This window comes from Polaromonas sp. AET17H-212, assembly GCF_002379085.1.
Lineage (GTDB): Bacteria > Pseudomonadota > Gammaproteobacteria > Burkholderiales > Burkholderiaceae_C > Polaromonas.
The window spans coordinates 55,482-111,291 of the sequence record NZ_NBZW01000013.1 but is presented as its reverse complement, the minus strand read 5'-3'; the positions used below and the strand labels follow the sequence as shown (position 1 = coordinate 111,291).

Annotated in this window: 54 protein-coding genes and 2 tRNA genes (2 of these 56 only partly in view); 28 read left to right on the top strand and 28 right to left on the bottom strand. The window is 64.6% G+C overall.

What is annotated here, in order from left to right; translation table 11 throughout:
- From B7G53_RS12125 to hemP, 11 genes are all read left to right on the top strand, one after another.
- Positions 1-799, top strand: the 3' portion of a protein-coding gene (locus B7G53_RS12125; protein ID WP_096667941.1) for a TonB-dependent receptor. The gene continues 1,388 nt to the left of window position 1, outside the view; 799 of the gene's 2,187 nt are visible here — the last part of the coding sequence; the start codon falls outside the window, past its left edge; the stop codon is at positions 797-799.
- 24 nt (positions 800-823) lie between these two features.
- Positions 824-1,561 (top strand): DUF4198 domain-containing protein, encoded by a 738-nt coding sequence (locus B7G53_RS12120; RefSeq protein WP_096667939.1) that lies wholly within the window; start codon positions 824-826, stop codon positions 1,559-1,561.
- A gap of 119 nt (positions 1,562-1,680) precedes the next feature.
- A complete protein-coding gene (locus B7G53_RS12115) occupies positions 1,681-1,944 on the top strand; it encodes an iron uptake protein (protein WP_255249990.1) in 264 nt (87 codons plus the stop codon).
- Between the two features lie 12 nt (positions 1,945-1,956).
- Positions 1,957-3,564, top strand: a complete 1,608-nt coding sequence (locus B7G53_RS12110; protein WP_096667937.1) for a PepSY-associated TM helix domain-containing protein — start codon at positions 1,957-1,959, stop codon at positions 3,562-3,564.
- Positions 3,557-3,910, top strand: a complete 354-nt coding sequence (locus B7G53_RS12105; protein WP_096667935.1) for a DUF3325 family protein — start codon at positions 3,557-3,559, stop codon at positions 3,908-3,910. Before B7G53_RS12110 ends, B7G53_RS12105 begins: the two co-directional genes overlap by 8 nt.
- 3 nt (positions 3,911-3,913) lie before the next feature.
- A complete protein-coding gene (locus B7G53_RS12100; protein WP_096667933.1) occupies positions 3,914-4,693 on the top strand; it encodes an FTR1 family protein in 780 nt (259 codons plus the stop codon).
- Positions 4,694-4,828: 135 nt separating this feature from the next.
- A complete protein-coding gene (locus B7G53_RS12095) occupies positions 4,829-5,086 on the top strand; it encodes a (2Fe-2S)-binding protein (RefSeq protein ID WP_096667931.1) in 258 nt (85 codons plus the stop codon).
- 148 nt (positions 5,087-5,234) lie between these two features.
- Complete coding sequence (locus B7G53_RS12090; RefSeq protein WP_255249989.1) at positions 5,235-5,894, top strand: energy transducer TonB; 660 nt, start codon at positions 5,235-5,237, stop codon at positions 5,892-5,894.
- Between the two features lie 3 nt (positions 5,895-5,897).
- A complete protein-coding gene (locus B7G53_RS12085) occupies positions 5,898-6,611 on the top strand; it encodes a MotA/TolQ/ExbB proton channel family protein (protein WP_096667927.1) in 714 nt (237 codons plus the stop codon).
- 19 nt (positions 6,612-6,630) lie between these two features.
- Positions 6,631-7,044 (top strand): ExbD/TolR family protein, encoded by a 414-nt coding sequence (locus B7G53_RS12080; RefSeq protein WP_096667925.1) that lies wholly within the window; start codon positions 6,631-6,633, stop codon positions 7,042-7,044.
- Positions 7,045-7,248: 204 nt separating this feature from the next.
- Positions 7,249-7,443, top strand: coding sequence for a hemin uptake protein HemP (hemP, locus tag B7G53_RS12075; RefSeq protein ID WP_096667923.1), 195 nt, complete (start codon positions 7,249-7,251; stop codon positions 7,441-7,443).
- 233 nt (positions 7,444-7,676) lie between these two features.
- Here the strand turns inward: hemP and B7G53_RS12070 are convergent, their stop codons facing one another.
- Complete coding sequence (locus tag B7G53_RS12070) at positions 7,677-8,084, bottom strand: GlcG/HbpS family heme-binding protein (RefSeq protein WP_096667921.1); 408 nt, start codon at positions 8,082-8,084, stop codon at positions 7,677-7,679.
- A 195-nt stretch (positions 8,085-8,279) separates the two neighbouring features.
- On the opposite strand from B7G53_RS12070, the gene B7G53_RS12065 reads away from it, so the two are divergent.
- Together B7G53_RS12065 and nirK are read left to right on the top strand one after the other, a co-directional pair.
- Entirely contained in the window at positions 8,280-8,969 is a 690-nt protein-coding gene (locus tag B7G53_RS12065) for a Bax inhibitor-1/YccA family protein (protein ID WP_096667919.1), read from the top strand.
- Between the two features lie 395 nt (positions 8,970-9,364).
- Positions 9,365-10,804 (top strand): copper-containing nitrite reductase, encoded by a 1,440-nt coding sequence (nirK, locus tag B7G53_RS12060; RefSeq protein ID WP_255249988.1) that lies wholly within the window; start codon positions 9,365-9,367, stop codon positions 10,802-10,804.
- Positions 10,805-10,870: 66 nt separating this feature from the next.
- Here nirK and rlmD read toward each other — a convergent pair whose 3' ends face one another.
- On the bottom strand, positions 10,871-12,370 hold the full coding sequence (gene rlmD / locus B7G53_RS12055) for a 23S rRNA (uracil(1939)-C(5))-methyltransferase RlmD (RefSeq protein WP_096667915.1): 1,500 nt from the start codon (positions 12,368-12,370) through the stop codon (positions 10,871-10,873).
- Positions 12,371-12,438: 68 nt separating this feature from the next.
- Between rlmD and B7G53_RS12050 the strand changes: the two genes are divergently transcribed.
- A complete protein-coding gene (locus B7G53_RS12050) occupies positions 12,439-12,864 on the top strand; it encodes a VOC family protein (protein WP_096667913.1) in 426 nt (141 codons plus the stop codon).
- Between the two features lie 119 nt (positions 12,865-12,983).
- Here the strand turns inward: B7G53_RS12050 and B7G53_RS12045 are convergent, their stop codons facing one another.
- The 3 genes from B7G53_RS12045 to surE all read right to left on the bottom strand — a co-directional run bounded on the left by B7G53_RS12045 (position 12,984) and on the right by surE (position 15,703).
- Positions 12,984-13,895 (bottom strand): peptidoglycan DD-metalloendopeptidase family protein, encoded by a 912-nt coding sequence (locus B7G53_RS12045; RefSeq protein WP_096667987.1) that lies wholly within the window; start codon positions 13,893-13,895, stop codon positions 12,984-12,986.
- 114 nt (positions 13,896-14,009) lie between these two features.
- Complete coding sequence (locus B7G53_RS12040; RefSeq protein ID WP_096667911.1) at positions 14,010-14,882, bottom strand: protein-L-isoaspartate(D-aspartate) O-methyltransferase; 873 nt, start codon at positions 14,880-14,882, stop codon at positions 14,010-14,012.
- On the bottom strand, positions 14,879-15,703 hold the full coding sequence (surE, locus tag B7G53_RS12035; protein WP_096667909.1) for a 5'/3'-nucleotidase SurE: 825 nt from the start codon (positions 15,701-15,703) through the stop codon (positions 14,879-14,881). Before surE ends, B7G53_RS12040 begins: the two co-directional genes overlap by 4 nt.
- Positions 15,704-15,808: 105 nt before the next feature.
- On the opposite strand from surE, the gene B7G53_RS12030 reads away from it, so the two are divergent.
- Together B7G53_RS12030 and B7G53_RS12025 are read left to right on the top strand one after the other, a co-directional pair.
- The gene (locus B7G53_RS12030; protein WP_096667907.1) at positions 15,809-16,783 is read left to right on the top strand and encodes an NADPH:quinone oxidoreductase family protein; all 975 of its coding nucleotides are present in this window, start codon (positions 15,809-15,811) and stop codon (positions 16,781-16,783) included.
- 127 nt (positions 16,784-16,910) lie between these two features.
- A complete protein-coding gene (locus B7G53_RS12025) occupies positions 16,911-17,351 on the top strand; it encodes a response regulator (RefSeq protein WP_096667905.1) in 441 nt (146 codons plus the stop codon).
- 61 nt (positions 17,352-17,412) lie between these two features.
- Here B7G53_RS12025 and B7G53_RS12020 read toward each other — a convergent pair.
- From B7G53_RS12020 to B7G53_RS11995, 6 genes are all read right to left on the bottom strand, one after another.
- A tRNA-His gene (locus B7G53_RS12020) sits at positions 17,413-17,488 on the bottom strand.
- 54 nt (positions 17,489-17,542) lie between these two features.
- Positions 17,543-19,453 carry a SurA N-terminal domain-containing protein gene (locus B7G53_RS12015; RefSeq protein WP_096667903.1) on the bottom strand — a complete coding sequence of 637 codons (1,911 nt, stop codon included), beginning with the start codon at positions 19,451-19,453 and terminating at the stop codon, positions 17,543-17,545.
- Between the two features lie 97 nt (positions 19,454-19,550).
- Positions 19,551-19,626, bottom strand: a tRNA-Val gene (locus tag B7G53_RS12010).
- Positions 19,627-19,651: 25 nt separating this feature from the next.
- Positions 19,652-19,924 carry an HU family DNA-binding protein gene (locus B7G53_RS12005; RefSeq protein ID WP_026779519.1) on the bottom strand — a complete coding sequence of 91 codons (273 nt, stop codon included), beginning with the start codon at positions 19,922-19,924 and terminating at the stop codon, positions 19,652-19,654.
- Between the two features lie 267 nt (positions 19,925-20,191).
- Entirely contained in the window at positions 20,192-21,292 is a 1,101-nt protein-coding gene (locus tag B7G53_RS12000; protein ID WP_096667901.1) for a tartrate dehydrogenase, read from the bottom strand.
- Between the two features lie 26 nt (positions 21,293-21,318).
- Positions 21,319-22,197 (bottom strand): alpha/beta fold hydrolase, encoded by an 879-nt coding sequence (locus tag B7G53_RS11995; protein WP_096667899.1) that lies wholly within the window; start codon positions 22,195-22,197, stop codon positions 21,319-21,321.
- Positions 22,198-22,271: 74 nt separating this feature from the next.
- Between B7G53_RS11995 and B7G53_RS11990 the strand changes: the two genes are divergently transcribed.
- Positions 22,272-23,225, top strand: a complete 954-nt coding sequence (locus B7G53_RS11990) for a LysR family transcriptional regulator (RefSeq protein ID WP_096667897.1) — start codon at positions 22,272-22,274, stop codon at positions 23,223-23,225.
- A gap of 12 nt (positions 23,226-23,237) precedes the next feature.
- On the opposite strand, the gene B7G53_RS11985 is transcribed toward B7G53_RS11990, so the two are convergent.
- From B7G53_RS11985 to uvrC, 3 genes are all read right to left on the bottom strand, one after another.
- Positions 23,238-24,146 (bottom strand): DMT family transporter, encoded by a 909-nt coding sequence (locus B7G53_RS11985; protein ID WP_255249987.1) that lies wholly within the window; start codon positions 24,144-24,146, stop codon positions 23,238-23,240.
- On the bottom strand, positions 24,143-24,709 hold the full coding sequence (gene pgsA, locus B7G53_RS11980; RefSeq protein WP_096667895.1) for a CDP-diacylglycerol--glycerol-3-phosphate 3-phosphatidyltransferase: 567 nt from the start codon (positions 24,707-24,709) through the stop codon (positions 24,143-24,145). Before pgsA ends, B7G53_RS11985 begins: the two co-directional genes overlap by 4 nt.
- A 128-nt stretch (positions 24,710-24,837) precedes the next feature.
- Positions 24,838-26,769, bottom strand: coding sequence for an excinuclease ABC subunit UvrC (gene uvrC / locus B7G53_RS11975; RefSeq protein WP_096667893.1), 1,932 nt, complete (start codon positions 26,767-26,769; stop codon positions 24,838-24,840).
- A gap of 95 nt (positions 26,770-26,864) precedes the next feature.
- Between uvrC and earP the strand changes: the two genes are divergently transcribed.
- From earP to B7G53_RS11960, 3 genes are all read left to right on the top strand, one after another.
- Positions 26,865-27,989 carry an elongation factor P maturation arginine rhamnosyltransferase EarP gene (gene earP, locus B7G53_RS11970; protein WP_096667891.1) on the top strand — a complete coding sequence of 375 codons (1,125 nt, stop codon included), beginning with the start codon at positions 26,865-26,867 and terminating at the stop codon, positions 27,987-27,989.
- Positions 27,986-28,645, top strand: coding sequence for a response regulator (locus B7G53_RS11965; protein ID WP_096667889.1), 660 nt, complete (start codon positions 27,986-27,988; stop codon positions 28,643-28,645). The genes earP and B7G53_RS11965 overlap by 4 nt, the downstream gene beginning before the upstream one ends.
- A gap of 67 nt (positions 28,646-28,712) precedes the next feature.
- Entirely contained in the window at positions 28,713-30,077 is a 1,365-nt protein-coding gene (locus tag B7G53_RS11960) for a sensor histidine kinase (RefSeq protein WP_096667887.1), read from the top strand.
- Here B7G53_RS11960 and B7G53_RS11955 read toward each other — a convergent pair.
- Positions 30,052-31,776: a phosphoethanolamine transferase gene (locus B7G53_RS11955; RefSeq protein ID WP_255249986.1), complete on the bottom strand. Its 1,725-nt coding sequence runs from the start codon at positions 31,774-31,776 to the stop codon at positions 30,052-30,054. The two genes, B7G53_RS11960 and B7G53_RS11955, sit on opposite strands and share 26 nt — an antisense overlap.
- 248 nt (positions 31,777-32,024) lie before the next feature.
- Here B7G53_RS11955 and efp point away from each other — a divergent pair, with 248 nt between their 5' ends.
- A complete protein-coding gene (gene efp, locus B7G53_RS11950) occupies positions 32,025-32,579 on the top strand; it encodes an elongation factor P (protein ID WP_096667885.1) in 555 nt (184 codons plus the stop codon).
- 77 nt (positions 32,580-32,656) lie between these two features.
- Entirely contained in the window at positions 32,657-33,520 is an 864-nt protein-coding gene (locus B7G53_RS11945; RefSeq protein WP_096667883.1) for a TIGR00730 family Rossman fold protein, read from the top strand.
- Here the strand turns inward: B7G53_RS11945 and B7G53_RS11940 are convergent.
- The 9 genes from B7G53_RS11940 to B7G53_RS11900 form a co-directional block, all read right to left on the bottom strand.
- Positions 33,498-34,679 carry an MFS transporter gene (locus B7G53_RS11940; RefSeq protein ID WP_096667881.1) on the bottom strand — a complete coding sequence of 394 codons (1,182 nt, stop codon included), beginning with the start codon at positions 34,677-34,679 and terminating at the stop codon, positions 33,498-33,500. The two genes, B7G53_RS11945 and B7G53_RS11940, sit on opposite strands and share 23 nt — an antisense overlap.
- 24 nt (positions 34,680-34,703) lie before the next feature.
- Positions 34,704-36,050 (bottom strand): DNA recombination protein RmuC, encoded by a 1,347-nt coding sequence (rmuC, locus tag B7G53_RS11935; RefSeq protein ID WP_096667878.1) that lies wholly within the window; start codon positions 36,048-36,050, stop codon positions 34,704-34,706.
- Between the two features lie 9 nt (positions 36,051-36,059).
- Positions 36,060-37,046: a 2-hydroxyacid dehydrogenase gene (locus B7G53_RS11930; protein ID WP_096667876.1), complete on the bottom strand. Its 987-nt coding sequence runs from the start codon at positions 37,044-37,046 to the stop codon at positions 36,060-36,062.
- A gap of 27 nt (positions 37,047-37,073) precedes the next feature.
- Complete coding sequence (locus B7G53_RS11925) at positions 37,074-38,483, bottom strand: sodium:proton antiporter (RefSeq protein ID WP_096667874.1); 1,410 nt, start codon at positions 38,481-38,483, stop codon at positions 37,074-37,076.
- A gap of 61 nt (positions 38,484-38,544) precedes the next feature.
- On the bottom strand, positions 38,545-39,732 hold the full coding sequence (pncB, locus tag B7G53_RS11920; protein WP_096667872.1) for a nicotinate phosphoribosyltransferase: 1,188 nt from the start codon (positions 39,730-39,732) through the stop codon (positions 38,545-38,547).
- Positions 39,733-39,903: 171 nt separating this feature from the next.
- On the bottom strand, positions 39,904-40,248 hold the full coding sequence (locus tag B7G53_RS11915) for an FKBP-type peptidyl-prolyl cis-trans isomerase (protein ID WP_096667870.1): 345 nt from the start codon (positions 40,246-40,248) through the stop codon (positions 39,904-39,906).
- Between the two features lie 235 nt (positions 40,249-40,483).
- Entirely contained in the window at positions 40,484-41,140 is a 657-nt protein-coding gene (locus B7G53_RS11910; RefSeq protein ID WP_096667981.1) for a nitroreductase, read from the bottom strand.
- Between the two features lie 41 nt (positions 41,141-41,181).
- On the bottom strand, positions 41,182-41,628 hold the full coding sequence (locus tag B7G53_RS11905; RefSeq protein ID WP_096667868.1) for an acyl-CoA thioesterase: 447 nt from the start codon (positions 41,626-41,628) through the stop codon (positions 41,182-41,184).
- Positions 41,629-41,742: 114 nt separating this feature from the next.
- Positions 41,743-42,702 (bottom strand): histone deacetylase family protein, encoded by a 960-nt coding sequence (locus tag B7G53_RS11900; RefSeq protein ID WP_096667866.1) that lies wholly within the window; start codon positions 42,700-42,702, stop codon positions 41,743-41,745.
- 276 nt (positions 42,703-42,978) lie between these two features.
- Here B7G53_RS11900 and phaP point away from each other — a divergent pair, with 276 nt between their 5' ends.
- Positions 42,979-43,521, top strand: coding sequence for a TIGR01841 family phasin (gene phaP / locus B7G53_RS11895; RefSeq protein ID WP_096667864.1), 543 nt, complete (start codon positions 42,979-42,981; stop codon positions 43,519-43,521).
- Between the two features lie 265 nt (positions 43,522-43,786).
- Here phaP and B7G53_RS11890 read toward each other — a convergent pair whose 3' ends face one another.
- A complete protein-coding gene (locus tag B7G53_RS11890) occupies positions 43,787-44,731 on the bottom strand; it encodes a patatin-like phospholipase family protein (RefSeq protein WP_096667979.1) in 945 nt (314 codons plus the stop codon).
- 85 nt (positions 44,732-44,816) lie between these two features.
- Here B7G53_RS11890 and B7G53_RS11885 point away from each other — a divergent pair, with 85 nt between their 5' ends.
- The 3 genes from B7G53_RS11885 (at position 44,817) to B7G53_RS11875 (ending at position 48,851) form a co-directional block, all read left to right on the top strand.
- Entirely contained in the window at positions 44,817-45,866 is a 1,050-nt protein-coding gene (locus B7G53_RS11885) for an extracellular solute-binding protein (RefSeq protein WP_096667862.1), read from the top strand.
- Positions 45,867-46,022: 156 nt separating this feature from the next.
- On the top strand, positions 46,023-46,781 hold the full coding sequence (locus B7G53_RS11880) for a 3-hydroxyacyl-CoA dehydrogenase (protein ID WP_096667860.1): 759 nt from the start codon (positions 46,023-46,025) through the stop codon (positions 46,779-46,781).
- 213 nt (positions 46,782-46,994) lie between these two features.
- Positions 46,995-48,851, top strand: coding sequence for a gamma-glutamyltransferase family protein (locus B7G53_RS11875; RefSeq protein ID WP_096667977.1), 1,857 nt, complete (start codon positions 46,995-46,997; stop codon positions 48,849-48,851).
- A gap of 45 nt (positions 48,852-48,896) precedes the next feature.
- Here the strand turns inward: B7G53_RS11875 and B7G53_RS11870 are convergent, their stop codons facing one another.
- Together B7G53_RS11870 and B7G53_RS11865 are read right to left on the bottom strand one after the other, a co-directional pair.
- The gene (locus B7G53_RS11870) at positions 48,897-49,808 is read right to left on the bottom strand and encodes a YihY/virulence factor BrkB family protein (RefSeq protein WP_096667858.1); all 912 of its coding nucleotides are present in this window, start codon (positions 49,806-49,808) and stop codon (positions 48,897-48,899) included.
- Positions 49,809-49,896: 88 nt separating this feature from the next.
- Positions 49,897-51,543, bottom strand: a complete 1,647-nt coding sequence (locus B7G53_RS11865; protein ID WP_096667856.1) for an acyl-CoA synthetase — start codon at positions 51,541-51,543, stop codon at positions 49,897-49,899.
- Positions 51,544-51,714: 171 nt separating this feature from the next.
- On the opposite strand from B7G53_RS11865, the gene dnaG reads away from it, so the two are divergent.
- Positions 51,715-53,682: a DNA primase gene (gene dnaG / locus B7G53_RS11860; RefSeq protein WP_096667854.1), complete on the top strand. Its 1,968-nt coding sequence runs from the start codon at positions 51,715-51,717 to the stop codon at positions 53,680-53,682.
- 340 nt (positions 53,683-54,022) lie between these two features.
- On the opposite strand, the gene B7G53_RS23205 is transcribed toward dnaG, so the two are convergent.
- Positions 54,023-54,214, bottom strand: a complete 192-nt coding sequence (locus tag B7G53_RS23205; protein WP_255249985.1) for a hypothetical protein — start codon at positions 54,212-54,214, stop codon at positions 54,023-54,025.
- A gap of 13 nt (positions 54,215-54,227) precedes the next feature.
- Here B7G53_RS23205 and rpoD point away from each other — a divergent pair, with 13 nt between their 5' ends.
- Positions 54,228-55,810, top strand: the 5' portion of a protein-coding gene (gene rpoD / locus B7G53_RS11855; protein WP_255249984.1) for an RNA polymerase sigma factor RpoD. 607 nt of this gene lie beyond the right edge of the window; 1,583 of the gene's 2,190 nt are visible here — the first part of the coding sequence; its start codon is at positions 54,228-54,230; its stop codon lies beyond the right edge, outside the window.

Genomic DNA, 55,810 nt, shown 5'->3' with positions numbered 1-55,810 from the left:
GTCCACCACGTTCGAGCGCAAGCTCGCGCCGCTGGCCCGCACCGACCGCAGCTTCAGCCCACGCGCCGGCCTGGTGTGGCAGCCTACCGATGCGCAGTCGCACTACGTCTCGTACAGCCGCTCGTTCCAGCCCTCGGCCGAGACCTTTGCCCTGGCCGGCAACAACGTGGCCAACGAACCGGAAATCACCCGCAACGTCGAGATCGGCAGCAAGCTCGGTTTCCTGGACGGCGCGCTCAGCGTGACGGCCGCCCTGTTCAACCTGCAGCGCAGCAACATCAAGAACACCGACCCGGCCAATCCCAGCCAGCAAATCAACGTGGGTACGCAGCGCACCAACGGGCTGGAACTCACGGCCAGCGGCCGCCTGCCGGGCCGCTGGGACGTGAGCGCGGGTTACGCCTACCTGGACGGCGAAATGGTGGAGTCGGTGGCGCGTGTCAGCTCGCTGCAGCTGCCGGTGGTTTCGGTGCCCTCGCTGGGCAAGGTTCCCGCGCTGACGCCGCGCCACTCGGCCTCCTTCTGGGCCATGAAAGACCTGGGCAACGGCTTCAGCGTGGGCGGTGGCCTCAACTACATGGGCGAGCGTTTCGCCTCGCTGACCAACCTGGTCGTGCTGCCGGCTTACCTGACCGGCGACCTGGCCGGCATTTACCGGACCGGCCGCTATGAATTCGGTGTGAACCTGAAAAACGTCACCGACAAGAAATACATCGTCTCCAGCCACGGCAGCAACGACAACCTGATCTTGCCCGGCGCGCCGCGCGAGTTGCAGGTGAGCATGCGCGTCAAGTTCTGAGCACCCCCTTTCACGAGTCAAGCCATGAAATCACTTCAACTTCAACTTCATCTGCTTTGTACGGCTGTGCTGGTACTTGCCGGCCAGGCCCACGCCCACCAAGTCTGGATCGAGCAAGACGCCCGGGGCGCCAAACTCTACTTCGGCGAGTTTGGCGAGAATCTGCGCGAGGCCTCACCCGGGCGGCTGGACAGGTTTGTCAATCCGCTGGCGCACAAGCAGTCGGCGCAGGGCATGCAGCCGCTGCACGCCGTCAAGACGGCCAATGGCTTTGCCCTGTCCGCCGGCGCGGCGAAAGGTGAGTCGCTGTTGGCCGAGGAGCCCGTCTTCCCCATCGCCGAGCGCAAGGACGGCGACAAAACCGTCCGCAGCCTGTACGTGCCCGCCGCCCGGCTGGTGACGGGCCATGGCCGGCTGGAGCCCAAGCTGACGCTGGACCTGGTGCCTACCGGCCAGCCGGGCAAGGATGGCATGGAGGTGCAGGCTTTCTACATGGGCCAGCCCCTGCCCAAAGCAAAAGTGGCCGTGGCCACGCCTTCGGGCTGGACGCAGGAACACCGTGCCGACGAACAGGGCAAGCTCACCGTGAAGCTGCCGTGGAAGGGCCGCTACGTGCTGGAGCTTAAACACACCGGCGGCGCCGGCGAGCGCGCCGGCGAGCAGTACGACCGCGCCAGTTACGTCACCTCGCTCACGACGATGCAGCACCGCGGTTTGCCGGCACTGCCCGCAGCGCCGCCGGCGTCACCGAACAAGAACTGACAAAGTCGGGGCCCGCCATGCGATCAAGCCGGAATATGGAGACAAATCAAGCTGCAGCCCTTATACATCGGGCGCAAGCAGCTATTGAATCAATAGCAAGTCTGGCCTGGCTCAGGATTTTGCAACGTGTTGCCGGCGCGCTGCTCGGCGGCTACGCCTTCACCGCGGCGCTGGTGGCGCTGCTGACCGTTGCGCTGGTGTACGCCGGCCTGTCGCGCAGCGAGGCCGTCGTGAGCGCGTCGATGTCCGGCTTTCTGGTCTACCTGCTGGTCTTGCTGTGGGCCTTCAGCGTGCGCAGCCTCACGCGCCTGTGGGCCGTGCTGGCGGGCGCCACAGCGCTGACCTATATGCTGACCTGGGGCTGGCTTCAGTTGCTTCGCTAAAGGAGTTCAGCGATGGAGACCACCTTCCGCAAATCCATGGCCTGGCTGCACACCTGGGCCGGGGTGGTGATCGGCAGCGTCCTGTTCGCCATCTTCTGGATGGGCTCACTCAGCGTGTTCGACCGCGAAATTGACCGCTGGATGATGCCGGGCACGCGGCTCGCGCCGGTCACCGCCGCGGCGCCTGTCAGGCTGGACGGCGCCATCAGCGAGCAAGCCAGACGTCTAACCAAAGGCTCCTCGCAGTGGTTCATCCGCCTGCCCAGCGAACGGGTGCCGATGGTGGAGCTGGGCTGGCGCGACGAAGGCAGCAAACGCGTTGAGCGGCGCTACCTGCACCCGCAGACCGGCGCACTGCTTGAACAAACCGACACGCTCGCAGGCAGCGGCTTCATCTTCCCCTTCCACTACCGCCTGCACATCAAGTGGCTGGACCTGGGTTACTGGCTGGTGGGGTTGGCCGGCATGGCGATGCTGCTGCTGATCGTCAGCGGCGTCATCATCCACCGCAAGATTTTTGCAGACTTCTTTTTGTTCCGGCCCAAAAAGCGCCTGCAGCGCGCCAGCCTGGACCTGCACAACCTGACCGGCGTGCTGGCCCTGCCGTTTCACTTTGCCACTGCGCTGTCGGGCATCGTGATCCTGTTCACCATCTACTGGCCGAGCGCTTACCACGCAGCTTATGCGCAGGCCAAGGCTCCGCAGCAGGCTTTTTCCGCCGAGGGCTTCGGCCAATACCGCCGGCCCAAGGCGAATACACCGGGCCAGCCGCTGGCGTCGCTTGACGCCATGCTGGCGAAAGCGGAGCAGCAGTGGCAAGGCGGCCGGGCCAGCTTCGTGCGTGTCTGGCACCCGGGCGACGCCAACAGTTATGTCGAGCTGCGCCGCGGTTATGCCGACAGGGTGACCATGAACCTCGACCAGCTCTACCTCGACGCAGCCACGGGCACCGTGCTGCGCAGCTTCGAGGCCGCGCCGGTGATGACGGTGCAGCGTTTTATCAGCGGCCTGCATTTCATCCAGTTCGACCACTGGACCCTGCGCTGGCTCTACTTCCTGGCCGGCTTGTCCGGCTGCGTGCTGATTGCCACCGGCAGCCTGTTCTGGCTTGAGGGCCGGCGCGCCAGCCATGCGAAAAAAGGGCTGGCCGGTGTGCGGGTGGTGGAGGCGCTCACTGTGACCAGCGTGCCCGGCATCATCATGGCCACGCTGGTGTTTTTTGCAGTCAACCGGCTGTTGCCGGCCGATGCGTCGCTGGCCGGCTGGAGCCGCGGAGAAGTCGAAGTCTGGGCCTTTTACCTGGCCTGGCTGACGACCCTGGCCCACGCCGCCCTGCGCGGCCGCGCCGCCTGGCGCGAACAAGCCTGGGCCGTGGCCCTACTGGCCCTGCTGGCCGTGCTGCTGAACTGGGTCAGCACCGGTGACCACCTGGCCCACACGCTGGGCCGGGGGCTGTGGGCGGTGGCCGGCATGGACCTGCTGCTTCTGGCGATGGCCGGCCTGGCGTTTGTCACGGCGCGTCACCTGACCCGCAAGGCGCTCAGTGCAGCGCGCGCGCCGGCCGCTGCCGCCGAGCTGCCCGCCGCCTTGAAGAACCGCAACACCACCAGCCATGCGTGAAGTACTGCTGATGCTGGCCGCCGGGGTGGTTCTGCTGCTCGGCATGGCGTTGCTGGCGCTCAGCCAGGAGCGCCATCGGGATCGCATTTTTATATCAAACAGGCCTGCAGCCCTGGATATCCGGGCGCAACGAGCTACAGCTTTTATAGCAACCGGCCTGGGCCTGCCAGCCTGCATCGCCAGCCAGGGGGCCAGCTTCGGCAGCCTGTTGTGGCTGCTGCTGCTGTCCGCCGCCGCCCTGGCCGTGGCGCTCACGCTGACCTGGCGGCCGCAGTGGCTGCGCCCGCTGGCTGGCGCGGCACGAATAGTTTTTCAACGTCCATCCGCCTCAACCTCTAGGAGTTAAACCATGTTTCAAACCCTGCTGATCGCTTTTCGTGAGGGCCTCGAAGCCCTGCTGGTGGTGGCCATTGCCACGCTGTATTTGCGCCGCACCGGCCGGCTCCATTTGCTGGGAGCGATTCGCAGCGGCCTGGCCGTGGCCGTCTTGTTGTCACTGCTGCTGGGCTATACGCTGTCGCGCATCGGCGCCATGTCCCCCACGGCCGAGGGTGTCATGGCCCTGCTCGCCGCAGCGACGGTGCTCTGGTGTGTGGTGCACATGATGAAAGCCGGCAAGACCTTGGGCCGGGAAATCAACGCGCGACTTGACCGCGCCACCCTGCTCGACGGCTCCCGTGCTTGGCTGGCGGTGTTTGGCTTCACGCTGTTCATGGTCGGACGCGAAGGCGTGGAAACCGCAACCATGCTGGCCTCGCTGGCCTCCAGCGCCGAGCTGGGTTACATGGTCTGGGGCGGGCTGACCGGCCTCGCTCTGGCCGCGGCGATCGCAGGGGCCTGGGTGCGTTACGGCAAGGCGGTGGACCTGGGCCGGTTTTTCCGCGTCACGGCCTGGTTCATGATGGTGTTCGCCGTGCAGTTGGTCATTTACGCACTGCACGAGTTCACCGAATCGGCGCTGCTCCCCGGCATCGACAACGCCTGGTGGCATGCCGCCACCGAGGACCTGGCCGAAGGCACAACTGCGCAGCTGGTGTCGCTGGCGCTGGTTCTGGTGCCCACGGTCTGGCTGGCGCTGGCGCACTGGCAGGACAGCCGCAGCGCTGGCAACACTTCCGTCAGGAGCTGAAGGCAGGTGGAGCTCACGCCCCTGGCGGACAGAACACCGCCAGAAAAGTAACCTGCTTGCGCCAAGGTTATTGCAAATGCGACCGATTCGCATTTATACTTCAAGCATCGATTTAACCACCAGCAAGCCAATCCCATGATCGTCTGTGTCTGCCGCCGAATCTCCGACCGCGAAATTGCCCGCCACGCCCGCGCGGGCCTGGGCTTTGACGAGATCCAGTTCGAACTCGGCGTCGCCACACAGTGCGGCCAGTGTGAAGGGTGTGCCCGGGACGTGGTGGCGCAATGCAGCGCCGCCTGTCCCACGGCCCACATCAAGCGCGCCGACCACCCAACGGAAGGCCGCCCATGGAATCCTCTCTCACCCTCTTTGCAAGCCTCGCCGGCAGCCTGATCCTGGTGATCAGCCCGCTCTGGTGGATTTTCCGCCGCTAGCGCGTCCTTTGTTCCCGCACACGCGTTCCCCCTGCGCATCCACTAGACTTCCGATGAACGCTCCCGCCATTTCGGGCTCCAATATTCCTGCACTTCCAACAAGCCCCGTGCGATTGCCGATCAGCCGCAACATCGTTATTGCCGCCAGCGTGGTCATCTTCCACGTGGCGGCACTGTGGGCGTTGCAAAATGGCCTGCTGCGCCGGGCCGCCGAACAAGTGGTGCCGGCCGAACTGCTGACGCGCATCATCGAAATCGAGCCGCCCAAGGTGGCGGCGCCACCGCCCCCGCCGCCCCCCAAAGCCGCGCCGAAAACGGCCAAGCTGCCGCCACCACCCATGCCCGCGGCCATCCGGGACCCTGCGCCGGCGCCCAATGCGCCCACCGGCGTGGTCGAACCCCAGCCGCCGGCACCCGCGGTGCTGGCGCCGGTGGCGCCCGCTCCAGCACCCCCCGCGCCACCGGCCCCGGCACGCCTGGTGGAAATCACCCAGGGCGAAACCGAATACATCCGGCCGCCGCGCCCGGTCTACCCGGCCCTGAGCAAGCGCAGCGGCGAAGCCGGCGTGGTCATCATTGCCGTTTACTACAGCAGCTCCGGCCACGCCAAACGTGCCGAAGTCTTCAAGTCCAGCGGCTTCGAGCGCCTGGACCGTGCGGCACGCGATGCCGTGATGGCCTCGCAGGTCACCCCTTTCCGGCGGGCGGGCGTCAATGAAGACACCCAGTTCCTGCTCAAAGCCCCGATTAATTTTGTTCTGGAGTAACGCATGAATTCCCAATTTGGCCTGATGAACGTCTGGACGCAGGGCGACTTCGTCACCCGGGCGGTGGCCCTGCTGCTGATCGGCATGTCGCTGGTGTCCTGGATCGTCATCCTCACCAAGACCCTGGACGTGCTGAAGCACAAAAAGATTGCCCGCAGCGCGGAAGACTTCTGGCACAGCGAAGACTTCGCCGCTGGCCTGGCCCGGCTGGGCAACGACCCGGCCAATCCCTTCCGCCAGCTGGCCATCGAAGGCCGCGAGGCCACCGCCCACCACCGCAACACCCGGGCGCACCTGCACGACACGCTGGACGTCAGCGACTGGGTCACACGCAGCCTGCGCAACACCATCGACGAGTTCACCTCGCGCCTGCAGTCCGGCCTGGCCATCCTGGCGTCGGTTGGTTCCACCGCGCCCTTCATCGGCCTGTTCGGCACGGTCTGGGGCATTTACCACGCGCTGCTGGCCATCGGCACGGCCGGCCAGGCGACCATCGACAAGGTGGCCGGCCCGATCGGTGAATCGCTGATCATGACGGCGCTGGGCCTGGTGGTCGCCATTCCGGCGGTGCTCGGCTACAACGCGCTGGTACGCGGCAACAAGGGTGTGCTGCACAAGCTCAACCGTTTTGCGCACGACCTGCACGCCTACTTCGTGACCGGCGCACGGGTCAGCAGCGGCGGCGCTGCCAATGTCGTGACCATGAAAAAAGCCTGACCTGGAAGGAGCACGCAGCATGGCCTTCGGAACCCAGGACGACACCGACGAGGTGATGAACGAGATCAACATGACGCCGCTGGTTGACGTGATGCTGGTGCTCCTGATCATCTTCATCATCACCGTGCCGGTGATGAAACACGCGGTCAACATCGATCTGCCGCGCGCCACCAACGAGGCGCAAAACATCAAGCCCGAGACGGTGCGGCTGACAGTGGACGCCGACGGCGCCTACTACCTCAACGAGGCCAGGGTCGAGGATGCGGCGCTGGCGCCCAGTTTCCAGGCGGCGGCCGCGAAGGAGCCGCAGCCCGAGCTGCACATCCGCGGCGACAAGGCGGTTCGCTACGAACGGGTGGCCCAGGCCATGGCGGCGGCGCAGCAGGCCGGGCTGCGCAAGATCGGCTTCATCACCGAACCGGTCCGGCCCTGACGGTCGGCGGCTGCGCCCGCCGCATGACAACCTGGCATGTGAAGCGCCAGGTTTTTTTCTGCGCTGCCCCTGCCGATCGGTGCCCCCAGTGGCGCATTTTTTCACGAAAAAATCCGGGTAGCGCTTGACTTTTAATTGAGAATAGTTATCATTACGATAACGACAACCCATCAGGTCCACCAAGGTCAACCAAGGTCAACCATCATGTCCCCTGCACAACCTGCCTCCGCCACCCTGAGCCTGCCGTCTCGCCGCAACGAACACGCGGGAGCCACCTCCCCCGCCGCCGTGGACAGCCACGAACTGCTGCGCGGCCAGAAGGCCGTGGACATCGTGCACAACGGCTCGACCTACCGCCTGCAGGCGACGCGCCTGGGCAAGCTGATCCTGACCAAGTAGCCGACAAGTTTCATCGTGGGACGATCCGGGGCCGGCAACGGTCTCACAGGTCGTTTTTGCCAGCCAGCCGGCCGCCTTTCGGGCAGTTGCATTAGCCAGGCTTTTTTTCTCCACACGCCATGCAAAAAGCCGACCCGCGGGTCGGCTTTTACCATTGAAATCAGGCTCCGGCCCTTTTTCTACCAGCGCGGTCAGCTATCAACTAAATAGCAAACACCGCCGATAAACAACCGTTACAGGCCGATGGCGGCCATGCCGGCACGCGCGATCTGCGCATCTTCGCTGGACTTCACGCCGCTGACGCCGACCGCGCCCAGGCACTGGCCGTCCTTCAGGATGGGCACGCCGCCCTCGAGCAGGCCCTTGAGCTCCGGCGCGCTCAGGAAAGAGAAGCGCCCGCCGTTGATCATGTCTTCGTAAATCTTGCTCTCGCGCCGGCCCATGGCCGCCGTATGGGCCTTGGCCGGTGCAATGTGGGCAGAAATGGGCGCGGCGCCGTCCAGGCGCTGCAGGTGCAGCAGGTGGCCGCCGTCGTCAACGATGGCAATTGTCACCGCCCAGCTGTTTTTGGTCGCTTCTGCGGCAGCGGCGGCGGCGATCGCCTGCACATCGGAAAATTCCAGCACTGTTTTTGATTTCATGGTGTTCCAGGGATTGTTTCGGAAAAACGTCAAGCATACGCAACTTTGCGGGCTGTGCCGGGTCTCATTGCGTGCCTGAAACCTTGGAGAACCCTGACAAAAAGTAGGCAGTCCACAGGGTTACGCCTTGAAAACCGCCACCGCCCCCTAAAATAAGCTTGCCCGCATATGCAGGCCTCTAATGGAGAAGACCGGATGAATGACAATGTTCAAACCTTGGACCATGGCTACGTTGGCTCTGCCGAGCAACGCAACCGGGTCTTGCGCAACACTTACTGGCTGCTGGCGCTGAGCCTGCTGCCCACGGTGCTGGGCGCCTGGGTGGGCGTGGCCACGGGCATCACCGCCTCCCTGAGCGGCGGGCTGGGCCTGATCGTGTTCCTCGGCGGCGCCTTCGGCTTCATGTACGCCATTGAAAAGACCAAGAACTCTGCCGCCGGCGTGCCGGTGTTGCTGGCCTTCACTTTCTTTATGGGCCTGATGCTGTCGCGCATGATCGGCATGATTCTCGGCTTCAGGAACGGCAGCGAGCTGATCATGACCGCCATGGGCGGCACCGCCGGCGTGTTTTTTGTCATGGCCACCCTGGCCAGCGTCATCAAGCGCGACATCTCCGGCATGGGCAAGTGGCTGTTCGTCGGCGCCCTGGTCGTGATGGTGGGTTCCATCGTCAACGTGTTTGTCGGCTCCACCGCCGGCATGATGGCGATCTCGGTCGCCGTGATCGGCATCTTCAGCGCCTACATGCTGTATGACCTCAAGCAGATCCTTGATGGCGGCGAGACCAATTACATCAGCGCCACGGTGGCCCTGTACCTGGACCTGTTCAACGTGTTCCAGGCCCTGCTGGCCCTGCTGGGCATCGCCGGTGGCGAGCGCGACTGAGCTTGTTCCGATTCAGAAAAAAAGGGCCTTCGGGCCCTTTTTTCATGGGCGGCCGCGCCGGGGAAGCTCTGTGCAACCGATGGCGACCCGACGTCAAACCCGACAACATACCAACCGGGGCGCCGCCAAAAGCTATCTATTCAATAGCAACTTTCCCTTGCACACAAAGGGACGAGGCCAGATTTGATTGAAATCCCGCCACCAGGCCAATTTGCGCTGGATCAACAGATCTAGCGTTAACCCTTATAAAGATGCACAACAAATACATCTTCTTACTACACTGGATGCAAGCACCCGGACAACAGAGATCCGGATGCTTTCAAAGAAGAAAGAAGGTTGTTTGTATGCGTATCCCTCATTCAAGGAATTTTTCGCTCCTGGCCCTCGCGGCTGCCATGGCACTTGCCAGTCTGGGCGCGGCTGCGGCGCCGCCCGCAGCCAGCCAGTCCGGCGCCTCGCGCGCCCCGGCAACTGAGCAGGCCAAGGGCGCCGTCAAGAAGTACACGCTTGAAACCGGCATCGTCAACGGCAAGATGGTGTTCATCGACGACCGCGGCCAGGCCAACCCGGTGCTGCGCGCGAATGTGGGCGACACGGTTGAAATCCGCCTCAAAAGCGGCGAAGGTGCGCAGCACGACATCGCCATTCCCGACCTGAAGGTTCAGTCGCAAAAATTCGATGCCGCCAGCGGCCCCACGACCGTGCGTTTCACCGTCACGCAGGCCGGCAAATTCACCTACTACTGCACCATCGCCGGCCACCGCCAGATCGGCATGGAAGGCGTGTTCGAGGTCGCCGGCACCAGCATCGCAAGCACAGCACCCAAGGCCACCGTGAAAACCACCGGCGTTCCCGGTGCCGAGCTGTACACCGCACCCGCCGTGCGGCCTGCCGACGCGGCCGCCGTGAGTGTGGCGATGGACCCGGCGGCCGTGCCCGCCCCGATTGGCGCCCGTGCGCCGCAGCACCTGAAGTACCGCCTGGAAACCGTGGAACTGGCCGGCAAACTCGACGACGGCACCAGCTTCACCTACTGGACCTTCGACCGCAAGGTGCCCGGCCCCATGCTGCGCGCCCGCATCGGCGACACCATCGAGCTGACCCTGGCCAATGCCCGCGACAGCAAGATGATCCACTCCATCGACCTGCATGCGGTGACCGGCGGCCATGGCGGCGGCGAACACACCCAGGTCGGCCCCGGCCAGGAAAAAACCATCACCTTCAAGGCGCTGAACGCCGGGCTGTATGTGTACCACTGCGCCACGCCGCTGGTGCCGCAGCACATCTCGGCCGGCATGTACGGCATGATCCTGGTCGAGCCCGAAGGCGGCCTGTCGAAAGTGGACCGCGAGTACTACGTGATGCAGGGCGACATGTACACCACACGGCCGCATGGCGCCAGGACGCACCAGGATTTCGACCTGGACAAGATGGCGGCCGAGTTGCCTGACTACTACGTCTTCAACGGCGCGGTAGGTTCGCTGACCAAGGAGCACAAGCTCAGCGCCCAAGTCGGCGAGACCGTGCGCATCTTCTTCGGTGTCGGTGGCCCGAACAAGATCTCGTCCTTCCACGTGATCGGCGAGATCTTCGACAAGGTCTACAGCGAAGGCTCGATCAGTTCGCCCAAACGCGATGTGCAGACCACGCTGGTCGCCCCAGGCGGCGCCACGATTGTCGAGTTCAAGGTGGACTACCCCGGCAGCTACCTGCTGGTGGACCATGCCCTGTCGCGCGCCGGCAAGGGCCTGGTCGGCATGCTGGAAGTCACGGGTGCTGCCGACGCGGGCATCTACAAGGCACACTCGCCCGGCAAGGCAGGGGCCACGCACTAAGTCCGCGCCGGTCAACGGCTTGTTCGGGGCTGTCCGCCGTCATGGCGGACGGCCATTTTTACGTCCTCATGGGACGGCGCCGACCGGAAGCCGCTCAAACACGGCCATCGACTCCACATGCGCGGTGTGCGGAAACATGTTGACCACACCGGCGGCCGTACAGCGGTAACCCGCGTCATGCACCAGCACGCCCGCATCACGCGCCAGCGTCGCCGGGTTGCAGCTGACATAGACGATGCGCTGCGGCGGCGTCCAGTCGCCGATCTGCAGGTTTTGCTGCCCGCCAGCATCGTCGCAAGGCACACCGGTCACGGTCTGCTGGTGCAGCGCGGCCAGCGCCTTGAACAGCTCGAACGCGCCTTCGCGCGGCGGATCGACCAGCCACTTGTCGGCGGCGCCGTCCCTGACCAGCATGCCGGGGCTGATCTCGAACAGGTTGCGCGCTACAAATTTGGTAGCTGCCAGCGCCCGCCCCTTCTGGGCTGAAACCTTGTTTGATGCATAGTTTTCGCGCGAGCGGGCGACCAGCACCTCGCTGCCCTCGATGCCCAGCACCTCGCGCGCCTGGGTGGCCAGCGGCAAGGTGAAATTGCCGAGGCCGCAAAACCAGTCGATCACGCGCTCGTGCGCCTGCACGCCGAGCAGGCGCAGCGCGCGCGACACCAGCACCTGGTTGATGTGCGGGTTGACCTGGGTGAAGTCGGTCGGCTTGAAGGGCATGGTGATGCCATAGTCAGGCAGGCCGTAGGCCAGCTGCTGCGCCGGATCGGTCATCTCATCGAGCAGCTTGACCGTCTCCAGCCCGCCGGGCTGCAGCCACCATTGCAGGCCGGGATGGGCCAGCGCAAAGGCGCGCAGCTTGCCCAGGTCGCCGGCGGACAGCGGCTCCATGTGGCGCAGCACCATGGCCGTCACCGTGTCGCCGCAGGCCAGCTCGATCTGCGGCAGGGTTTCCTTGGCGTCCATGCCGGCGATCAGCGCGCGCAGCGGCAACAGCAGGTCGCTGACATGCCTGGGCAACACATGGCACTCGCGCATGTCGGCGACATACCCGCTCTTGCGTTCATGAAAGCCCACCAGCACCTCGCCCTTCTTGCGCACAAAACGCACCGACAGGCGGGCCCGGTAGCGGTAGTTCCAGGCCGGGCCTTCAATCGGCCTGAGCACCATGTCGGGCTTGAGCTTGCCGATGTGCCAGAGGTTGTCTTCGAGCACACGCTGCTTGACGGCCACCTGGGCGCCCACCTGCAGGTGCTGCATCTTGCAGCCGCCGCAGGCGCCGGTGTGCAGGCCGAAATGCGGGCACTGCGGACGCACGCGCTGCGAGGACTCGTGCAGCACGGCCATCAGCGTGGCTTTCTCAAAACTCGGTTTCTTGCGGTAGACGCTGGCGCTGACGGTCTCGAAAGGCAAGGCGCCTTCGATGAACACCACCTTGCCGTCCTCCCGGTGCGCAATGCCCTGGGCCTCGATGTCGAGCGACTCGACGGTGAGCACATCGGGCGGGTAATCGGTGGGCGCGGGGGCCGGCTGGTGCTGCGGCTGCTGGTGTTTTCTTCTGGACATCCCCCATTGTCTCAGGCTGCGCTACCATTTTCGGAACCCCCACACCCGACAGACAAGAGGAGCGAAGCATGGACCTACGCATCTGCATCGACGTGAATGACATGGAACGCGCCGTCGCGTTTTACACGGGCGGGCTCGGCCTGCGCTGCGGCCGGCGCTTCCAGAGCGGCTTTGTGGAACTGCTGGGCGCCAGCAGCCCGCTGGACCTGCTGCTCAATGCGCCTGGAACCCACCCTGTTGCCGGCAGCACCACGACGCGCAGCTACGACCGCCACTGGACGCCGGTGCACCTGGACTTCGTGGTGGACGACATCGACGCCGCCGTCAGCCGGCTGCTGCAGCACGGCGCCGTGCTCGAGCAGCCGGTGACAGACCGCGTCTGGGGCCGCATCGCCGGGCTGGCCGATCCTTTCGGCCACGGCATTGATCTGCTGCAGTTCACCGGCCGCGATTATGACGAGATCCCCACCGGCCAGGATCCGCTACCAAGCTGATAGCAGCTTGCGACCACCCAATAAAGGCCTCAGGTCAATTTTATACATCAACGGACCGCCACCGGGCCATGAAAAAAGCCCTGCATGCAGGGCTTTGTGGTTCGAAGCGAAACGCCGGTTTATTTGGCGGGCAGGAACTTGGCCGGGTCCACCGGCTTGCCCTGCTTGCGGATTTCAAAATGCAGCTTGACGCGGTCGGCGTCGCTGGCGCCCATTTCGGCAATCTTCTGGCCCTTGCGCACCGACTGGTCTTCCTTGACCAGCAGGGTGTGGTTGTGCGCGTAGGCGGTCAGGAAGGTGTTGTTGTGCTTGAGGATGATCAGGTTGCCGTATCCGCGCAGGCCGGCGCCGGCATAGACCACGCGGCCATCGGCGGACGCCATCACCGGGTCGCCGGTTTTGCCCGCGATGTCCATGCCCTTGTTCTTGGCCTCGTCAAAACCTGCCAGCACCGTACCCTGCGCCGGCCAGATCCAGGCGACATCGTCGTCGCCGCCCGACGCGGCAGCCGGTGGTGTCGATGGTGCCGATGTCGCCGGTTTGGCGGCGCTGGCGCTGGTGGTCGCCGGGGCGCTGCTGGCAGGTGCCGGCGGGGTCGGTGTGACCGAGCTGGACGTCACCGGCCGGGACACGGCCACCGAGCTCTCGACCGGTGGCGTCACGCGCAACACCTGGCCGACTTCGATCAGGTTGGGGTTCTCAAGATTGCTCCAGCGCCCGATGTCGCGCCAGTTCTGCCCGGTGTCCAGCCCGATGCGGATCAGGGTGTCACCCGGCTTGACGGTGTAGTAGCCGGGCTTGCCGGCGTTTTCGGCACCCGGCAGCGGCTTGACACTGGCAGGGTCGACCGCGCCCACAGGCGCACGCCCCATGCCGGCGCCGCGGTCCTCGACCGGTGCGCGGCCCAGGCTGCGCGTTCCGCAGGCGGACAGCAGCAGGACTGCGGCGGCCAGAAAACAGGTCGTCAGCAGGCGGCCAGCACGCTGTCCGCCGGGGCGGTTTTCAGGAGCCGTGGAAAGAGACGCTGTCATGGCCGATCCGGCTTGTTCGTTCATTGTTTGATTCACCCTTTTTGCAAAGCTTCTTGTCAATTCTGCGTTCGTGACGCTGGGAGACACCATGAACGTACTTGGGTTCATGCCTGCTCAGCTGGTTCCCGATTTTAAAGGTACAAAGTGCACGGCCTCCAGAACAGTCTGTGTAACACCGTTCGCCGTCCTGTCAAGCACCACCAGCGCCTGCGCACCGCCGGCCACATGCATGGGCGCCACGAGGCGACCGCCGACCGCGAGTTGCTCGACCCAGGCCGGCGGAATCGCCTCGCCGCCGGCCGCCGCAATGATGGCCGCGTAAGGAGCCCCCTTGGCATAACCGGCCATGCCGTCGCCAAACAGCAAATGCACGTTGGCCAGGCGAAAGGCCCGCAGGTTCTCGCGCGCCTTGTCGTGCAGCCCGCGCAGGCGCTCGATGCTATAGACCTCGGTGGCGAGCTGCCCCAGCAGGGCCGCCTGGTAGCCACAGCCGGTGCCGATTTCCAGCACGCGCCCCAGCTTGCCTTCGGGGCTGCCCGCGCCCTGGCGCAACAGCTCGAGCATGCGCGCCACCACATTGGGCTTGGAGATGGTCTGGCCCAGCCCGATCGGCAGGCTGGTGTCTTCATAGGCCTGGTTGACCAGCGCCGTGTCGACAAAGCGGTGGCGCTCGACATGGCCCATGGCGGCGAGCACCTGGGCGTCCGAAATGCCCTGTGCCGCAAGCTTGCTGACCATGCGCGTACGCACCGCCCGGGAGTCCAGGCCGACACCGCTCGTGAGCACGGTTTTGACCGGTTTTTTGGAGTCAAAAATGCCTGTATCCCTTTCCGGATGGGCGCGACCAGCTACTTTTTTAGTAGCAGATGGCGTGCCGGCATCAGGCTCGAGGCGAACCGGAAAGCCCGGCCGCCGGGCCGGCGTGGCGCCGGCCGCGCTGGCCGCCGCAGCGGACGGATTGAAGGGCGGCTTCAGCGGGGACGTCATGCCGCAGCTTGGGCGGGCTGGGCCACCGGCCCGCTGCGGACGGCCTGGCTCAGCTGGTCGGCCGTCTGCGCCCAGTAGGGCAGCCGCTCATGGTCCGTCAGGTCGACCTGCAACGGCGTGATCGAGACAAAGCCGTGCCGGGTGGCAAAAAAGTCCGTGCCCTCGCCCTCTTCCTTGGCCGCGCCGGCGCTGCCTATCCAGTACATGGTTTCGCCGCGCGGACTGGTCTGCATGATGACCCGCTCCGCCGCGTGGCGCCGGCCCAGGCGGCAGACCTTGAAGCCCTGGATCTGCGCGTCCGGCAGGTTGGGAATGTTCACATTGAGCAGCCAGGGCGCCAGCGTCGGCTGCGCACCTTCGGCAATCTTCTCGAGCGAAGGCATGAGCTGCTGCACCAGGTCGCGCGCACGCCGCCCGGCCACGTCAATGTGGGCCCAGCCCTTGTCGGTCTGCGAAAACGCAATTGAGGGAATGCCAAACAGATACCCTTCCATGGCGGCCCCCACCGTGCCCGAATAAATCGTGTCGTCACCCATGTTGGCGCCGTTGTTGATGCCCGAGACCACCAGGTCCGGCCGGTAGCCGAGCAGCCCGGTCAGCGCAATGTGCACACAGTCGGCGGGCGTGCCGTTGATGTAGCGAAAACCGTTGGCCGCCGTCTGCACGTACATCGGCGAATGCAGGGTCAGCGCGTTCGATTTGGCGCTGTTGTTCTGCTCGGGTGCAACAACCTCCACGTCGGCAATGTCCTTCAGGGCCTCGTACAGGGCAATGATGCCGGAGGCCTGGTAGCCGTCGTCGTTGCAGATCAGGATTTTCATGATCTGATTTTAAGGTCTCAAGGGTGACAAACCGGAGCCATGCCATGTCTATTTGGCCCCGCAACCTGCCTATGATGTGTTCACTTGACCCCAACGGAGACCCCCATGCATGCCTGGCTTTGTGAAGACCCCACCGGCGTTGACGCCCTGACTTGGAAAGAACTGCCCACGCCCGAGCCCAAGGCCGGCGAGGTGCTGATCGAGATCAAGGCCGCCAGCCTGAATTTCCCCGACCTGCTGATTGTCCAGAACAAGTACCAGATGAAACCGCCGCTGCCTTTTGTGCCGGGCTCTGAATACGCGGGCATCGTGCAGGCCGTCGGCGAGGGCGTCAAGCACCTGAAGGTCGGCCAGAACGTGGCCTGCCTGTCAGGCACCGGCGGTTTTGCCACCCACACCATCGCACCGGCGGCCCTGTGCATGCCGCTGCCGGACGGCTTTCCGTTTGTCGATGCCGCAGCCTTCATCATGATTTACGCGACCTCCCACCACGCGCTGGTGGACCGCGCACAGCTCAAGGCCGGTGAAACCGTGCTGGTGCTGGGTGCGGCCGGCGGCGTCGGCACCTCGGCCATCCAGATCGCCAAGGCCATGGGCGCCAAGGTGATTGCGGCCGCCTCCACCGACGACAAATGCGCACTGTGCAAATCCATAGGCGCCGATGCCACCATCAACTACAGCACCGAGAACCTGCGCGAGGCCATCAAGACGCTGACCGACGGCAAGGGCCCCGACGTGATTTACGACCCGGTGGGCGGCGATTTCGCCGAGCCGGCCTTTCGCTCCATCGCCTGGCGCGGCCGCTACCTGGTGGTGGGCTTTGCGTCCGGCCCCATTCCCTCGCTGCCACTGAACCTGACGCTGCTCAAGGGGGCATCCATCGTTGGCGTGTTCTGGGGCGGCTTTGCCAAGAACGAACCCAAGGCCAGCGCGGCAGCCCTGGCCGAACTGGCGCAGTGGTACGCGCAAGGCAAGATCAAGCCGGTCATCGACCGCACCATGCCCATGGCCGAACTCAAGGCGGCGTACGCCCACATGGGCTCGCGCGGCGTCAAGGGCAAACTGGTGATGGTGAACTGAGGATGAGGGCCAACCGGGGGTCCCCTCCGGTTCCCTGGCGCCCGGGCGTGGAACTGTTACGCAGCACATCCCGGACACCGCATGCTTTGGGGGTATATTGGTAGGTCCTTAGCAATCGAGGAAGCCAATGGGCATACCAACCTTGCTGGTGGTGGAAGACAATCCTGACCACCTTGAACTGACCCTGACCATCCTGGAGCAAAACGGGGCGTCCCACCACATCGTGGTGGCCCGCGACGGTCAGGAAGCCCTGGACTACCTGTTCTGCCAGGGCCCCTACAGCGACCGCAACCCCGACGAACAGCCCGAACTCGTGCTGCTGGACCTCGGCCTGCCCAAACTGAACGGCCTGCAGGTGCTGCAGTGCATGCGCGAAGATCCACGCACTTTTTTCGTCCCGGTGGTCATGCTGACCTCGGCGAGCGAGCAGTCCGATGTAATCCTGGCCCTGAAAGGCGGACTCAACAGCTACGTCAGCAAGCCGCTCGACTTTCGTGATTTCGAAGCCCGGCTCGAGGAAGTCAGGGAATACTGGCGCCTGTCCGGCCTGGCCCCCCTGAGCGCCTGAACCACGCTTGTGCACCGCCCAAGAAAAAAGCCCCTTTGCAGGGGCTTTTTTCTTGAAATACTGGGGTGGCTGATGGGGCTCGAACCCACGACAACAGGAATCACAATCCTGGACTCTACCAACTGAGCTACAGCCACCGAAGCCTCACATTATAGCGGTAACTGCGCGTCTAATGCGCCGCGCCCGCGGCTTTATGCGCCGGCTTTTCGCTCGGCGGGCTTAGCCACCTTGATGTCGGCCTTGAAACGCTCTTTCAGGATGTTGTAGTACGCCAGGCTTTCCGCGGATGTCCACCACTGGGTGTACTGGGCCTGGTCCTGCTGGGCGATGTCGGCGGCTTGTGCCGGGCGCGGCAGCACCTTGGTCACCCGGACAATGGCGTAACCTTGCGCGCCCAGGTCCACGCCCACCAGCGCGGGGCCGGCAGCCGCGTCTGCGCTGAGCGCGGCGCTGACCACCGGCGCGGGCAACTGCTGCGTCTGGTCGCGCGAGATCACCACCGCTGCCGGGAACGTGGCGGCTGCAGGGCTGGCTTTCCAGGCCGCGAGTTTTTCGGCGCCGTCCTTGCGGGCCAGCTCGGCGCCGCGCTGCTGCTGCAGGCGTGCACGCACGCGATCCCTGACCTCTGCCAACGGCAAGGTCCGGGCCGGGGTGTACTGGGTGATGCGGCCGGACACCAGCTGGCTGGGGCCTGCCTCAAGGGCTTCGGTGTTGCGCTTTTTTTCCACCGAATCGGGCGAAAACAGGGCCGCCAGGAACTTCGGGTTGGCCAGCACGCCGGCGGCGCCTGCCACGGGGGTACGCGTCAACTTGGCGGCTGTCTTGACCTCGAGCTTGAGTCGCTCGGCGATCGGGCGCAGGGTGTCGGACTGTTCATACACCGCGTTGCTGAAGGTTTCGGCGGTCTCGGCAAATTTCTTCTGCGCCAGTTGCTGCCTGAGTTCCGCCTCCAGCGCGGGCTTCATCTCTTCGTAGGTCTTCTGTTTCGGGACCTTGACGTCGGTCAGCTTGATGATGTGGTAGCCAAACTCGGTTTCCACCACGTCGCTGATATCGCCCTTCTTCATTGCAAAGGCGGCGTCGGCGAAGGGTTTGACCATGGCATTGCGCGCAAAGAAGTCGAGGTCGCCGCCGGCTGCGGCAGAGCCGGTGTCCTGCGAATTCTTGCGGGCCAGCTCGGCGAAGGTGTCAGGGGCTTTCCGGGCGGCGGCAAGCAACTGCTCGGCTTTCGCCTTGGCCTTTTCGCGGTCGGCCGCGGGTGCGGAGGCCGGCGCCTCAATCAGGATGTGGCTGGCGCGGCGCTCTTCATTGCCTGCCAGCTTTGGCGCGTTCTGTTCAAAATAGGTCTTCAGGTCGGCTTCGTTGACCGTGATGCCTTTTTTCACGGCGTCGAGATCCAGCACCACGTATTCGACGTTGGCTTCTTCGGGTGCCTGGAACAAGGCCTGGTTGTCCTTGTAGAACTGCTCCAGTTCCGCATCGCTGGGGTTGACCTTGGCGGCATAGTCGGCCGTGTTGAAACGTGCCACCTGCGCCTCGCGCTTCTCAAAGAAGGCATTGAGTGACACGTCCGCCACGGCCTTCGACGCAAAGCCCGTGCCGGAGACACCCAGCATGACCTGGCGCGAGGCCAGGTCGGCGCGCAGGCCCGCTTCGTACTGCTCCGGCGCCATGCCCGTTTGCGCGATGAAGCCGGCGCGGTCAAACTTGCCGTCCGGCAGCCTGAAGGCGGCGATGGCCTTGTCCTCGGCATACAGCCGCTGCAGTTTCTGGTCCGCAACCACCAGGCCGCTCTTGGCCGCCGCAGCCGCCAGCACGCGGTCGCGCACCAGGCGCTCCAGCGTGCCATAACGCGCTTCAGGCGAATCCAGCAGCTTGACATCCAGCGTCGGCATCGATGCGCTGAGGCGGCTCACCTCGTTCTGGTGCGCTGCATCCCATTCGGGCTGCGTGATGTCCTTGCCGTCGACGACGGCTACAACCCCGCCGCCGCCAGCGGTGGGACCGTTGTTGTTCATGCCGACCAATATGAAGGACGGAACAATCAGCAAAAACAGCAATGCCATCGTGACCTTGGTGTGCTTGCGAATGAAATCAAACATCTCGAATTTCCTGTGCGGCTGTCAATCGGCCATTTAAAACTTGCGTCAAGCCATCAATGAAAAAGGCGAACATCTGTTCGCCTTTTTGTCCAGTCGGTGGTGGGTGCTGACGGGCTCGAACCGCCGACCTACGCCGTGTAAGGGCGCTGCTCTACCAACTGAGCTAAGCACCCCACCTCAACTTTTACTTCATGCCCATCAGTTCAGTGCGTCCTTGAGCGCTTTGCCGGGACGGAACTTGGGCACCTTGGCTGCCTTGATTTTAATCGCATCGCCGGTACGCGGGTTGCGGCCGGTGCGGGCAGCACGTTTGCCCACGGCAAAAGTGCCAAAACCCACCAGAGACACGGAGCCTCCTTTTTTCAGGGTTGACTTGACAGCGCCAATGGTTGACTCCAGCGCGCGCGTTGCGGCAGCTTTGGAAATGTCAGCGTTCTTGGCAATGTGCTCGATCAGTTCAGTCTTGTTCACAAGGAGCCCCTCGTTGTTAAAAGTTAATCTGGTTGTCTCTTGGATATCTCCCCTGGACACCTGTCACAAAGATGGCAGCGGGAGGCGGCATGTGCAGATCGTCTGCTGATTCCAATTAGAGCCATGGACTCCCATCGTGTCAATACAACATCAGATTTTTACAACGTGCGGTGGCGGATTCTAGCCTTATTTCTCACGCTTTCACGCCCTGTTCGTAAGCACACCCTGCATTTCAGGGGCCACCTGCCACAGACTGAACCGCGCGCCTCAACCCAGCGCCGCGGCAATGGCCTTGCCGACATCGGCCGTGCTGGCCGTGCCTCCGAGGTCGGGCGTGCGCGGCGCACCACTGTTGGGAGCCAGGACTTTTTCGATCGCGGCAAGCACCGCATCATGCGCATCCTTGTGCCCCAGGAACTCCAGCATCATGGCACCGCACCAGATCTGCCCGATCGGGTTCGCAATGGCGCGGCCCGCAATGTCCGGCGCCGATCCGTGCACCGGTTCGAACAGCGAAGGAAACTTCCGCTCCGGATTGAGGTTGGCACTGGGGGCGATGCCGATAGTGCCCGTGCAGGCCGGACCGAGGTCGCTCAGGATGTCGCCGAACAGATTGCTGGCAACCACCACATCGAAAAAATCGGGACGCTGGACAAAGTGCGCCGTCAGGATGTCGATGTGGAACTTGTCGAGCTGGATGCCGGGATAACCCTTGGCCATTTCGGCAACACGTTCATCCCAGTAAGGCATGGAGATGGAAATGCCGTTGGACTTGGTCGCGCTGGTCAGGTGTTTCTTCGGACGCGATTGCGCCAGTTCGAAGGCGAACTTGAGCACGCGGTCCACGCCGATGCGCGTGAACACCGACTCCTGCAATACAAACTCGCGGTCCGTTCCGGGAAAAGCCCTGCCGCCAATGCTCGAGTACTCGCCCTCGGTGTTTTCGCGCACGATGTAAAAATCAATTTCGCCGGGCGCGCGGGCCGAGCCATCACGCCGCACGACGGGCGCGATGATGCCGGGCATCAGGCGCGCGGGCCGCAGGTTGATGTACTGGTCGAACTCGCGGCGAAACAGCAGCAGCGATCCCCACAGGGACACGTGGTCGGCAATCTTGTCAGGCCAGCCGACCGCGCCGAAATAAATCGCATCATGTCCACCGATCTGGTCTTTCCAGTCGTCCGGCATCATCTTGCCGTGTTTCTCGAAGTAGTCCCAGCTCGAAAAATCAAAATGATCAAACTGCAGGTCGATACCGAACTTGACCGCAGCCGCCTCCATCACGCGAATGCCTTCAGGCATCACTTCCTTGCCAATGCCGTCGCCGGCGATGACGGCGATCTTTTTCTTTCCAGTGTTCTTGCTCATGTTTGTCTTCCTTGGGTTTCAGGGTTTTAGGGTTTGAAAAAATTCAGGGCTTGCGCCAGCAGCAGTGCCGGCGCCTCTTCTGCAATGTAATGGCCACAGGGCAGGCTCAGGCCCGAAACGTCAGCGGCGCGTTCGCGCCAGAGACGCAGCACGTCGAAACACTGGCCAACCGCGCCATGCTCGCCCCAGAGGACCTGCAGGGGCTGCGTCAGCCGCTTTGCCGCGGCCACATCGGCTCGGTCGTGCTCCAGATCCACCGTGGCTGACGCGCGATAGTCCTCACAAATGCTCACCGCCGTGCCGGGAATCCGGACACAGCGCTCGTACTCGGCCAGCGCGGCCGGCGCAAAGGCGGCCAGGCCGGCATGGCGCTTGCCCATCACGCTGCGCAGGTAGCGTTCCGGACCGGATTCAATCAGGGCTTCCGGCAGGGGCGGCGGCTGGATCAGGAAGAACCAGTGCCAGTAGGCACGCGCAAAAGCCTCCGAGGTGTTCTCGTACATGGCCAGCGTGGGCGCGATGTCGAGCAGCATCAGGCGCTGCACGGCCGCGGGGTGATCGGCGGCCAGCCGGTGCGCCACGCGCGCACCGCGGTCGTGGGCCAGCACCTGGAACGTGTCGAAGCCGTGGTGCTGCATCACCGCCAGCGCATCCCGCGCCATTTCGCGCTTCGAATAAGCCAGGTGCCCGGGATCCGCAGCCGGCCGGCCGGAATCGCCATAACCGCGCAGGTCCATCATGACCACGGTGAAATGCTGGGCGAGCGCGGGGGCCACCGCGTGCCACATCACGTGGGTCTGCGGGTGGCCGTGCAGCAGCAACAGCGGCGCGCCCTGCCCGCCCTTGCGGCCGTGCAGCGCGACCGCTCCGCGGCTGGCTTCGAAAGTCTCGAATGCTTCAAACATGCAGCGATTGTGATTGCCAGATCCCCTTGAATCAAGAAATAATCTGATAATTGATTATTCTCAAAATGGAAATTATGGAACGTGCCGACCTGGCCCTGGTGGTCGCGATTCAGCAGCATGGCAGCCTCGTGGCCACCGCCGAGGCGCTGCAGATGGCGCCTTCGGCCGTGACCAAACGCCTGGCCCAGTTGGAGGCTGACCTCGGCCTGCTGCTGTTTCAGCGCACCACCCGGCGGGTGGCCGCCACCCTCGAAGGCGAGTTGCTGTGCGAACGTGCGCGCCTGATGCTGGCGCAGTTCGATGCGCTGGAGCAGTCCCTGCAGGAACGCAAGTCGGAAGCCTCGGGCCTGATCCGCCTGGCGGCGACCTTCGGCTTCGGCCGCATCTGGCTGGGGCCGGTGCTGGCCGAATTCCAGGCCAGGCACCCGGCCATCCAGATCCAGCTGCAGCTTTATGAACAACTGCCCGATCTGGCCGCGGAAGGGTTTGACGGCGCCGTCTGGCTCTGGTCCCCCCGGCCGCAACGCGCGAGCGAGTGGACGGCACGCAAGCTGGCCAGCAACCAGCGCGTGGTCGTGGCCGCTCCGGCCTATGTCCGCCAGCACGGCAAACCCGCCACGCCGGCGGAACTGGCGCAGCACAACTGCCTGATCGCGCGCGAGAACGATCGCCAGTTCGACACCTGGCACCTGCAGGCCGTGCGCGGCCCGCGAAGGAAATCCGGCGCTTCAGCAGAGGCACCGGCCGACCAGCGGGTCCGCGTGCGGGGCAGCCTGTCGTCCAACTCGGGCGAGCTGGTCCGCGACTGGTGTTTGCAGGGGCGCGGCGTGATGCTGCGCAGCCTGTGGGACGTGCAGGCCCAGCTCAGCGCGGGCAAGCTGGTGCGGCTGTTGCCGCAGTACGCCATGCTGGACGCCGACATCCAGTGGCTGGCGCCCTTCCGGCCACAGACACCGAGGCGGGTGCGTTTGCTGATTGACTGCCTGGCGGAAAAATTCAGGCACGAGCCCTGGCGCCTGCCCGCGTGACCCTGCAGCGGCTCAGGCGGCCCGGGTCGCGTTGCGCACCACCAGCCAGACCCCAAGTGCCGTCAGCGCGGTCCCCAGCACCGTGACCACGGTGATGGACTCGCCAAACAGCAACCAGGCCATCAGCGCGGTGGTGGGCGGCACCAGGTACAGCAGGCTGGTCACGGCCGTGGCCGCGCCGCGCTGGATCAGCATGTAGAGCAGCGAGCTGCCCCCCAGCGTGAGCGCAAGCACCGACCAGGCCAGCGCCCCCATGAACTCCGTGGTCAAGCGCACCGGCTCAGCCTCGAACCAGGCGAAAGGCAGCGTCACCAGCAGCGCCGCACCGAGCTGGATGGCGTTGGCGCTGCGCACATCGGCCGCCTGGACAAAACGCTTCTGGTACAGCGTGCCGATGGTGATGCTGAGCAGCGCAAACACAGCGCAAGCCAGCGTGTAGGCGGTGGCCTCGTTGCCCGCACCGAACTTGCGCGACACCACCAGCAGCAGGCCGGCCAGCCCGAGCACCAGGCCCAGCCACTGGCGGGCACTGACACGGTTGCTGCTCTGGCTGGCGTCGCCCATGCGCGAGACCCAGACCGCCGTCAACACCGGCTGCAGGCCGACGATCAGCGCCGACAGGCCCGACCCCATGCCGCCCTTGACGGCCGACCAGACTCCGCCGAGGTAACCCGCGTGAATCAGGATACCGGTGACACCGAGATGCAGCCACTGCGACCGGTTGGCTGGCCAGGCTACCCGGGCGATGGCGATCCAGACCAGGAAGCAGGCCAGCGACAACACGTAGCGGATGGCCAGAAAGGTCAGCGGCGGCGCATAAGGCAGGCCGTATTTGGCGACGATGAAGCCGGTGCTCCAGATCAGCACAAACACGGCCGGCATGGCCCGGATCAGGGCGCTGTTCGAGCCGGGCGAACTCATTTGGCGCGCGCGCGGATTTCGGGAATGGCTTTTTTCAGGTAGTAGGCCATGGACCAGACCGTCAGGATGGCCGACAGCCAGATCAGCCAGGTACCCCAGACGTTGGTGTTGATGGCGCCGAACAGGATGCCGTCAAACAGCAGGAAGGGAATCGCGACCATCTGCACCGTCGTCTTGATCTTGCCGAGCATGTGCACCGCCACGCTTTTGGTCGCGCCTATCAGCGCCATCCATTCGCGCAGGGCGGAAATGGCGATCTCGCGCCCGATGATGATGAGCGCCACAAACACGTCGGCGCGCTGCAGATGCACCAGCACCAGCAGGGAAGCACAGACGAGAAACTTGTCGGCCACCGGATCGAGAAAGGCGCCGAAGGAAGAGGTCTGGTTCAGCTTGCGGGCCAGGAAACCGTCGAGCCAGTCGGTGGCCGCGAACACCACGAACATGACGGTCGCAATCAGGTTGCGGCTGGCCGGCGTGATGTCGAGATAGAAAATACCCACGATCAGCGGAATCGCCACAATGCGCGTCCATGTCATCACGGTGGGTATGGTCAGAAACATGGCCTGATTTTGACATGCGCAGGGCCTGGCCGAACGTGCGGGCCGGCGGCACCCCTCAAATACCGCTGCTTTGACGCCACTTTCCCACCGCTTCGTGGCGCAAATACGTCTTGGACCATGAACGGGTCTCAGTGCAGCGCGCGGTAGATTTCTTCGGCAAGCTCGCGGGAAATGCCCTCCACCGTGGCAATGTCCTCGGCGCTGGCCGAACTCACGCCGCGTATGCCGCCGAAACGCTGCAGCAGGTTGGCGCGTTTTTTGGGGCCGATGCCGGCGATGTCTTCGAGGCGGCTGGCGCCCACGCGCACCTTGGCGCGTTTGGCGCGCATGCCGGTGATGGCAAAGCGGTGCGCCTCGTCGCGGATCTGGGCAATCAGCATCAGGGCCGCCGAGTCGCGACCCAGATAGACTTTCTCTCGGCCATCGGCAAAGACCAGCTCCTCGAGCCCGACCTTGCGGCCCTCGCCTTTCTCGACGCCGGCAATCAGGCCGAGGTCCAGGCCGAGTTCCTCAAACACCTCGCGCGCCATCGACACCTGGCCCTTGCCGCCATCGATCAGCACCAGGTCCGGCAGCCGGGCGGTGTTGTTGCGCGCCGCTTCGGCGAGCTTGCTGTAGCGGCGCATCAGCACCTGGCGCATGGCGGCGTAGTCGTCGCCCGGCGTGATGCCCTCGATGTTGTAGCGGCGGTATTCGGCGCTTTGCATCTTGTGGCCATGGAACACCACGCACGAGGCCTGGGTCGATTCACCGGCCGTGTGCGAGATGTCGAAACATTCGATGCGCAGCACATCGAGCTTGTCGAGCGGCAGGTCCAGCGCCTCGGCCAGCGCGCGTGTGCGCGCCTGCTGCGAGCCCTGCTCGGCCAGCAGCCGGGCCAGCTGCAGCTCGGCATTGGTCTGCGCCATCTCGAGCCAGATGCGGCGCTGCTCGCGCGGCTGGTGGACCGCCGTGACCTTGGTGCCGCTCTGCATGACCAGCGCGGCAATCAGTTCCTTGTCCACCGGTTCGCTGCACACCAGCACCGGCGGCACCGGCACACCCACATAGTGCTGGGCGATGAACGCCTCCAGCACCAGCGCCTCCAGTTTTTTGGCCTTGCCGGGCAAGGCGACCCCGCCGCCTTCACCGACTTCACCGCCTTCCACACTGTCTTCATCCAGTCCGGCCAGGTCGGCCGCGTGTTCGACATGCGTGGGGAAATACGGCCGGTCGCCCAGGTGCCGGCCGCCGCGCACCATGGCCAGGTTCACACAGGCCTTGCCGCCCAGCACCTTGACAGCGAGGATGTCCACGTCCTTGTCACCGCCGGTTTCCATGGACTGCTGGTGCAGCACCTTGGACAGCGCCGAGATCTGGTTGCGCAGTTCGGCCGCCTGCTCGAACTCCAGCTTTTCGGCGCGGCCCCGCATCTGCTTTTCCAGCTCGGTCAGGATCTCCCCGGCCTGGCCCTGCAGAAAACGCTCGGCGTTGGCCACGTCCAGCGCGTACTGCTCGGGCGTCACATGGCCGACACAGGGCGCCGAACAGCGCTTGATCTGGTACAGCAGGCAGGGCCGGGTGCGGTTGTTGAACACCGTGTCTTCACAGGTGCGCAGCTTGAACACCTTCTGCAGCAGCAAAATCGTTTCCTTGACCGCCCAGGCGCTGGGGTAAGGCCCGAAGTAGCGGTGCTTTTTTTCGACGGCGCCGCGGTAATAGGCCACGCGCGGAAAGTCGTGCGACGCCAGCTTGAGGTAGGGGTAGCTCTTGTCGTCCCGGAACAGGATGTTGTACTTCGGGTTCAGCGTCTTGATCAGGTTGTTTTCCAGCAGCAGCGCCTCGGCTTCGGAACGCACCACGGTGGTTTCCATGCGGGCGATCTTGGTCACCATGTGGCCGATGCGGGTGCCGCCGTGGTTTTTCTGGAAGTAGCTGGAGACCCGTTTCTTCAGGTCGCGCGCCTTGCCGACATACAGCACCGCGCCCTCGGCATCAAAGTAGCGGTAGACGCCGGGCATGGCCGGCAATGCCGCCACTTCGCTGAGCAGCTGGGGATCAAATTCGTGCAATGGCGTCATGGTGGTGAGGTGCGCGTTGGGCCGGCGAGTGCCGTCATCCGGAAGAAGTATCGGCATTTCTGGCTGGCAGCTCCCGTATTGTGGACAATCTCGACATGAATCATCGCCCGCAATGGGACATTTTTTGCAGGGTCATCGACAACCACGGCGACATCGGCGTCTGCTGGCGGCTCAGCGCGGAGCTGGCGGCACGCGGCCAGCGCGTGCGGCTGTGGGTGGACGATGCGTCGGCCCTGCACTGGATGGCGCCGGAAGGCTGCGACGGCGTCACCGTCCTGCCCTGGCTGGAACCGCTGGGCATGAACATCCTGCGCCTGGAAGCCGCGCCCTGCGAGGTGCTGGTGGAGGCCTTCGGCTGCGACATTGCTCCTGAATTCATAGCTGCCTGCGCAGACAAAGAAAGGGCTACAGGCCAAAAACCTGTATGGATCAACCTCGAATACCTGTCCGCCGAGCCGTATGTGGAGCGTTGCCATGCCCTGCCCTCGCCGGTGCTGCGCGGGCCGGCCGCCGGCTGGATCAAGTGGTTTTTTTACCCCGGTTTCAGCGCCACCACCGGCGGGCTGCTGCGCGAGTCCGCGCTGGCGGCGCGCCAGGCGGCGTTTGACCGCCAGGCCTGGCTGGCCGGGCGCGGCATCGACTGGAACGGCGAGACGCTGGTGTCGCTGTTCTGTTACGAGCCCCCCGCCCTGGCGCAGTTGCTGGACCAGTTGGTGCAGGCGGGCAGCACCGCCGCGCCGGTGCGCCTGCTTGTCACCGCCGGCCGCGCCAGCGCCGCCGTGCAGGCCGCGGTTCATGACAAAAAGTGGCCGCACCCCAACCAGCACGGGTGCGAGCCGCTATCAATTTCATACCTGCCCTGGCTGCGCCAGGATGATTTCGACCACCTGCTCTGGGCCTGCGACCTGAACTTTGTGCGCGGTGAAGATTCGGTGGTGCGTGCGCTCTGGGCCGGCCAGGCCTTCGTCTGGCAGATTTACCCGCAGGCCGACCAGGCCCACCAGGCCAAGCTGCAAGCCTTTCTCGACATGCTGCAGGCGCCGCCGTCGCTGCGGCGTTTTCACGAGGTGTGGAACGGCCTGCAGGGCGAGTTGCCGGCTCCCGACCTGCCGCTGTGGTCCGGCTGCGTCCGCGCAGCGCGGCAGCGCCTGCAGCAGCAGCCCGACCTGGCAACCCAGCTGCTGGACTTTGTCACGCAGAAACGGGAAGCGGCGCCATGAGGCTGCTGCTGGTGGAAGACGACACCATGATCGGCCGGGCGATGCGCCAGGGTCTGGCCGATGCCGGGTTCAGTGTGGACTGGGTCATGGAGGGCCACGCCGCCGAGCGCGCGCTGGCCAACGGGGTTTACGACCTGGCCGTGCTGGACCTCGGCCTGCCGGGCCAGGATGGCATGGCGGTGCTCAAGGGCCTGCGCACGCGCGGCAACGCCGTGCCGGTGCTGATCGTGACGGCGCGCGACGCCGTGTCCGACCGCATCGCCGGGCTCAATGCGGGCGCCGACGACTATGTGCTCAAGCCTTTCGACCTGGACGAACTGATCGCCCGCGTGCGTGCGCTGCTGCGCCGCCATGCCGGCGGCGGCTCCCCGCTGCTGCAATGCGGCGAGTTGGTCCTCGACCCGGTGCGCAAGCAAGTCAGCCTGAAAGGCGAAAACGTGAACCTGTCCGCCCGCGAATTCGCGCTGCTGGAGACCCTGATGCAGCGCCCCGGCGCCGTGCTGTCGCGGGCCCAGCTGGAAGACTCCATCTACGGCTGGGCCGAGGAAATCGGCAGCAACGCGGTCGAGGTCTACCTGCACAAGCTGCGCCGCAAGCTCGGCGCCGACACCATCCGCAATGTGCGTGGTGTCGGGTACAAGGTGGTGGCCCCATGAGCTACGCGGCGAGAGGCTCCGGCCTGCCGGGGATAGCCGCACAGAATAACGCTGCAAGGAACCAGCCATGAGCACCCGTCCCGTTCAATCCATCCACCACCGGGTCCTGCTGTGGGCCATGGGTGCGCTGGTGGCGGGCGCCAGCCTGCTGGTGGGCATCTCGTACTGGACGCTGGCGCACGAAATGGGCGAGGTGTTTGAAGACAACCTCAAGCAGGTCGCGCTCGCGGTGGCCAATCACCACGGCACCTACGGCATGGCCCGCACCCCCAGCCTGGCCGAGCAGTTGCCGCGGGTCTACGAGGAATATGGCAAGTTCGAGTTCGTCACGGCGGCCTGGACGCGCAGCGGCACCCTGCTGAACCGGTCCGACCCGGCGGTCAACCTGCCGTTTCGCTCGCGCAGCGGTCTGAGCGTGGTCAACATCGGCCAGGAGCGCTGGCACCTTTACACCATCGTGCTCGATGACGGCATTGTGCAGGCCGCCCAGCGCGAGAGCGAGCGCCAGGCGCTGGCGCGCGAGACCGGTTCCGTGCTGATCCTGCCCGCCCTCGTGATGCTGGCCCTGCTCGCCGGCATGCTCACGCTGGCGCTGCGGCGCGGCCTGGCACCGCTGGCGATCGCAGCCGACGACATCACGACACGCAGTGCCCGGGCGCTGCATCCGATCGCCCTGTCGGCCCACCCGCCGGAGCTGCACCTGCTGATAGGCGCCATCAACGACCTGATGGCCCGCCTGGGCGGCGCACTGTCGCTGCAAAGGCTGTTCCTGGCCGACGCGGCCCACGAACTGCGCACGCCGATCACGGCCCTGCGGCTGCAACTGCAGTTGCTGGAGCGCGCCAGCGATGAGGCCCAGCGCGAGGCGGCGCTGACGCAACTGCGCGCCGGCATCGACCGGGCCCAGCACCTGGTCGAGCAATTGCTGCAGTTGTCGCGGCTGGCGCCGGAAACCCCGGCCCTGAGCCGGGAAGCGGTGGATCTGGCGGAACTGGTCCGATCCACCGTGGGCCGTTTCAGCGCACGTGCCGACGACAAAAAAATCGACCTGGGCGCCGTGACCGAGGGCACGCCAACCGTCCACGCGGACGTGCAGCAACTGGCCATCCTGCTGAACAACCTGGTTGACAACGCGCTGCGCCACACGCCCCCAGGCGGGCGCATCGACGTGGCCGCGCAGATCGAAAATGGTCGGCCCAGCCTGAGCGTGACCGACAGCGGACCCGGTATCAGCGCCGCGGAGCGGGAGCGGGTTTTCGACCGTTTCTACCGGGGCACCAACGTCAGTGCCAACAGCCACACACCGCATGGCAGCGGCCTGGGGCTGGCGATTGCCCGGGCGGTGGCCGAGCGCCACGGCGCCGACATCACGCTGGACGAAGCGCCCGGCGGCACCGGCTTGCGCGTCAGCGTGCTTTTTCCGCCTCGCTGAGGGCCACCACCGGCGCCGGCGCCGGGCGACAGGGCGCAAACAGGTCCAGCGACTTCTCATAGGCCTGCGTCTGGACATCCAGCACGCCCAGCAGCGAGTGGAACAGATTGTCGTGGCCGACCTCGGCGCCCGCGTTCTTGCGCAGGCATTCCTGGTCGATGTTGAAGCTGCGGCGAAATCCCGGTGACAGCCACATCACCAGCGGCACGCGTTTCTGGACCTCGGGGGCAATCGGGTAAGGCATGCCGTGCAGGTACAGACCGCCCTCGCCCAGCGACTCGCCATGGTCCGACACATACACCATGGCCGTGTCGTACTGCTGCTGCGCAGCCGCGAGGAAATCGATCACCTTGGACACAAAAAAGTCGGTGTAGAGCAGCGAGTTGTCGTAGGCATTGACGATTTCAGCGGCCGTGCAGGCGCTCAGGTCCTCGTTCTGGCAGGCCGGGGCAAACTGCCTGAACACCGCCGGATAACGTTTGAAATAGGCCGGCCCGTGGCTGCCAAGCTGGTGCATGACAACCAGCAGGTTGCCCTGGGTGTCGCGCGCGATGCCTTCCATGCCCTGCAGCAGCACCTCGTCCAGGCAATGGCCTTCGGCGCAGAGCGCCTCCACCCTGGCATCGTCGAGCTGCTCGGCGGGCAGCCCGTCGCAGACCCCCTTGCAGCCCGACTGATTGTCGCGCCAGAGCACCTTGAAGCCGGCCCGGGCCAGCACGTGCAACACCGATTCATGCCCGCGGATCTTCTCCTCGTCATAGTGAATGCGGCCGTAAGGCGAAAACATGCAGGGCAGGGAAACCTCGGTCGAGGTGCCGCAGGCGGTGGCATGCGAAAAACTGATCACGTCCTGCCGGACCAGCAGCGGGTTGGTCGGGCGCGCGTAGCCGTTGAGCGAGAAATTCTGCGCGCGCGCCGTTTCGCCAACGATCAGCACAAACATCACCGGCCGGGTCCGGTTGCTCCAGCTGGCGCCCAGCCGGGCATCCTCGCCCACCGGCAGTTTGGGCTGCGACGGCCGCTGCACGCCGCCCAGCGCGTTGCCGGCCAGGGCGGCGACCACATTGCCCGGCGTCAGCAGATAACGCACCTCCTTGTGGTTGCGCATCAGCGAGGCGAAGTCGGCAAACACCAGCAACAGGCTGGCCGCGCCCACCGCCAGCGCGGCCGCGAGCCAGCCCAAGCGGACAGCCAGCGCCCGGCCGAGGCTGCGGCGCTTGAGTTGCGGCCACCAGACCAGCGCCGCCGGCAGCACGCCCAGCAGCAGCAGCTGCGGCACCATGCCCCAGACAAACAGCTCCCGGGCTTCGTTGACATTGGTGGCCAGCACGTTGCGCAGCATCGCCCGGTCCATGTAAATGGCGTAATGGTCCATGTACCACGAGGCGAAGGCCGTGCATAACACCAGCACGCTCAGCAGCGGCCGGACGGTCAGGCGTGTCGCCAACAATGCCAGGAAGGCGAAGTAGAACGCCGAGAAAGCAGTCAACAGGGCGGCCGCGAACCCCCAGGTGGCAGCCAGCTCCCAGCCGCGGCCGGCGAGTGCCGCGCGCCAGAATGGCCCATTGCCGCTGAGCAGCAGAAAGCCGACGCAGAGCAGCACCAGGGTTTCGACCTGCAGGGCGGGTCGCTGAAACCACGGTTTCGAAGGCAAGACGGTGGGCGGCGTCAGGACGCCGGTGGCAGAAACAGTCATCATCGCGGCGCGGAGGGAGTGGCCGTGGAAGGCCACCTGGAGTCAGGGATGCCCGGAGTCTGTCGCCGGGACACTTAAACCAGCCTTAAGCACGCCTTGCCGGGAGGGCTGGCGATTCTGCAGGTTGACAGAAAAAAACGTTAAAATACAGGGCTTTGCATTGCTCCAGGTTTGGGCGATGCCACCCTCCCCGCCGCGGACCCGCATCATCCCAGACGCATTTAGCGGCCAACTCACTACTAGAAACTGTTATGAAAATCGCTCAAGAAATACGCGCTGGCAATGTCATCATGCACGGCAAGGACCCGATGGTGGTTCTGAAGACTGAATACAGCCGCGGCGGCCGCAACTCGGCCACCGTGCGCATGAAGCTCAAAAGCCTGATCGCCAACTTCAACACCGAGCAGGTGTTCAAGGCCGACGACAAGATCGACCAGGTCATCCTGGACAAGAAGGACTGCACCTACTCCTACTTCGCCGACCCGATGTACATCTGCATGGACGCCGACTACAACCAGTACGAAGTCGAAGCCGAGAACATGGGCGACTCGCTGAACTACCTGCAGGACGGCATGGAACTCGAAGTCGTGTTTTACGACGGCAAGGCCATCTCGGTCGAACTTCCCACCAGCGTCAACCGCGAGATCACCTGGACCGAGCCTGCCGTCAAGGGCGACACCTCCGGCAAGGTGCTCAAGCCGGCCAAGCTGGCCACCGGTTTTGAAATCGGCGTGCCGATTTTTGTGGCGCAGGGCGACGTGGTTGAAATCGACACGCGTACCGGCGAATACCGCAAACGCGTCTGACCCGCCCCTTCCCGGCATCCTGGCAAAAAGGCTCCTGACGGAGCCTTTTTGCATCCCGAAACCTTTCAAAGCGACGTATGGAACAAACCGACGACCTAACCGGCAGCCGCCTCGCAGACGCGTGGGCGGAACTGCAGGCCCACTCCGACAGAGGCACCCCGCTGGAGGCCAATGCCTACCGGCTGGCTTTCGCCGACCCCGAGTTCCTGTTGCGACGCGAGACCCGCGGCATCCGCTTCCAGCTGGAAATGCTCAAACCGGACATGGAGCAGCAGGTCCAGGGCATTGAAAACACCATCGTGGTGTTTGGCAGTGCGCGTTTCCCGGCGCCGGAACAGGCCGAACAGGCACTCAAACTCGCCAAAGAGTCCGGTGATGCGCAGGCCCTGGCACTGGCCGAGCGGCAGGTGCGCAACGCCGCCTTCTACGACCAGGCCCGGCTGTTCTCGCGCCTGGTCGGTGCCCACAGCAAAACCCGCTCACCCGAAGAGCAGCTGTTCATCTGCACCGGGGGCGGTCCCGGCATCATGGAAGCGGCCAACCGGGGCGCGCAGGAGATGGGCGTGCCGACGGTGGGCCTGAACATCGCGCTGCCGCACGAGCAGAACTCCAACCCCTACGTGACGCCGTCGCTGAATTTCAAGTTCCACTACTTCGCGCTGCGCAAGATGCACTTCATGATGCGCGCCAAGGCACTGGTGGCGTTTCCGGGCGGCTTTGGCACGCTCGATGAGCTGTTCGAGGTCATCACGCTGGTGCAGACGGGCAAGGCCAAACCGGTGCCCATCATCCTGTTCGGCTCGGAGTACTGGCAACGCCTGATCAACTTCGACGTGATGATCGATGAAGGCGCGATTTCACCCGAAGACCTCAAGCTCTTCCAGTATGTCGACGACCCCCAGGTGGCCTGGGACGCGATCAGGACCTTTTATCAGCTGTAGCTGGCCGCAGCAGCCAGGCGGCGCGGCTGCCCGCGCCCACCACCGCGCCGGTGGCCCAGAACACCCCGGCGATGCCGATGACGGCGCCCAGGGTGCCGAACAGCATGGGCATGACCACGCTCGACGCATTGATCGCCATCAGGCGCAGGCCCAGCGCCTCGCCGTGCCTGGCCTCGGGCGTGATCTGGTGCAGCATGCTCATGATCATGGGTTGCACCGTGCCAAGCGCCAGGCCCAGCAGCACCGAACACAGGCCCATGCCCAGCGCCGTCTGCATGAACGGGTAGACGCCGAACAGCACCGCCGTCACCAGCATGGCAACCATCAGCACCCGCCACTCACGCAGGTGCGCCGCCACCAGCGGCATCACCATGCGGATGGCAGCTGCGGCGACGGCAAAAGCACCCAGGATGGAACCGATCACCGAGGCGCTGATGCCTCGTTCAAAGCCGAGCACCGGCACGACAAAAGTGTGCACGTCCCAGCAGGAAGACAGAAACCAGTTGACCAGCATCAGGCGGCGGAAGGTGGTGTCGCGCAGCAGCTCCCAGGCGCTGCCCCGCATGGTGCCGTGCGCGGCAATCACGGGCGGCAGTTCGCGCGTTTTGCGCACCAGAAACCAGCTGGCCAGCGGCAGCACCGCCATCAGGAAAAAAGCCGCCCGGTAGCCTGACAGGCTGTTGGGCACGGCGCCCGCATGGTCGATCAAGAGCCCCGCCGAGAACGGCCCGACAAAATTGGAAATCGCCGGGCCGATCGACAGCCAGCTGAACACCTGCCGCAACTGCAAGCCCCCCGTCGCGGCCCGGCCGACATGGCGTTGCAGAGAAATTACGGCGGCGCCCGTGGCCCCGCCGGTGAGCAGCGCCGCCAGGCAAAGCACAGGAAACACCGGAAAAGCCACCGCCACCCCGGCCCCCAGCACGGCCGCCGCAACGCTGTACCCCATGGGCCGGCGCAGGCCGTGCCGGTCGGCAAAACGTCCTGCGGGCAGTGCCAGAAACACCTGGGTCAGGGCAAACAAGGCCAGCAACACGCCGACCGCGGCCGGGCTGTAGCCCTCACGCAGTGCCAGCAAGGGCGCGGCCATGCGGGTGCCGGCCATGCAGGCGTGCAGGCAGATCTGGGCCAGGATCAGGCGGGCAAGTTCGGGCGTCATGCGGCTCAGGTCACAGGGCGCTGCTCAACCCTCGTCCGGGTCCTTGTCCATCGGAATCAGCCGCGCCGAGTCCAGCTCCGGCAAGGCCTCGACGTTGCGCAAGGCCTTGCCCATGACGCGGCTGCGCTGCTCGGCACTGTTCAGCGTGTTGAGCACGGTTTCGGTCTGCGACTTGACCTTGGCCAGCACGTCGCCAAACTTGCCGAATTCGGTCTTGACGGCGCCCAGCACCTGCCAGACTTCGCTCGAGCGTTTTTCCAGCGCCAGAGTCCGAAAGCCCATCTGCAGCGAGTTCAGCATCGCCAGCAAGGTGGTCGGTCCGGCCAAGGTGATACGGTGGTCCCTCTGCAAGCTTTCCATCAGCCCAGGACGGCGCAGCACCTCCGCATACAAGCCTTCCGTAGGTAAAAACAAAATGGCGAAGTCGGTGGTGTACGGGGGAGAAATATATTTCTCGGAAATTGATTTGGCCTCCAGCCGAATACGGACCTCCAGCGCCTTGCCTGCCTCCGCGGCGCCGGGTCCGTCGGCGCGTTGCTGCGCATCAAGCAGGTTTTCATAATCCACCCCGGGAAATTTCGCATCTATCGGAAGCCACACCGGCTCTCCGGAATCCGAGCGGCCAGGCAATTTGATGGCGAAATCGACAGCGGCCTTGCTACCAGGGCGCGTGACAACTTGCGCTGCATACTGGTCAACGGTGAATACTTGCTCCAGCAGCGCCGAGAGCTGCGCCTCGCCGAAAATACCGCGCGTTTTCACATTGGTCAGCAGGTGCTTAAGGTCGCCCACGCCCTGCGCCAATGTCTGCATTTCGCCCAGGCCTTTGTGCACCTGCTCGAGCCGGTCGGCCACCTGTTTGAAACTTTCACCCAGACGGGTTTCGAGGGTGGTCTGGAGTTTTTCGTCCACCGTCTGGCGCATCTCGTCGAGCTTGGCCGAGTTGGTCTGCTGCAACTGCGCGAGCTGCTTCTCCAGCGTTTCCCGGACCTCGCCCATGCGCCGCGCATTCGATTCGCTGACGGACTGGAGCTGCGTGGTCAGCGTGTCGGACAGGGTTTTCTGCAGCAGCGTCAGTTGCTGGGAAAACGCGTCGATCTGCGCATTTTGCGTGCGGATGGCCTCGGCGCTTTGCTGCACCAGGGTTTGCTGGAAGGTGGCAAAACTCGTCGCCAGCTCCTGGCGGCTGGCGCGCGCGCTGTCGCCGATTTCCCGCCGCAGCTCACGCTCGAGCTTGTCGTTCCCGGCGGCCAGGCTGGCGAGCAGCTCTTCGCGGCCACTGTCGGCCGGCTTGCGCAGCAGCAGCCGGACCAGCAGGAGCAGGACCAGCAGCAGCGCCGCGAGGATCAGCCAGGCTTGCAAGGGGTTCATCAGCGCTACTTATTTAGTAGCAAGAACCGCAGGATTCAGGGGCGTCAACGGCCTTTTCTCCTTGAAGAATCCGATCAGGTTGTCAGCCGCCAGCATGGCCATGGCCATGCGGGTGGGCACCGTGGCACTGGCAATGTGGGGCGTCAGCACGACGTTGGGCACCGTCAACAGGTCGGGATGGACCTGGGGCTCGCCTTCAAACACATCGAGGCCCGCGGCCGCAATGCGCCTGTCGCGCAGCGCAGCCGCCAGCGCGGCGTCGTCCACAATGCCGCCACGCGCAATGTTGACCAGCGTCGCCGTCGGTTTCATCAGCGCCAGCTCGGCAGCGCCTATCGTGTGGTGCGAGGCCGGTGAATAAGGCAACACCAGCACCACATGGTCGGCGGTGCGGAGCAATTCGTCCTTGCTGACGTAACTCGCCTTGCATTCGGCTTCCAGCGCAGCGTCCAGTCGCGAGCGGTTGTGGTAGATCACTTTCATGCCAAAGCCGTACGCGCCGCGCTTGGCAATGCCCTGTCCGATGCGGCCCATGCCCAGCACGCCCAGGGTGCTGCCGTGGATGTCGGAACCGGCAAACATGTCGAAGCTCCATTTGGTCCACTTGCCGGCACGCAGGTAATGTTCGCTTTCGGTGATGCGCCGGGCCGTGGCCATCAGCAGGGCAAAACCGAAGTCGGCGGTGGTTTCGGTCAGCACATCGGGCGCGTTGGTGGCCAGCACGCCGGCCGCCGTCATGGCATCGATGTCGAAGTTGTTGTAACCCACGGCCATGTTGGCGCAGATCTTCAGCGTCGGGCAGGCGGCCAGGACCTCGGCGTCGATGCGGTCGCCACCGGTGGTGAAGGCGCCGTCCATGCCGCGCAGCTTGTCCATCAGTTGGGCTTTGGACCAGGTTTCGTCGGCCTGGTTGGCATGCACCTCAAAGTGCTGCTGCAGATGCGCGATGACTTCAGGAAAGACGGCGCGGGCGACGAGGATGTTGGGTTTGCTCATGGGATTTTTTCGAGTGTTGAAAGGAATTTACCGGAACCAGATGAAGGTCATGACGATGAACAGCGGAATCAGCACCGCGCCCGACCAGGCCATGTAGCCGAAGAAACTCGGCATCTTGACGCCGCGGTCTTCGGCAATGGCCTTGACCATCAGGTTGGGCGCGTTGCCGATGTAGGTGTTGGCGCCCATGAACACCGCGCCGGCCGAGATGGCGGCCAGTGTCGGTGCCAGCGTTGTCATCAGGGTGGCCGGGTCCCCGCCGGCCGTGTTGAAAAACACCAGGTAGGTCGGCGCATTATCGAGAAAGGAACTCAGCGCGCCGGTAGCCCAGAAATACATGGCCGGATCCGGCTGGCCGTCGGGCCGGGTGACGGCCGACACCACCGCACCAAAAGGCCCGGCGGTCCCGGCCTTGAGCATGGCAATGACCGGGATGATGGTCAGGAAAATACCGGCAAACAGCTTGGCCACCTCGGCCATCGGACCCCAGGAAAACTGGTTGTCCTCGTGCACCTTGTCGGCCGTCATCTTCAGCGACAGCAAGGTGATGGCAATCAGGCCGGCGTCACGCACCAGGCCAGGCAAGCCGACCTCGGTGCCGTAGACATCGAACACCACGGCCGACTTCCAGAAGCCGCTGAGCAGCACCAGGCCAGCGACGCCGGCCAGCAGCGCAAAATTGAAGGCACCGTCGAAACCGAGGCGGCCGGTGTCCGGCGTCGGGTCCATCGGCTGCACACCTTCCCTGCGGTAGTACCAGCTGTCCAGCAGGTAAAAGATCACCAGCAGGCTGCCGATCAGGAACAGGGTTTCCGGGAAAATATGCTTGACCGTCCAGAAGAAGTCGACGCCTTTCAGGAAGCCCAGGAACAGCGGCGGATCGCCCAGCGGCGTCAGCGAGCCGCCGGCATTGGAGACGATGAAGATGAAAAACACGACGATGTGGGCGGCGTGTTTGCGGTTGTCATTGGCGCGGATCAGCGGCCGGATCATCAGCATGGAAGCGCCGGTGGTTCCCATGAAGCTCGCCAGCACGGCGCCTATCAGCAGCAAGGCGGCGTTGAGCCCGGGGCTGCCATGCAGGTTGCCGCGGATGAAAATGCCGCCGGCCACCGTGAACAGCGCCGTCAGCAGGATGATGAAGGGAATGTATTCGGCGACCAGCGCATGCACGAGACTGGTGCCCGCCAGCGCCGGGCCGAACAGCACGGCAAACGGCAGGAAAAACGCCAGGGTCCAGGCCGCCGACACCTTGCCGAAATGGTGGTGCCAGAACGAGGGGAGCAGCAGCGGCATCACGGCGATCGACAGCAGCAGGCCGGCAAACGGAATGCCCCAGAGCGGCGACAGCTGGCCGCCGTCAAAGTCGGCCGCCATGGCCCAGCCAGGCAAAAAGGACAACAAGGCCGCGAGCCCGATCCAGCGCATTTTTTTCATGAGGTCTCCTGTTTTTTTAGATGAGGCCGGACGGCTGCGTGTGGCCGCCTGGGGGTCCATTTCATGCAATGTCAAAAACCTGCCGCAGGTAAGCCAGGTACTTTTCGTCATCACACATGTTTTTCGACGGCGTGTCGGACAGTTTGGCCACCGGCTGGCCGTTGCAGCGCACCATCTTGATGACAATTTGCAGCGGTTCGTAGCCGAGGTCATTGGTCAGGTTGGTGCCTATGCCGAAGGCGAGCTGGCAGCGGTCCCTGAACTGCTGGTACAGCTCGATGGTGCGCGGCACCGTCAGGGCATCGCTGAAAATCAGCGTCTTGGTCCGGGGGTCAACCCGGTTCTTGCGGTAGTGCTCGATCAGGCGCTCACCCCAGGCGAACGGGTCGCCGCTGTCGTGACGCGCACCGTCGAACAGCTTGCAGAAATAGAGGTCGAAGTCGCGCAGGAAGGCGCTCATGCCGTACACATCGCTGAGCGCAATGCCCAGGTCGCCGCGGTACTCCTTGGCCCAGGACTCGAAGCCGAATACCTGGCTGTCGCGCAGGCGTGGCCCCAGCGCCTGGCAGGCCTGCAGGTACTCGTGCGCCATGGTGCCCAGCGGTGTCAGGCCCAGCTTCATGGCAAACAGCACGTTGCTGGTGCCGGCAAACTGGCCGGCACTGCCGGCGCCCAGGCGGGCAATCAGGGTGCGCAGCACTTCTTCGTGCCAGGCCTGGCCGAAGCGGCGGCGCGTGCCGTAGTCGGCGATCTTCAAAGTGGACAGGCCTTCGGCCTTCAACAGCCCGATCTTGGCGTCAAGCCGCTTGCGCCCTTCCATCACGTCGGCAAGCTTTTGCGTGTTGCGGAAATAGACCTCGTTGATGATGGCCAGCACCGGAATTTCGAACAGGATGGTGTGCAGCCATGGCCCTTCGATCACAACCTCAATTTCGCCCGAGGGCAAGGCCTTGACGCTGACGTATTTCTCGTTGAGGTGAAACAGCCCCAGGAAATCGACAAAATCGCTTTTGATGAACCGCATGCCGCGCAGGTAGGCGAGTTCGGCATCCTGAAAATGCAGGCTGCACAAGGCGCGGATTTCCTCCCGGATTTCACTGACATAAGGCGCGAGGTCGCTCACGCCGGGCGCGCCGGCGTTGCGGCACTTGAAGCGGTATTCGACCTGCGCACCGGGAAACTGGTGCAGCACCACCTGCATCATCGTGAACTTGTACAGATCGGTGTCCAGCAGGCTGGTAATGATCATGCTCGGGCACCTCCATAAATCCATTTTTTGGGCGAATTGCTTCGTTGCGCGGTGCTCGGAATCCTCATGCACCCAAGTGCATTCCGGTATCCTCCGCGCCGCGCGCCTTGCACTTCATCCCAAAAAACTGAATTTCTGGAAGTGCCCAGGCCGCGTGGAATCACAGAATACTCAGCCCAGAAAATCGACTTCGAACAGCAGCGTGGCGTTTGGCGGAATCACGCCGCCGGCGCCGCGTGCGCCGTAGCCGAGCTCGGCCGGAATGACGAGACGGCGCGTGCCGCCCACCGACATGCCCTGCACGCCTTCATCCCAGCCCTTGATGACCTGGCCGGCGCCGAGCGAAAACTCGAACGGCTGGCCGCGGTCCTTGCTGGAGTCGAACTTGGCGCCCTGCACGCCGTCGTTGTAGAGCCAGCCGGTGTAATGCACCTTGACGTTCTGGCCAGCCTTGGCGATCGCGCCGGTGCCCAACACGGTGTCTTCGTACTGCAGGCCGGAGGGAGTGGTGTTCATGGGGATTCTTTCTGTAAAAAAAATGGAAACTACGCTGTTTGGCGCCAACCCCTGACTTTACCCGCAAGTGACAGCCCGGAGGCGGGTTCAGGAGACTGTCGAGCGACGTGCGGTGGCAAGCGTGGAGCCATTCCGATCCAAGCAGGGGCCGCGGATCTGGCTTCGCCAGTCCGCAGGCGCAGCGGCCCCCTCGGGGGGCAGGAAGCGACACGCAGTGCGCGACCGTGGGGGCCCTTCAATCCAGCCAGGTCGTGAAGGCCTCCACGCCGACACGCGGCGTGCGGAAGGTGTTGACCAGCGCGGACTCGTCGGCATAACCGAGCGCCATCCCGCAGACCAGCATTTCGTCGTCGCCGGCGCCGATGTGCGGCAGGATGATTTTGGCAAAACCGTTCCAGGCCGCCTGCGGACAGGTGTGCAGGCCGTGGCCGCGCGCGGCCACCATGATGTTTTGCATGAACATGCCGTAGTCCACGAGGCTGCCGCGGCCCATGACGCGGTCCAGCGTGAACATCAGGCCGACGGGGGCGTCAAAAAATTTGTAGTTGCGCTGGTGCTGGGCATGCATCTTGTCCTTGTCACCCTTGCCTATGCCGAGCAGGCCGTACAGGCCCCAGCCGTTTTCGCGGCGCCGGTCGATGTAGGGCGAGACCCATTTTTCGGGGTAGTAGTCGTACTCCTCCTTGTACTGCACGGCCAGTTCGGGGTTGGCGCGGATGGCGTCGTGCGCGGCGCAGACCTTGCCGACCAGGCTGTCGCGGCTGCCGCCCTGCAGCACGTACACCTTCCACGGCTGGGTGTTGGTGCCCGAGGGCGCGCGGCTGGCGATCGCCAGCAGGTGCTCCAGCGTTTCGCGGGGCACGGCTTTCGGCAGGAAGGCACGCACGGACATGCGGCTGTGGATGGCTGCATCCACAGCATTGAGGGCTTCGGTCACTTCAGGGTCTCCAGGGTGGTCAACAGTTGGGGCGGCAAGGGCACGGGCCGGCGGGTGTGCCGGTCCACATACACATGGATGAAGTGGCCCCTGGCGGCGCTCAGGGCAGCGCCATCCTGGCCAGGGAACAGCCCGACCTCGTAGCGCACACTGGACGAACCCACGTGCGCCACGCGGATGCCGGCGAGCACAGCGTCAGGAAAGGACAGCGGCGCAAAATAATTGCACTGCGTCTCGATGACCAGCCCGATGACAGGGCCGGCATGGATGTCGATGGCGCCGCGCTCGATCAGGTAGCCGTTGACCGCGGTGTCGAACCAGCTGTAATACACGACGTTGTTGACATGGCCGTACACATCGTTGTCGGACCAGCGTGTGCCGATGGGACGGAAAACCTTGTAGGCGCTGCGGGGTTCGGCCTGGGGGCGTGTCGGGGATGTCATGGAGGGCTATTTTGCCAGCAGGCCAGCGGCATTCTTCCGTCGAGTCGGGGCCGCGGGTCTGGCTTCGCCAGCCCGCAGGCGCAGCGGCCCCTTTTCAGGGCAAGGGGCAGGAAGCTACACGCAGTGAGCGACCGTGGAGGCCATCTTCCAGCGTTTCCAGTACTCGATCGCCACGCGGTAGGTATTCATCTGCACCTGCACCGTCTCGTCGATGTTGACGCCGTAACCGCCGGCCATGGCGAAGGCCAGCGGAATGCGGCGCTGCCAGGCCCAGTCAAACACGCGCCGGTCCCTGGCCTCCAGGCCGTCATAACTGAGCTTGAGCCGGCCCAGCCGGTCGCCTTCGAACGGGTCAGCGCCCGCCAGGTAAATCACCAGGCCGGGCTCGAAGCGCCGCTCCAACTCGTCGAGCGCATGTTCCAGCGCCTGCAGGTAGGGCGCATCGGTGCAGCCATCCGGCAGGTCCACGTCGAGGTCACTCGCCTCCTTGCGAAAGGGGAAATTCTTCTGACCATGCAGCGACAGCGTAAAAACACCCGGGTCGTTTCTGAAAATGCTGGCCGTTCCGTTGCCCTGGTGCACGTCCAGGTCGATCACCGCCACCCGCAGCGGCGTGCGCTGGCCGCGTGCCCACTCCATCTGCATCTGGCGGGCAGCGACGGCCGCATCGTTGAACACACAAAAGCCCCCGCCCTTGCCTGCCGACGCGTGGTGGGTGCCGCCCGCCATGTTGGCGGCCACGCCTTCGGCAGGGCCCTGCAGTCCCAGGGCAGCACGGGCCGCCGCCACCGTGGCGCCCACCGACCGCCGTGAACGTTCGACCATCTCCGTGCTCCAGGGAAAGCCGATCTCGCGCATCAGCGCAGCGTCCAGCGTGCCCTCGGCCACGGCCTGAATGTAGGCCGGTGCGTGCGCCAGCGCCAGCTCGCCGTCGCTGGCCCGCGGCGCCACGCCCATGCGCACCTGCGGCAACTCGTCCGCCACGCGGTCGCGCAGCCGCTGGTATTTGGCCATCGGAAAGCGGTGCCCGGCCGGCAAGGGCAGGACAAAGTGGTCGGCGTAAAAGGCTTGCAAGGTGGTTAAAACAGAGGAGTTACCAAGCGGGAGTGCGCTGCCCGTGGTGGCGGGCCACCTGGATTGTGGCCGGAACCCCAAGACCCGCGTTTTTCCCTCTGTGGCTAGAGCTTGACCTCTAAAATGGTGCACTGCAGCAAAAATCGCTTGCAATCGTGCTTCCAATCTCTATACTTAAGTTATGTTGCAGTGCAGCAATCGACAAGACCAGCCAAACAGCAGATTGTCCAGCAGCGCAACTAATTGAATTCTTAACCCACTACTGGAGATTTAAATATGTTGACCGCTGAACAAATCATGGCTTCCCACAAAGCAACCGTTGAAACCCTGTTTGGTCTGACCAGCAAGGCTTTCGAAGGCGTCGAGAAACTGGTTGAACTCAATGTCCAGGCTTCCAAGGCTGCCCTGGCTGAAACCGCCAACCACACCCAGACCCTGCTCGGCGCCAAAGACGCCCAGGAACTGCTGGCCCTGCAAGCCAGCCTGATGCAGCCCCTGGCTGAAAAAACAGCCGCTTACAGCCGTCACCTGTACGACATCGCCACCGGCACCGGTGCTGAAGTCGGCAAGGCCTTCGAAGGCCAGGCTGCTGAAGCCCAAGCCAAATTCATGGGTCTGGTCGACAGCGCCGCCAAAAACGCACCGGCCGGTTCCGAATCCGCTGTGGCCGTGATGAAGGGCGCCGTGGCTGCCGCCACCAACGCTTTCGAGTCGGTCCAGAAAGCCGTCAAGCAAGCCAGCGAAATGGCCGAAGCCAACCTCACCGCAGTGACCAACACCGCGGTGAACGCCACCAAAACCGCGTCCAAAAAGCGTTAATGAACAGGGCTTGAATTGGCGGGCCGAACCGCCAGCTGATTCAAGCCGGGTTTGAAAAACCACTCAAACCCTACAGATTCCGGAGCTTGCTGCCGATAAACAAGTATCGGAGCGCAAGTTCCAGCCAGTTGTCTCCTCGGGTCCTTCCAGAAATTCAGTTTCACGGACCCCTTCAAAGCCCGATCGCAAGATCGGGCTTTTTTTTGGCTGAAAAGGCCTTGAGCCCCCTGCCGGCATTGCGAGGGCAGCTATTAAAAACAGAGCATCAACGGGCCGCCGTGCGCAAGGTGTCCATCTTCGCCCTGAGGGCGGGCAACGCCGCCCGCATCGCCGCCCGGCCCGCATCGATGGCACGTTGCCGGGCCGAGAAGTCGGCGCTTTTCAGGCCCACCTGGGAAGGCTGCACCACCACATCGGCGTCCTTCAATTCATACTGGTTGATGCTTTTTCCCATGATGGCAAAGGTCTGCAGCAGAATCTGCAAGGTGCCGTCGGCGGTGTTGGCTTCGGGCGGGTTGGAGATATCGACGGCAATCACCAGCTCGGCGCCCATCTGCCGCGCAAAACGCACCGGCACCGGCGAGACCAGGCCGCCGTCCACGTACTCGCGGCCATTGATCTTGACCGGCACAAACACCGCCGGCACGGCGCTGGAGGCGCGCACCGCCATGCCGGTGTCGCCGCGCTGGAACAGCACCGGCTGGCCGCTGCCCAGGTCGGTCGCCACGATGCCCAGCGGAATGGCCATGTTCTCCATCAGCCGGCCGGCGACCAGATCGTTCACATAACGGCCAAGGGCCTCGCCGCGAAACATGCCGCGGCCGAAAATCGGCAGCATCCAGTCGGTGATCGCGACCTCCTCCATGTTCAGCGCCGTCTGCTGCAGCTGCGCGCTGCTTTTGCCGCTGGCATACAGCGCCGCGACCAGGCTGCCGGCAGAGGTGCCGACCACCACGGCGGGCCGGATGCCGGCCTCTTCCAGCACCGCAATCACGCCCACATGGGCAAAACCGCGCGCCGCCCCGCCGCCCAGCGCCAGGCCGATGCGCGGCATTCGCTGGGCCGAGGTCTCGACCGCTGGCCCGACGGCGGGCGCCACCTTGCCGGCCGGCCCCGCCGGCAGGCTGGCACAACCGGCCAGCAGGGCCAGCCCGACCGCAGCAGCCGCCAGTGCAGCCCCGCGACCCAGCGCATCGGCCGCCGATTGCATGGTTTTGCCCACCTTCGAAAAGCTATTGAGAATAATTCGCGTTTGTATTACACTGACTTCCATTCCAACTTTCACAGTTCGCACCATGTTGAAAAAATCCCCCATTCTGGTCACCCTGGCCGTGGCCGCTACCCTGCTGGCCGGCGGCGTCAGCGCGCAGGAACAGGTGGTCAACCTGTATTCTGCCCGCCACTACCAGACCGATGAGGCGCTTTACAGCAATTTCACCAAAACCACGGGCATCCGGATCAACCGCGTGGATGCCGACGACGCCGGCATCCTCGCGCGGCTGAAGGCCGAAGGTGCAGCCTCCCCGGCTGACGTGATTTTGCTGGTGGACGCGGCACGGCTGACCAAAGGCGACAGCGAAGGCCTGTTCCAGCCGATCAAGTCGCCCTTGCTGGAAAAGGCGATACCGGTGCAGCTGCGTGCCCCGGCCACGCCCGAAGGCACGACCTGGTTCGGTTTTTCGACCCGCGCCCGCGTCATCGTTTATGACAAGCTCAAGGTCAACAAGGCCGATGTCGACACCTACGAGGAACTCGCCGACCCGAAAAACAAGGGCCTGCTGTGCACCCGCTCGGGCTCACACCCCTACAACCTGTCGCTGTTCGGCGCGGTGACCGAGCACCTGGGCGCCGCCAAGGCCGAAGAGTGGCTCAAGGGCATGGTGGCCAACATGGCCCGTCCGCCCAAGGGCGGCGACACCGACCAGATCAAGGGCGTGGCCAGCGGCGAATGCGGCATCGCGATCACCAACAGCTACTACCTCGCGCGCATCCTGCGGTCTTCCGCGCCGGAAGACAAGGCCATCGCCGACAAGGTCGGCGTGGTGTTTCCCAACCAGCAGTCCTGGGGCACCCATGTGAACATCGCCGGTGCGGCCGTCGCCAAAAACGCCAAGAACCCCGCCAACGCGGTGAAATTCATGGAGTACCTGGCCAGCCCCGACGCGCAGAACTATTTTGCCAACGGCAACAACGAGTGGCCCGCCGTCGCCGGCGTGAAGGTCAGCAATGCGGCCCTGCAGGCCATGTCGGGCGGCAGCTTCAAGTCCGAGACCATCCCGGTCAGCACCGTCGGCGCCAACCAGGTCAAGGTGCAGCAGATGCTGGACCGCGTCGGCTACAAATAAAACGTCAGCCCCAGCCCCCAATCAAAAAGCCCGGCTCGCCGGGCTTTTTTGTGGGTGGTTTTTATGCGTGATAATTGCGATTGACGTTGACGTTAACGTCAACTCCGCAGCCCCCCAACACCCTCCCCTCATCATCATTTTCCCAAGGAACATCTCATGGACATCGCAGGCAAAGTATTCATCGTCACCGGCGGCGCATCGGGTCTCGGCGAAGGCACGGCACGCATGCTGGCGGCCAAGGGCGGCAAGGTGGTGATTGCCGACATGCAGGTTGAAAAAGGCGAAGCCATCGCCAAAGACATCGGCGGCGCCTTCGTCAAGTGCGACGTGAGCCAGGAAGCCGACGGCCAGGCGGTGGTCGCCAAGGCCGTGTCCATGGGCAAGCTGATGGGCCTGGTCAACTGCGCCGGCATTGCACCGGCGGAAAAAACCGTCGGCAAAAACGGCGCGCACAACCTCGGCGTGTTCAGCAAGACCATCACGGTCAACCTGATCGGCAGCTTCAACATGATCCGCCTGGCCGCTGACGCGATGTGCAAGAACGAACCGGAAGCCACCGGCGAGCGCGGCGTGCTGATCTCCACCGCCTCCGTCGCGGCCTACGACGGCCAGATCGGCCAGGCCGCCTACAGCGCCTCCAAGGGCGGCATTGTCGGCATGACCTTGCCGATCGCGCGCGACCTGGCACGCAACGGCATCCGCAACATGACGATTGCCCCCGGCATCTTCGGCACGCCCATGATGTTCGGCATGCCGAAGGAAGTGCAGGACTCGCTGGCCGCCTCCGTGCCCTTCCCCAGCCGCCTGGGCACGCCCCAGGACTACGCCAAGCTCGCGCAGCACATCTTTGAAAACGACATGCTCAACGGCGAGGTGATCCGCCTGGACGGCGCGATCCGCCTGGCACCGCGCTAAGTTCTTTTCCATGCTATTGTATTAATAGCACCCCCCGTCCGCCCTGCCTGGGCTGAAGGCCGATCTGACTGCGAACCCAGCCAGGTCGGCTTTTTTGTTGCTTGCTCCTGTCCGCCGTCAGAGCGGGGCTGCCCCTGCAGCGCCGCGCCGGGCATGGGTTTACCATGGCCCATCCCCACTGGAGAAGCCATGAAAACCGTCGCCCCTGCGTTCATGTTCAAGCGAGCCACTGTCCTGTCGCCACTTTCCGGCCTGGCCCTGGCCGCCGCCCTGCTGGTGGCCGGCTGTGCCACCGCGCCGCCCTTCGCCTACAGCGTGCCGGCGCAGCCTGAAGGCGCGTCGGGCTACACCGAAAAACCCGGCTGGGCGAACGCGAGCTATGCCGTCGCCGCGGCCAACCCGCTGGCCACCGATGCCGGCTACCAGGTGCTCAAGGCCGGCGGCTCGGCGATCGACGCGGCGATTGCCGTGCAGATGGTGCTCACGCTGGTCGAGCCGCAATCGAGCGGCATAGGCGGCGGCGCGTTTTTGCTGCATGCCAGCGGCAGCCAGGTCGAGGCTTTTGACGGCCGCGAAACCGCACCGGCGGCCGCCGATGAAAAACTTTTTGTCGGCGCCGACGGCAAACCCATGGCCTTCATCGACGGTGTGGTTGGCGGCCGGTCGGTCGGCGTGCCGGGCACGGTGCGCATGCTGGAGATGGCCCACAAGCAGCACGGCAAGCTGCCCTGGGCGCAGCTGTTTGTGCCGGCCATCACGCTGGCCGAGGGCGGCTTCAAGGTCAGCGCGCGCCTGGCCACCCTGCTGAAAACCGAGCAACACCTGAAAAAAGACCCGGTGGCCGCCGCCTACTTTTACCAGCCCAACGGCGAGCCGCTGGCCGCCGGCAGCCTGCTGCGCAACCAGCCGCTGGCCGATGTTTTGAGAAAGATCGCCGCCGGCGGCTCCAGGGCCTTGCTCGAGGGCGACGTTGCCCAGGCCATCGTGACCAAGGTGCAGGGCCACCCGACCAACCCCGGCAAGCTGAGCCTGGCCGATCTGGCCGGCTACCAGGCCAAAAAACGCGAGCCGATCTGTCACGACTACCGGGCGCAGGCGCGCGACTACCGCATCTGCGGCATGCCGCCGCCCAGCTCGGGCGCGATTGCGGTCGGGCAGATCCTCGGCATCCTCAACCACACGCCTGCCGCGACGCTGGCCCTGGACACCGGCCTGGGCGGCACGCCCGGCACGACAGGTGCGGCCCCGTCGGCCGACTGGCTGCACCTGTACACCGAGGCCGCGCGCCTGGCCTTTGCCGACCGCGCGCAATACCTGGGTGACCCCGACTTCGTGCAAGCGCCGGGCGGCAACTGGATGAGCCTGCTGGACCCGGCCTACCTGGCCGAACGCGCCAAGCTGATCGCCGCGCAGCCCGGCGGGCAAAGCATGAAGGTGGCCAAACCCGGCACGCCTGGCGGCGTGAGAAGCGCCTACGCGCCCATGCCCGAGCAGCCCGAATACGGCACCTCGCACATCAGCATCGTTGATGCCTATGGCAACGCGATTGCGATGACCACCACGATCGAAGACGCCTTTGGCGCGCGCCAGATGGTCAAGGGTTTCCTGCTGAACAACGAGCTGACCGACTTCAGCTTCGCCCCCACGGATGCCAGCGGCGCCCCGGTGGCCAACCGCGTGCAGCCGGGCAAACGGCCGCGCTCGTCGATGGCGCCCACCCTGGTGTTCGACAAAGCCACCGGCCAGCTGGTGATGAGCGGCGGCAGCCCGGGCGGCGCGCTGATCATCCACTACACCGCCAAAACCCTGTACGGCGTGCTGAACTGGGGCCTGATGCCGCAGCAGGCCATCAACCTGCCCAACTTCGGCTCGCTCAACGGTCCGACCCTGCTGGAAGAAAAACGCTTTGCACCGGCCACCGTCGAGGCGCTGAAAGCCCGCGGCCATGAAGTGCGCGAGATGGCCATGACCAGCGGCCTGCAGGCAATAACCCGGGGCCAGGCACACGGCAAGCAGCTGTGGCTGGGTGGCGCCGACCCGCGCCGCGAAGGCGTGGTGATGGGCGACTGAGTACAAAAAAAGTGGCTGCAGCCCTTGTCTGGCGGGCGCAAGGAGCTATTTTTTTGGTAGCGCGCTGGTCCGCATCGGCTCGGCCGGCGCGTCCTGCTTGCCGGTGCCTATGCGTTCGTATTCCGAAATCACCTGCGCGCCCAGCAGCAGCAGCGTGGCGGCCAGTTCCAGGCTCAGCAGGACAATGATGGCCGTGGTCAGCGAGCCGTACACCAGGCCGACCTGCGACAGCGTGTCGAAGTACCAGACCAGCAGATGGCGTGTCACTTCCCACAGCAGCGCCGCCGTGATGCCGCCCAGCAGCGCGTGGCGCAGCGAGAGCTTGCCGACCGGCATCACCATGTAGACCGAGGTCAGCACAAAAATCTCGCCGGCCAGGCCCAGCAGGTAGAGCAACACGCCCGAGAAACCGCTGAGCGACCAGCTGTAGCCCAGAAACTCCAGGCTCTGGTCGCCCAGGGCCTGGAAGCTGCCGGAGACCAGCGTCACCAGCAGCAGGCCCACGCCCAGGCACAGGATGTAGGCGTAAGGCAGCAGCGCAGACACCAGGAAATGGCGGCGGCGTATCGCCACGCGGTGCAGGAAAATCACCGACATCGCGTTTTCCAGCACCGTGAAGGCCAGCGAGCTGAAAAACAGCATGGTGGCCAGCAGCACCCAGCCCATGAGCTCGCGATGGGCGAGAAAGTTTTCCAGCTCGCCCACGATGAAGTCGGTCTGGCCCGGCGCCAGCCAGCCGATGTAGCGGCCCAGCGCCTCGAGCAAGGCGGCCTGGTCGATCACATGCGACAGCGCAATCGCCATCAGGATCAGCAGCGGAACAATCGACAGCAAGGCGTAATAAGCCACCGCCCCCGCGAGCAGCAGGCCCTGGTTGGCGCGAAAGCCCAGCAACACGCGCAACGCAAAGGCGCCGGGGTGCCGGATCACATAGGCGGCCTGGGGTCCGGGGGTCATGGCAGCGGCCTGTTCAACATCAAATACGCCTCAAACCCTTGCCGGACGCGCGCAAGATGCTACTTTTCGATAGCAATCCAGCATCGCATCACACATCGATCGCCGCCACCGAACCGGCCAGCTTGCGCAGCTCGAACTTCTGGATCTTGCCGGTGCTGGTCTTGGGCAGCTCGCCAAACACCACCGCGCGCGGCACCTTGAAGCCGGCCAGGTGTTTCTTGCAGTGCGCCACGATGTCCTCCTTGGTCGCCGTCGCGCCGGCCTTGAGCTCGACAAAGGCGCACGGGGTTTCGCCCCAGCGTTCGTCAGGCTTGGCCACCACGGCAGCGGCCAGCACGTCGGGGTGGCGGTAAAGCACGTCTTCGACCTCGATCGAGGAGATGTTTTCGCCGCCGGAGATGATCACGTCCTTACTGCGGTCCTTGATCTTGATGTAGCCGTCGGGGTACATCACCGCCAGGTCGCCGCTGTGGAACCAGCCGCCGGCAAAAGCTTCTTCGGTCGCTTTGGGATTTTTCAGATAGCCCTTCATCGCGATGTTGCCCCGGAACATGATCTCGCCCATGGTCTCGCCGTCTTGCGGCACCGGCTGCAGGGTCTGCGCATCGAGCACGCGCACATCGCGCTCCAGGTGATAACGCACGCCCTGGCGCGCGTTGAGGCGGGCGCGCTCGCCGATGTCGAGCTTTTCCCAGCCGTCCTGCGCGGCGCACACCGTGGCCGGGCCGTACACCTCGGTCAGGCCATAGACATGGGTCAGGTCAAACCCCAGCGCCTCCATGCCCTCGATCATGGAGGCCGGCGGTGCCGCGCCGGCCACCATGGCTTTCACGCCGCGCGGCAGGCCCTGCTTCATGCTGGCCGGCGAGTTGACCAGCAGGCCGTGCACGATGGGCGCGCCGCAGTAGTGGGTCACGCCGTGCTGGCGGATCGCGTCGAAAATCGCCTGCGGCTCGACCCGGCGCAGGCAGACGTTGACGCCGGCACGCGCCGCCACCGTCCAGGGGAAACACCAGCCGTTGCAGTGAAACATCGGCAGCGTCCACAGGTAGACCGCGTGTTTGGGCATGTCCCACTCGAGGATGTTGGACACCGCGTTAAGCGCCGCGCCGCGGTGGTGGTAAACCACGCCCTTGGGGTTGCCGGTGGTGCCGCTGGTGTAGTTCAGTGCAATCGCGTCCCATTCGTCGTCGGGCTGGCGCCAGGCAAAAGCGCCGTCGCCGCTGGCCAGGAACTCGTCGTAACGGATGCTGCCGATGTGCTCGACCGGCCCGGTGTACAGCGCGTCTTCCACGTCGATGACCAGCAGCGGCGCACTCGATTGGCGCAGGGCCAGCGCCTTTTTCATGACGCCGGCAAACTCGGGATCGACGATGACCACCCTGGCCTCGCCGTGGTCCAGCATGAAGGCAATGGTTTCGGGGTCGAGCCGGGTGTTCAGCGCATTGAGCACCGCCCCGGTCACCGGAATGCCGAAGTGCGCCTCGACCATGGGCGGGGTGTTGGGCAGCATCACGGCCACCGTATCGCCCTTGACTATGCCGTGCCGCTGCAGCGCACTGGCCAGTTGCCGGCAGCGCGTGAAGACCTCGGCCCAGCTGCGGCGCAGGCCGCCATGCACCACCGCCAGCCGGTCCGGGTAGACCTCGGCGGTGCGCTCAATAAAGGCCAGCGGCGACAGCGCGGCGTAATTCGCCTCGTTGCGGGGCAGGTCCTGGTCAAAAATGCGGGGCATCAAAGTCTCCTCGGGGTTGGGCGGTCTGTGCGCCATGGTAGCCGCAGCCCGGCGCCCGGCCTTGACCCGCCTCAGACCGGGGCCGCGGCCCGGTGCGGCGCGGGCGGCCGGACGGCCGGTTGGCTCCGGGCGGTTTCGGGGAAAATCCGGCGCTGGAGGCACAATACAGCCGTGGCCATTCCCCAATCATTCATCCAGGAACTGCTGGCGCGCGCCGACGTGGTGGACATCGTCGGGCGCTACGTGCAGCTCAAAAAGGGCGGCGCCAATTTCATGGGGCTGTGCCCCTTCCACGGCGAAAAATCGCCCTCTTTCAGCGTCAGCCCGTCCAAGCAGTTCTACCACTGCTTCGGCTGCGGCAAAAACGGCAACGCCATCAGCTTTTTGATGGAACACGGCGGCATGACCTTTGTCGAGGCCGTGAAAGACTTGGCCCAGCAGTACGGCCTGCAGGTGCCCGAGGACGACGTCTCGCCGCAGGAGCGCGCCCGCGCCGCCCAGGCGCGCGAGCAGCAGGCCACCTTGACCAGCGTGCTCGAAAAAGCCGGCATCGCCTACATCAAGCACCTGCGCAACGCGCCGCGTGCCATCGACTACCTCAAGGGCCGCGGCCTGTCGGGCGAAATCGCCAAAACCTTCGGCCTCGGTTACGCGCCCGAAGGCTGGCGCGCGCTGGCCAGCGTGTTCCCCGACTACAACGACCCGCTGCTGGTCGAAAGCGGCCTGGTCATCACCGGCGAGCCGGGGGAGGAAAACGCGCAGGGCGAAGCCAAGCGTTACGACCGCTTCCGTGACCGCATCATGTTCCCGATCCGCAACGTCAAGGGCGAATGCATCGGTTTCGGCGGGCGCGTGCTGGGCGACGAAAAACCCAAGTACCTGAACTCCCCGGAAACCCCGGTGTTCAGCAAGGGGCGCGAGCTCTACGGCCTGTTCGAGGCGCGCACCGCCCTGCGCGAACACGGCTACGCGCTGGTCACCGAAGGCTACATGGACGTGGTGGCGCTGGCCCAGCTGGGTTTTGCCAACGCGGTGGCCACCCTGGGCACGGCCTGCACCGCCGACCATGTGCAAAAGCTGTTCCGCTTCACCGATGCGGTGGTCTTCAGCTTTGACGGTGACAGTGCCGGCCGGCGCGCCGCGCGCAAGGCGCTGGACGCCGCCCTGCCCTTTGCCACCGACGTGCGCACCGTCAAGTTCCTGTTCCTGCCGGCCGAACACGACCCCGACAGCTACATCCGCGAACACGGCCAGGAAGGGTTTGCCGCCTATGTCGCCAAGGCCGTGCCGCTGAGCAAATTCATGCTCGACGCCGCCGGCGAAGGCTGCGACCTGGACACCGCCGAAGGCCGCGCGCACATGGCCAGCAATGCGCGCCCGCTGTGGAGCCTGTTGCCCGACGGCACGCTCAAGCACCAGTTGCTCGCCGAGATCGCCGACACCGTGCTGATCGACAGCCGCGAACTGCTGCAGATCTGGCAGCCGGCCGCGCCGCACTATAAAAACAGTAGCAACTCGCGTCCACCGGGCAAGGGCCAGCGGCCAAAACAGCCAGAATACGCCGACGCGGTTCCGCATTTCGAGGAATTTTCCGGCAACTTTGCCGACCTGCACGATGAAGGCGCGTACGCCGCGTCGCTGCCCGCCCCGACCGCGGCGGGCGGGTCCGGCGGCCGCAGCTTCGGCGCCAAGCCCGGCGCCAGCCGCCCGCCGCGGCGCATCGCCGGGCGGGTGCTGCCGGCCGGCCGGGAAGACCGGGTGCTGCGGCTGATGCTGACCGACCCGCAAAGCTGGGACAAGCTCAGCGGGGAAGAACACGTGCTGTTGTCGGAACTGCCGGCCCCGCACGGGCCGCTGTTCGTCTGGCTGGAAAGCCAGCTGCACGAACACGGGCCGCAGCCCTGGGCGGCCCTGCGCGAGGGGCTGCGCGAACATCCCCAGGAAAAATACGCGGTGGACCAGATCGCCCAGCTCCACGAGGGCATCGAGTGCGACTGGAACGAGGTCCGCGCCATCCTGGACCAGCTCCTCAAGCTCAAACGCCAGCAGGAAATGGTCGATTTGCTGCCCCGGGTCCTGGCCGACCCGGCCGCCAGGCAGCGTTACGAGGAATTGTCCGGCCTGCTGAAAAATAGCTGATTTGGCCCTTTTTTGTTGCCCAAAAATGAGGCAACAGGGTATAATCCGATTTTCCGCTACGGCAAGCGCGACAGCAGCACCTCCGGTACCAGCCCCCCGCAAGAACGGGACCTCACAGGTTGAAGGGCCACCTCCCCGCAAGGACTGCACACCAAATGTTCGCCCAAACAACTTGCTGTGGAGCCTGACGGGCTTGAGACACCTCTCAAGTCCGCCGGATTCCTGAATGCCCAGCCATCCGGCGCGGGCATTTTTTGTGCCTGTAGCCCGACTGCAGTCGGGCGCCGGGAACCAAGTCTGTTGAGGAACGTTTCACACCGGGGGAGTTCGCCATGCCTGCTCAAAAGTCCAGCAAGACTGCCAAAACCGTGACCCCGCCCAAAGCGCCAGCCAAGTCTGCCGCCCGACCGCCGGTCAGGAAGACGGCCAGCAAGCAGCTTGAAAAACCCGGAAAAACCGCCATCTCCAAACCAGTTCCTGGCAAAAAAGATGCAGCCAGCAAAGCACCCCTGAAATCTGAAAAGCCTGTCAAGAAAGTGTCCCCCGTGCCGACCAAGTCACCCGCCCCCACCGCCAAACCCGCAGCCAAAAAAGAAGCCGAACTGAAGGTCACCCCGACCGCAGCCGGCACCGACGTGCCTGTGAAAAAGAAACCCGGTCGCCCGCCGAAAAACCCCGCTGCCTCGGTGGAAGCCGGCGGCGCCAAGCGCGGCCGCAAGCCCAAGGTGGCCATCAAGGGTGACGGCGACGAGGACATGTCCGACATCGAGGACGATCTGGTCGGCGAACCGGTGGTGGAAACGACCGAAAAGGTCAAGCCGCTGCGCATGAAGATCAGCAAGGCCAAGGAACGCGCCTTGATGAAAGAGTTCGGCCTGGACGAGACCGTCCTGTCCGAAGAAGACATGGCCAAGCGCCGTGCACGCCTGAAGGCACTGATCAAGCTCGGCAAGACCCGCGGCTACCTGACCCACGGCGAAATTTCCGACCACCTGCCCGACAAGCTGATCGACGCCGAGACGCTGGACGCGGTGATCGTCACCCTGAACGACCTCGGTGTGGCCGTGTACGAGCAGACGCCCGACGCGGAAACCCTGCTGATCACCGCCAACGCGCCCGCCGGCTCCACCGAAGAGGAAGCCGAGGAGGCTGCCGAAGCCGCCCTGTCCACCGTGGACAGCGAGTTCGGCCGCACCACCGACCCGGTCCGCATGTACATGCGCGAAATGGGCACGGTCGAGCTGCTGACGCGCGAAGGCGAGATCGAGATCGCCAAGCGCATCGAAGGCGGCCTGATGAAGATGATGGAAGCCATCTCCGAAAGCCCGGCCACCATTGCCGAGATCCTGCGCCTGGGTGAAGACATCCGCGAAGGCAAGGTGGTCATCTCCACCGTGGTGGACGGTTTTTCCAACCCCAACGAAGCCGACGATTACGTGGCCGAGGAAGACTTCGACGAGTTCGACGAGGAAGACGACGACGACGGCAAGGGCGGCTCCAAGGCGCTGACCAAAAAGCTCGAAGAGCTGAAGAAGGAAGCGCTGAGCCGCTTCGACACCATCGCCTCCCTGTTCGAAAAAGTCCACAAGACCTACGACAAGGAAGGCTGGGGCACACCCGCCTATACCAAAGCACAGAAAGCCCTGAGCGACGAGCTCATGACCGTGCGTTTCACCGCCAAGACGATTGAAAAACTCTGCGACCTGCTGCGCGGCCAGGTGCTGGACGTGCGCAAGAAAGAGCGCGAGCTGCGCCGCATCATCGTCGAGAAATGCGGCATGCCGCAGGAAGTCTTCATCAAGGACTTCCCGCCCAACCTGCTGAACCTCAAGTGGGTTGAAAAACAGGTCGCGGCGGGCAAGCCCTGGTCCACCGTGATGGCGCGCAACATTCCGCCCATCCAGGAACTGCAGACCAAGCTCGGCGAACTGCAGGCCCGCGTGGTCGTGCCGCTGGCCCAGCTCAAGGACATCAACAAGCGCATGAACGAAGGCGAGACCAACTCGCGCGACGCCAAGAAAGAGATGATCGAGGCCAACCTGCGCCTGGTGATCTCGATCGCCAAGAAGTACACCAACCGCGGCCTGCAGTTCCTGGACCTGATCCAGGAAGGCAACATCGGTTTGAT

What these genes read in the sequence shown, in the direction of transcription:
- B7G53_RS12120 (WP_096667939.1), top strand. Translation starts at nt 824, where the DNA reads ATGAAATCACTTCAACTTCAACTTCATCTGCTTTGTACGGCTGTGCTG.
- B7G53_RS12110 (WP_096667937.1), top strand. Translation starts at nt 1,957, where the DNA reads ATGGAGACCACCTTCCGCAAATCCATGGCCTGGCTGCACACCTGGGCC.
- B7G53_RS12105 (WP_096667935.1), top strand. Translation starts at nt 3,557, where the DNA reads ATGCGTGAAGTACTGCTGATGCTGGCCGCCGGGGTGGTTCTGCTGCTC.
- B7G53_RS12100 (WP_096667933.1), top strand. Translation starts at nt 3,914, where the DNA reads ATGTTTCAAACCCTGCTGATCGCTTTTCGTGAGGGCCTCGAAGCCCTG.
- B7G53_RS12095 (WP_096667931.1), top strand. Translation starts at nt 4,829, where the DNA reads ATGATCGTCTGTGTCTGCCGCCGAATCTCCGACCGCGAAATTGCCCGC.
- B7G53_RS12085 (WP_096667927.1), top strand. Translation starts at nt 5,898, where the DNA reads ATGAATTCCCAATTTGGCCTGATGAACGTCTGGACGCAGGGCGACTTC.
- B7G53_RS12080 (WP_096667925.1), top strand. Translation starts at nt 6,631, where the DNA reads ATGGCCTTCGGAACCCAGGACGACACCGACGAGGTGATGAACGAGATC.
- hemP (WP_096667923.1), top strand. Translation starts at nt 7,249, where the DNA reads ATGTCCCCTGCACAACCTGCCTCCGCCACCCTGAGCCTGCCGTCTCGC.
- B7G53_RS12070 (WP_096667921.1), bottom strand. Translation starts at nt 8,084, where the DNA reads ATGAAATCAAAAACAGTGCTGGAATTTTCCGATGTGCAGGCGATCGCC.
- B7G53_RS12065 (WP_096667919.1), top strand. Translation starts at nt 8,280, where the DNA reads ATGAATGACAATGTTCAAACCTTGGACCATGGCTACGTTGGCTCTGCC.
- nirK (WP_255249988.1), top strand. Translation starts at nt 9,365, where the DNA reads ATGGCACTTGCCAGTCTGGGCGCGGCTGCGGCGCCGCCCGCAGCCAGC.
- rlmD (WP_096667915.1), bottom strand. Translation starts at nt 12,370, where the DNA reads ATGTCCAGAAGAAAACACCAGCAGCCGCAGCACCAGCCGGCCCCCGCG.
- B7G53_RS12050 (WP_096667913.1), top strand. Translation starts at nt 12,439, where the DNA reads ATGGACCTACGCATCTGCATCGACGTGAATGACATGGAACGCGCCGTC.
- B7G53_RS12045 (WP_096667987.1), bottom strand. Translation starts at nt 13,895, where the DNA reads ATGACAGCGTCTCTTTCCACGGCTCCTGAAAACCGCCCCGGCGGACAG.
- B7G53_RS12040 (WP_096667911.1), bottom strand. Translation starts at nt 14,882, where the DNA reads ATGACGTCCCCGCTGAAGCCGCCCTTCAATCCGTCCGCTGCGGCGGCC.
- surE (WP_096667909.1), bottom strand. Translation starts at nt 15,703, where the DNA reads ATGAAAATCCTGATCTGCAACGACGACGGCTACCAGGCCTCCGGCATC.
- B7G53_RS12030 (WP_096667907.1), top strand. Translation starts at nt 15,809, where the DNA reads ATGCATGCCTGGCTTTGTGAAGACCCCACCGGCGTTGACGCCCTGACT.
- B7G53_RS12025 (WP_096667905.1), top strand. Translation starts at nt 16,911, where the DNA reads ATGGGCATACCAACCTTGCTGGTGGTGGAAGACAATCCTGACCACCTT.
- B7G53_RS12015 (WP_096667903.1), bottom strand. Translation starts at nt 19,453, where the DNA reads ATGTTTGATTTCATTCGCAAGCACACCAAGGTCACGATGGCATTGCTG.
- B7G53_RS12000 (WP_096667901.1), bottom strand. Translation starts at nt 21,292, where the DNA reads ATGAGCAAGAACACTGGAAAGAAAAAGATCGCCGTCATCGCCGGCGAC.
- B7G53_RS11995 (WP_096667899.1), bottom strand. Translation starts at nt 22,197, where the DNA reads ATGTTTGAAGCATTCGAGACTTTCGAAGCCAGCCGCGGAGCGGTCGCG.
- B7G53_RS11990 (WP_096667897.1), top strand. Translation starts at nt 22,272, where the DNA reads ATGGAACGTGCCGACCTGGCCCTGGTGGTCGCGATTCAGCAGCATGGC.
- B7G53_RS11985 (WP_255249987.1), bottom strand. Translation starts at nt 24,146, where the DNA reads ATGAGTTCGCCCGGCTCGAACAGCGCCCTGATCCGGGCCATGCCGGCC.
- pgsA (WP_096667895.1), bottom strand. Translation starts at nt 24,709, where the DNA reads ATGTTTCTGACCATACCCACCGTGATGACATGGACGCGCATTGTGGCG.
- uvrC (WP_096667893.1), bottom strand. Translation starts at nt 26,769, where the DNA reads ATGACGCCATTGCACGAATTTGATCCCCAGCTGCTCAGCGAAGTGGCG.
- earP (WP_096667891.1), top strand. Translation starts at nt 26,865, where the DNA reads ATGAATCATCGCCCGCAATGGGACATTTTTTGCAGGGTCATCGACAAC.
- B7G53_RS11965 (WP_096667889.1), top strand. Translation starts at nt 27,986, where the DNA reads ATGAGGCTGCTGCTGGTGGAAGACGACACCATGATCGGCCGGGCGATG.
- B7G53_RS11960 (WP_096667887.1), top strand. Translation starts at nt 28,713, where the DNA reads ATGAGCACCCGTCCCGTTCAATCCATCCACCACCGGGTCCTGCTGTGG.
- B7G53_RS11955 (WP_255249986.1), bottom strand. Translation starts at nt 31,776, where the DNA reads ATGATGACTGTTTCTGCCACCGGCGTCCTGACGCCGCCCACCGTCTTG.
- efp (WP_096667885.1), top strand. Translation starts at nt 32,025, where the DNA reads ATGAAAATCGCTCAAGAAATACGCGCTGGCAATGTCATCATGCACGGC.
- B7G53_RS11945 (WP_096667883.1), top strand. Translation starts at nt 32,657, where the DNA reads ATGGAACAAACCGACGACCTAACCGGCAGCCGCCTCGCAGACGCGTGG.
- B7G53_RS11940 (WP_096667881.1), bottom strand. Translation starts at nt 34,679, where the DNA reads ATGACGCCCGAACTTGCCCGCCTGATCCTGGCCCAGATCTGCCTGCAC.
- rmuC (WP_096667878.1), bottom strand. Translation starts at nt 36,050, where the DNA reads ATGAACCCCTTGCAAGCCTGGCTGATCCTCGCGGCGCTGCTGCTGGTC.
- B7G53_RS11930 (WP_096667876.1), bottom strand. Translation starts at nt 37,046, where the DNA reads ATGAGCAAACCCAACATCCTCGTCGCCCGCGCCGTCTTTCCTGAAGTC.
- B7G53_RS11925 (WP_096667874.1), bottom strand. Translation starts at nt 38,483, where the DNA reads ATGAAAAAAATGCGCTGGATCGGGCTCGCGGCCTTGTTGTCCTTTTTG.
- pncB (WP_096667872.1), bottom strand. Translation starts at nt 39,732, where the DNA reads ATGATCATTACCAGCCTGCTGGACACCGATCTGTACAAGTTCACGATG.
- B7G53_RS11915 (WP_096667870.1), bottom strand. Translation starts at nt 40,248, where the DNA reads ATGAACACCACTCCCTCCGGCCTGCAGTACGAAGACACCGTGTTGGGC.
- B7G53_RS11910 (WP_096667981.1), bottom strand. Translation starts at nt 41,140, where the DNA reads ATGTCCGTGCGTGCCTTCCTGCCGAAAGCCGTGCCCCGCGAAACGCTG.
- B7G53_RS11905 (WP_096667868.1), bottom strand. Translation starts at nt 41,628, where the DNA reads ATGACATCCCCGACACGCCCCCAGGCCGAACCCCGCAGCGCCTACAAG.
- phaP (WP_096667864.1), top strand. Translation starts at nt 42,979, where the DNA reads ATGTTGACCGCTGAACAAATCATGGCTTCCCACAAAGCAACCGTTGAA.
- B7G53_RS11890 (WP_096667979.1), bottom strand. Translation starts at nt 44,731, where the DNA reads ATGCAATCGGCGGCCGATGCGCTGGGTCGCGGGGCTGCACTGGCGGCT.
- B7G53_RS11885 (WP_096667862.1), top strand. Translation starts at nt 44,817, where the DNA reads ATGTTGAAAAAATCCCCCATTCTGGTCACCCTGGCCGTGGCCGCTACC.
- B7G53_RS11880 (WP_096667860.1), top strand. Translation starts at nt 46,023, where the DNA reads ATGGACATCGCAGGCAAAGTATTCATCGTCACCGGCGGCGCATCGGGT.
- B7G53_RS11875 (WP_096667977.1), top strand. Translation starts at nt 46,995, where the DNA reads ATGTTCAAGCGAGCCACTGTCCTGTCGCCACTTTCCGGCCTGGCCCTG.
- B7G53_RS11870 (WP_096667858.1), bottom strand. Translation starts at nt 49,808, where the DNA reads ATGACCCCCGGACCCCAGGCCGCCTATGTGATCCGGCACCCCGGCGCC.
- B7G53_RS11865 (WP_096667856.1), bottom strand. Translation starts at nt 51,543, where the DNA reads ATGCCCCGCATTTTTGACCAGGACCTGCCCCGCAACGAGGCGAATTAC.